The organism is Bradyrhizobium uaiense, from assembly GCF_010811875.1.
Lineage (GTDB): Bacteria > Pseudomonadota > Alphaproteobacteria > Rhizobiales > Xanthobacteraceae > Bradyrhizobium > Bradyrhizobium uaiense.
The window spans coordinates 1-44880 of the sequence record NZ_VKHP01000048.1 but is presented as its reverse complement, the minus strand read 5'-3'; the positions used below and the strand labels follow the sequence as shown (position 1 = coordinate 44880).

The following is a 44880-nucleotide window of genomic DNA, read 5'->3' as shown; positions in this document are numbered from 1 at the left end:
CGCGCATTGCGCACATGCTCGGACAGCTCGAGCTTCTCGCTCAACGTGACGCCGGCGAACGGCTCGTCCAGCAGCAGCAGCGTCGGCCGCGCCACCAGCGCCCGCGCCAGCTCGACCCGCTTCTGCAGGCCATAGGGCAAAGTCCCGGCGGCGCGCTCGCGAACGTCACCGAGCTGCAGGAAACCGATAACGTCTTCCGCGGCGGCGCGATTCTCCGCCTCGATCCGGCGCGCCAACGGCGAGGCGATGGTCTGGCGCAGAAAGCCGGCGCGAACGCGATGCGCGAGCCCCATCAGGACGTTGTCGAACACCGACAGCCCCTTGAAGATCGCGAGGTTCTGGAATGTGCGCGCCACGCCGTGCGCCGCCAATCGCGCCGTCGGCACCTGGACGAAAGCGCGCTCGCCGAGCCAGACTTGGCCGCGATCGGGCCGGTAGAGCCCGCTGATGACGTTGAGCAGCGAGCTCTTGCCGGCGCCATTGGGCCCGATCACGGCACGGATTTCACCCGGTGCGACCGCAAGGTCGATGTCGCGCAGCGCGGCGAGGCCGCCGAATGTCAGCGCGATCTGGCTGAGGGCCAGCACCGGCTGTGCCGCGCGATCCGCAGCCTGCGCGGGTCGCCGCTCCGGAACATCGGCTGTTGCGGTTGCACGCGTCTTGCCTTGCGCTGGAGCCGTCTCCAGCGCAAGCACCTCAGCGTTTGTCACCATCACCGTCACGTCGAAAGGTTCCCCGTCACTCGGCAGCCTCGGCATGCGCGCCGGTCTTTGCCTCCAGCGCACGAACCAGCGGAATGACCCGGCGGCCGAAATATTCGACCTCCTCCTGGAAGTGCAGGAAGCCGAGCAGCACGAGATCGACCCCGACCTGCTTCAGCGCGACGATACGCTCGGCGATCTGTTCCGGCGTGCCGATCAGATTGGTCTTGAAGCCGTCATTGTACTGGACGAGATCCTCGAAGCTCGATTGCGCCCAATTGCCCTGACCTTCCGGCGAGGCCTTGCCGGCATTCTTCACCTCATGCCCGAACGCGTTGACCGCCTCCGGATCGGCCTTGACAATGATCTCGTCGAGCACGGCGCGGGCCTCGGCCTCGGTGTCGCGCGCGATCGCGAAGGCGTTGACACCGATCTTGACCGCGTGATTGTTGGCGCGCGCCTTCGCCCTGATGTCGTCGACCTGCTTCTTGATCTCCGCGACCGAATTGCCGTTGGTGAAGTACCAGTCCGATACCCGCGCGGCCATGTCGCGTGCGGCGCGCGAGCTGCCGCCCTGAAAAATCTCGGGCAATGGATGCGCCGGCTTCGGCTTCAGCGTGTAGTCGGAGAAGCGGTAGAAATCGCCGCGGAAGGTGAAATTGTCCTGGGTCCAGATTCCGCGCAGCGCGCGGATGAACTCTTCGGAGCGGCGATAGCGTTCATCGTGATCGAGCCAGGGCTCGCCGATCGCGGTGAACTCGCCGCGAAACCAGCCGCTGACGATGTTGACGGCGACGCGGCCTTCGGTGAGCTGGCTGATGGTTGCGATCTGCTTGGCCGCGACCGCCGGATTCCACGGTCCGGGCAGCAGCGCCGCGATCACTTTCAGCTTCGTGGTCGCCGCGAGCAACGCGTGGCTGAAAGCGACCGGCTCATGCTGGAACTCGGCGCCATAACCGGCGGTGAAGCGGATCTGGCTCAGCGCATAGTCGAAGCCGCTCTGCTCCGCGATCTGCGCCAGGCGGCGGTTATAGTCGATGTCCCATCCGGTTCGCTGTTCGATCTTGCTGATTACAAGGCCACCGGAAACATTTGGAACCCAGTAAGCGAATTTGACCTGATCATGGCTGGTAGTCATTGGAATTGCCTCAAACGTTGGACGTGACGGGGTGAGGAAGGCAGCACGAAGCGTTCGCGCGGGCGCCCATCCAGTGGGTTACAGCGCGACTCATGCGAGCTGCCGGCAGATTTGAACTAGGGGAAGGGTGGCCGATCAGTATCCGTGATACGCGCCGGCACACGCTCGCTGCGTCAACAACACACCGTTCGACACGATGTCAGCGGCGCGGCGCGACTTCGGGATCGGTCAAACGGGCCATTGCAAGTCATCCGCATTCCCCTCGCAGGCAGCATCGGCGAACGATCAATAGTCTCAGAGAAAGCAGAGACGAGCGAGTCCAAGGCAATCTCTTTTTCAGCCAGTCCGGGAAAGCGGTATTCTTTTGTTGATGCAAAATGCATCGTTTGATGCTGAGCGGTCGATTTTCTTCGGATTGAACGTGCCGCTAAACACCGAGCGACGCTTATAACGCGCTGGTATTGCGTCTAGCCCCGAGCCTTGCTGCTCCATTCGGTAAGGCGAGCATGCATGCGCGAAGAGATGAGGAGCTGACTATCGCGGACCAATGTGGGTTTTGGCGCCTCCAGGAGGTGTCGGCACATTCTTCCGGCGATTGGTAATTGCCCGATGAAGCCAAAAGCATTTCTCTGTCGAAGCCAATATCAATTACCGCATGGTAGGCCGGAGTGACCGTCCGGTTAGAGATGCGAGCAATAATCGGGATAGCTTTTTTTGGGTTTCTGCGTGGCAACCGAATCCACGGTATCAAAAGCGATATGGCAATATGTGTTTTTGTACCTTAAGCTGGATCTGTAATGCTCAGGAGGTTGCCAGCATGGATGGTGCAGACTCGATGTCTGATTTGGTCGATTTCGCGTTCGAGATCGCTGGAAGCGCAGGTTCTCACGCCACCGAATGGTTTCGACGGCCGATAGACATCAACACGAAGGATGACGAGAGCCCCGTTACGGAGGCAGATCGGCGTGTCGAGGAAGCCATCAGAAAGGCGATTTCCGCTCGATTTCCAGAGCACGCGATTTTCGGTGAAGAATACGGGATCGAGGGTGATCTCGATTCGCCTACGTGGGTGGTTGATCCCATAGATGGCACGCGCAGCTTCATTTCCGGGTCTCCGCTTTGGGGAACGCTGGTCGCGCTCGCTATCCAAGGGCGTTCACAGATTGGCGTCGTTGAGATGCCCGCATTGCGGGAACGCTGGACGGGCGCAACCGGCCTGGGTAGCTGGTTTGTCAACTCGAGCGGCATTCGCACAAAATGCCAAGTTCGCGACTGCCGACGCCTCGCCGACGCGAACTTCTACACCACGTCGCCCCTCTATTTTACAGAATCAGAACGCGATCAAATCCTGGGCATCAGCCAAACTGCCCGGATGTGTCGCTTCGGCGGCGATTGCTATAATTATGGATTGCTTGCATCGGGACACATCGACCTCGTCATCGAGACGCGGATGGAGCCTTACGATTTCATGGCGCTGGTGCCGGTGATCGAAGAAGCCGGCGGCATTGTCACCGACTGGGAGGGCAAGCCGCTCACGATCACCTCCGGCAAGCGGGTCATCGCTGCAAGCACGGCAGAACTTCACGCCGAAGTTCTGCCCTTGCTCTAGAAACGATAGAAGCGCGGCTGAGTCGGTCAGTTACGTGGAAGGATGGGCGCCAGCATCATGTCGGTTGGACGCATCGAGCCTATTGTCGTGTCGCGCTATGGCCCGAAGCCGACGATAGAAACTGCTAAGATACTGGGGAGCATCTATGTGGCAAGAGGAACGACGGCGTCACATTCGATCGATGTTGGCAACGTTCGGCACGCTAAGCGTTGATCGGCTGACGGAAGATTTTGGCGTGTTGCTCGAAACGATACGCCGCGATCTCATGGAAATGAAAGAAAGCGGAGAACTCCGCCGGGTCCGCGGCGGAGTCGTTCCGGTTGCCAAGGACAAGGAGGCTCCCTGCCAATTGCGCACTGCCGTACGTAGCCGCGAGAAAAGAACGAACGCCAGGGCAGCGGCAGCAATGGTCGAGGCCGGTCAGACGATCCTTCTCGACGCGGGAAGCACGACAACCACCCTGGCCCAACGCTCAGCTCAGATGGAAGAGCTTATTGTCGTCACCAACTCTCTGAATGCCGCCAAGTGCTTGACTTCCGCGGGTGATTGCACGCAGCGCGGAAACAGGGGTTGATCCTGGGTGGGACAGACGATCCGCCCGCAACGCTCGGGGCGAATACCGTCAATGAGATAGCTCGCTACCGAGCAGATTTCGCGATGGTCCCTCCGTTCGGTTTTCGATGGGACCGCTGGTGCGATGAGCTACATCCCGACGAAATAGAGACAGCGAGAGCGATGTTTGATGATGCGCGGAAGCGCGTTATTCTCGCCGACTATTCGAAAGTGGGTGTCGTTAGCCGGGTTTCATATTGCGCGCTGGTAAACGCAGACTGCGTGATCGTCGACGTCAGGGCCCGTCAGAACGCCATGTTTCCGCAACTGTGCTCAGTCAATCCGAACGTAGTTGTCGCTTGGGGACTGCGGCGCATCGAGAGGCACGTGAGGCATTTCCTGCATCCCCAACATACCTAGATTCCAAATTTGTAAAAACTTAGCGACCGCTTGCGGCTCGCGCCATTGTGCCGCCATCGAATTGCTCAGAAGTGAGCGGAGCGCGTGTCCGATGCTGCCTTTGCGATACAGCCGCGCATCCGGATCGCTCGTGGACATGTGCGCGTGGTTGCTGCGCGATTGTCCGCGGAAGTCGCTGCCGCCCTCGTCATCGCCGTCCTTCTTGAAACTCTTCTGCCCGGCCCAAGCCTAGATCAACGTACGATCCACACTGAAATGTTCGCCGACAACCAGCCCCGGTCATTGGCGATCTCCACCACTTTGTTGAAAAGCGCGATCACCGCATCGTGTTCGATCAATCGCTCGCAGTTCTTGCAACCGTGGCCGGCGCCGTTTGCTGACCCAGCACGAGGTCCAGATGGCCGTCCCTACGCCGGCTCAGGGCGCCGTGTCGCTCATGTTCGCTCCGTCGGTCGCATCGGGCGACGGCGATGCGCCGGATCGGACCGACGGCAGTGCGTGCACGCCATCGCCATCGCCTCCCGCGCGTTCAAGCCGGCGCACGCTGGCCTCCCCCCGGGGCGTCGCTGCGGTAGCGGCTGGTCGAGGTCTGGTAGTACTGGGCGTGGATGGCCGCCATGGCCTCGATCAACGCTCCCCACGGCGCGGGAAAGCGTTCTTCCGCCATCAGCCGATACAACATGCGCGTATGGCCGGCCAGCTCGTCGTTAAGGAACTCCACGACAGGCATAACCGGATAGCGCTGCAGCAGCAGGATCGCCGCGTTGCCGGCCTCGCCGGCCAACCTGTCCTTGTCCCGTCCATGCAGATCGTTCTGCAGGCGCCCTATCGCGGAGATGAGCCGCAGGACCTGGCGAAACGCCGGACGCGCGCGCAAGGTCGCCATGTCCAGCCCCCACAGCAACGACAGGCAACAGAACACGTTCGTGTAGGCGATCGAATCGATGCCGTTGTGCAGGTACTCGGCGTAGGACCAGCGTTCCGCGTCTGCCGTCCGCGCCTGTCCGGCGCGCAGCGCCGCGCAGTAGCGCCGGGTATCGTCGAGAAGCTGAGCATAGTCGCGACGATCGTAGGCAAGCGCAGCCAGCGAAGCGCGCAGCACAGCGCAGCCCTCGAATCCGGGGAGCGCGCACGGCTCGCCCTGTCCCAGCGCCTGCTCCACCGCGGCGAGTTGTTCCTGCGCGATCAGGCCAAGGTCGTTGCAATCGTCGAGCCAGAACAGCAGCGCCAATTCGCGATAGAACGCCACGATCAGCGTTTCGTCCTGCGGATCGCGGCCGGTTCGGGCGCTGATTTCGCGCAGGCTCGGGTGGATGCGCTGCAGGATGTACTGGCCGCCCCTGACGGCTTCCATGGCATGCTCGTCGGCGAACCCGGTCAGGGAACGCCCCCACTCCAGCACCTGCTGCAGCGCGCGTTCGGGCTGGATCATGGCGCCGCTCCTGCTCCCTCGGCCAGGACCCGCCGCTCCCAACGAAGCGCCAGCCACAACCCGGCGAGTTCGGCCACGCGCACGACCCGGGTGGGGCAATACAGTTCCTTGCCGATCCACAGCGGCGTTTGCGGCAATGCATGCGCCGCATGGCGGGCGAGCATCCAGTCCAACGCACGTGCGACCGCCTGCGCGATGCGCCAGCGCCCTGTCGGCTCTTCGCTCCCGTCCATCACGCGCAACGCGAACAGCGCATAGGCGGTTTCCTCGAATGTGGACGCGCGACCGGCGCCCCAGCCGCCGTCCTCACGCTGCGCCTGCAGCAGCGCCGCCAGCGTTCGCTCGTCGCGCCACTGCGGCTTGCCTTGCGCCAGCGCAGCGAGCGCATGCGCAGTGGGATACAGCCACGAAACGTGCCATTTTTCGTTGTCCCATAGACCTTGCAGGTTGCGATTGGCCTCGACGTAGGCGCTGGTGCCGGCGGCGGGCTTTCCCAACAGCCGCAAGGCATGCAGGGCATGGATGTTGGTCGACACCGAGGCATTGCGCTCGCCGGGGAAGGTGGCGAACAGCTCGCCGATTTCGAAATGGCGCAACGCATCGACCGCCGGGTCACGGCCAGCAAGGCGCAGGACGCACAACGCAACCGCGGTGTCGTCCGCATCCGCCGCGAAATGCAAGGCCGGGCCCAGACCGCGCCCGCTCAGACGCGCGTCAAGCTGCGCAACGATCACGCGCACCGCCTCGGCGAGCGCGGGATGCGCGAACAGCCCGGCCAGATGCAGGGTGTACAGCGACCAGCATGGCTCGAACACATTGATCGGCCAGACGTTGGGAACGACCCCTTCGATGCCGCTGCGCGTCGCCCGCGATGCCGTCTGCAAATACGCGTCGGCGCGCCCGATCTGCGGCGTGCTCCTCTGTGTCACGGCGTGCGCGCGCCACGCGGCGGTGGCCGCCGGACTGATGCCGATGCTGCCGTCCTCATCCGGGAATGCGGTGGTCGGCGACGTCCCCCAGGCTTCCCAGGAGTGCAGCAACGGATGGCCGCTCGGCAACGTCGTCACCGCCGCCAGCTTGACCAGGCGCGCTTGCCGCAACGGCAACAGCGCCGGGTGGCGCGGAAACGCCGTGCCGCCCAGCAAGGATACGGCCTCGCCGCAACACTGCGGCAGGATCAGCTCCGCGGCGATCGGCGCGTCTTCCGGGACGGCATGCGCGTAGGGATCGGGCTGGCGCTGGAGGAACCGGGTTGCAGCCTGGACTGCGTCGGCAGCGCCGGGAAGAGGATAGGCCCGCTGCAATGCCAGCAATGCCGCCCACGTAGGCGCATGGCGGAACAGCGGGAAGTCCACGCTTCCCCATCCGCCATCGGCCTGTTGCTGCGCCATGAGCCACGCGTATGCATCCTGCCGACCGGTGACGTTGCCATGGAACCGCAGAGCTCGCGCCGTGTCGTAGACGGACGGACCGACGCTGCCGCCATCGCTCATCTCGCTCAGCAGGCGACGCAATTCGGAGAGGATCTGTTCGGAGAGCGCGTTCACGCGGGATGCTCCTTCTGCAGACGGATGGGCAGACGTCGATCATGTCGCTGCAAGCCGTCGTATGGGCAGTGCCGGACGGCCGCCCTGCTCCGGCGCGCCGACCGCCCCGATGCTGGCGCGGGCCCGCCGCATCGGCTTGCGCACAGCGCGCAGCGGCAACCTCCGCGATCGGCGCCGGGCACTTCGCACATTAGTGCAGCATGGACGCACCGCGGCCGCCGACCGATCGCAGCGGCAAAGGAGCGTCTCCAAGCGGACGGGCACGCTCATGCGCATGGCGCGTGCTTGAACAGATACGCGTTGGCCCGCCGCAGGATGTGCGCCAACCGTTCTGCGCGCGGCCCCATCGGCGCGATGGCTTCCCCGGCATCGCGCAACAGATCCAGCGCGAACTGGCGCGCCGCCTGCAGCCCCATGATCGACGCGCAGGTCGGCTTCTGCGCCGCCGCGTCCTTGCCGGCGGTCTTGCCCAGCGTCGCGGTATCTGCTGTCACGTCGAGAATGTCGTCTATCACCTGCAACGCCAGGCCGAAACAGGCGCTGTAGCGATCGAGCGCACAGTACAGCGCAGCGTGCGCGGCATCATCCGCGATGGCGCATAGCGCGCCCATGCGAACGGATGCGCGCACTAGCGCTCCGCTCTTCATCCGGTACATCGCCACGATCCTGTCCAGCTCCACGTGCTTTCCAACCAGCGACAGATCGATGGCCTGCCCGCCTGCGGCACCCTCTGCGGACACCGCCAGCGCCAGCTCGCGCACGAGCGCTATACGGTAATCGCCTGGCGCATCCAGGCTCGCCAGGGTCAGAAAGGCGTGCGCCTGCAGCGCGTCGCCGACCAGGATCGCAATAGCTTCGCCGTACTTGACGTGCACGGTCGGAAGGCCGCGGCGAAGCACATCGTCGTCCATCGCAGGCAGATCGTCGTGGACCAGGGTACAAGCGTGCATCATCTCGATGGCAGCGCCGACGTCGTCGAGCATGTGCGCCGGCGTATCGGACAGTGCGCCGGCAGCCAAACAGAGCAAGGCACGGGTACGCTTCCCGCCATACAAGGTAGCGTAGCGCATCGCCGCCATCAGCTCGGTCTCACCGTCATGTTCGACGAAGAGAAGGCGCTCCAGCACCTTTTCGACCCGCTTTGCGCCCTCCTGCATCCAGATCTCGGGCAGCAGCCCGCCGGATGCGCCGCGCGCCTGTCCGCCCAATCCGCCGAGCGAAGAAGCACCAGTCCTGTCGTCCTGTGGCGTGGTATCGGCCTGCAAGTTGTTCATATGCTCGTACCTGACAGGAGGCCGCCACGGCGAGCGGCGGGGCGCCGCGGTGTTGTCGGCGTCGCACCGTGCGCGCGCCGAGTGCAGCATTGCCGCGCGTCGCCGGCGCCGCTGCCGCGCCACATGCGCATGCGATGCCAGCTCATGAGAATCCGATGCGGATAGTCATGGACGGATGCGCGGTCGGGTAATAGCGCCGGCCTTTTTCGGCGTCGCTCAGCAACCGCGGCCGCACCCCGGCCTCGTGCATGGTCAGCGCCAAGGCGATGCAGAACTGCACCAGTTCCAGCCATGCCAGGTGGTAGCCCATGCAGACGTGTGGACCGGTACCGAATTGAAGCATGTCCATCGACCCGATCGGCTCGGTGCGTTGCAGCCACCGCGCCAGCCGAAACTGATCAGGCGCCTCGTGCAGCAGCGCCGAGGTCGAGAAATGCAGCAGCGGGACGCACAGATCGGTGCCCGCAGGAATGCGCCGTTGGCCGAGTTGCAAGTCACGCACTGCGCGACGCACCAGGAGCGGCGTCGCCGGATGCACGCGCAGCGTCTCGCGGAACAGCGCCTCGGCAACCGGACACTGCGCCAGGTCCGCGTGCCGGGTCGGCACAGCGCCCACGCGTTGCGCCTCCTCGACCAGGGCGTCCCACAGCCCAGGCTGCCGAGCCAGCTCGATCACCATCCAGGCCATCGTCGAGGCGGTGGTGTCGTGCCCACCAAGCAGCAGCAAGCGGATATTGGCGACCAGGACGTCATCGGAAAGCGCATCGTCGCTGCGATCGAAGGCGCTCACCATGTCGTTGATCAAGCCGGTGCGCGAGGCATGTTCACGCGCGGCGCGGACGAACTCGCGCAACCGCGCATCGATCCAGTCGCGGGCGGCGCGACCGCGCCGCAATGGCAGTCCGGGCAGGTCGACCGGGGGCGCGACGATCAGCTGCAGCAGTTGCCGGTACTTGCGACGCCATCCCGGCAGGTCCTGCGCGGGGATTCCCATGAGACTGAAGATGAGCTTGAGCATCAGATCGCCGGTTTCGCGCAGGATGGTTACGTCGCCGTGGTCGCGCCACCTCTGCACGCGCGCCCGGATGACGGGCGCGAACAGCTCGCCGATGCCGGCCTGGGTCAACCCCTTGGGCAGAAGCGACACCTGGATCGCATCGCGCGCCTGCCGGTGCGCGATGCCGTCCTGGGCAACCAACGTTCCGCCAAACAATTCGGGCGCGATGTCTTCGATCAGCGCCGAGGACACGTCCTTGTGCCGGAGCAATGCGAGAGCGTCCGGATCCAGACTGGTCATCAGATGTCCGGCAGGGCCGAAATCCAGCCAGAAGTGGCTGCCCAGCGTCCGTTCCGCGCGCCGCAGCAGGCACGGCAGGTCGCAGACGACGGCGGGAAGATGTCCGACCAAGGGGAAAGCACCCGGCACGACCGGGATGTCGTGCCGCAGCCGATGCCGACGGTTCAGCGGGTTGAGCAGCATGTCCATCAGCAGCCCCGCGACGCGTCCGCTTCGGCGGTCTTGCCGGAAGGACGCGCGTCGCGGCTGTTGCCACCATCGGCGTACGTCGGCACATGCGCCATCATGCCGCCGTCGATGCACACGACCTGGCCAGTAATGAACGCAGCATCGTCGGAGAGCAGGAACGCCACCAGCGAGGCCACGTCTTCGGGGCGGCCGACGCGCGGCAGGAGCTGGTGCCGGCGCAGATGCCATTGCGTGCACTCGTCCAGCTTGGCGAGGAGACGATCGGTCATGATGAGACCCGGCGCAACCGCGTTGCAGCGGATCTGCGCATGACCGTACTGGGTGGCGAGCGAGGCGGACAGCATGTTCATCGCCGCCTTCGACGCGGCGTAGGACGTCTGCGCGGTGTCACCGCTGAGCCCCTGGCACGACGACATGTTGACGATCGCGCCACCACCGCGGGCGATCATCCGTGGGATGGCCTGCCGGCAGCAGAGCAACGTACCGCGCAGATTGGTCGCCATTGTCTGATCCCAGACCGCCAGGTCCAGGTCGAGGATCGCGCGATCGCGCGGAGTCAGATGCATGGCGCTCGCGTTGTTCACCAGCAGGTCGACCCCACCGAAGTGCCGCTCCGCCGTTTCGAATAGCGCAGCCACCGCCTGCGCATCGGCGATGTCTGTGGCCGAGGCCAGCGCGCGGTCCGCCTCGGATGCAATTTGCGCGGTGCTGGCGATAGCCGCCGAGCCATCAATGTCGGCGACCACCACCCTGCCTCCCTCGCGCGCGATAGCGAGGGCGCATGCCTTGCCGATGCCGGCGCCGGCACCGGTCACCACGGCCACCTTGCCTTCAAACCGTCCCATCGTGTCCTCCTGGATGGCGTTGGTCTCTTGCGGCATGCCGCTCGGCCTCAAGTGGAGAAGGCGGAGGGTCGGCGCTGCCGGGCTCGTCATCGCCAGCGTCGCTTTCGATGACCCGAATGGCGGCGACAGGGCACTGGCTCGCCGCCAGCTTCACGGCGGCGTGCAGCGCCTGCGGGACCGTCGCCACGCACACTTCGGCCACGCCGTCCGATTCGCGCTGGCGAAAGGTGCCCGGCAGCGTCAGCACGCACTGCCCGCTGGTTCCGCACAGATCCTGGTCGACCACGACGCGCATCTCAGCTCACCTGCGCATGCAGCCGCACCGGCAGCGCGCGGAACGTCCGAAGGAACGCGGAGGGCTCCCGGGTCGGCTGCCCGGCCAATGCCAGCGTGGGGAAACGGGCCTGGATCCGCGGCAGGCTCTCGGCCAGCTGTACCCGGGCCAGTTGCGCACCGAGGCAGAAGTGGATGCCGTGGCCGAAGCTCAGCATGATCTGCCCGTCGGTCGACATGCCTGGACTGGTGCCGTAGAACCGCGCCGGATCGAAGCGATCGGGATCGGCGAAGGCGTCCGGGTCACGATTGCCGGACGCGATCAGCACGCGCACGTCCGCGTTCTTCGGGATCACCACGCCGCCCAATTCGATGTCGCGCTGGGCGATACGCGGAATGGAGCTAAACATCGCGGGCGCGTCGCAGCGCAGGACTTCTTCGACGAACGCCTTCACCCCCACGGCGCCTCCCTGCAGCCAGTGCCTCTGTTGGGGATACGCCAGCATCGCCAGGACCGCATGGTCGATGGTGGCAGCAGTGGTGGCGAAGCCGCCCAGCAGCATACCCCACAACATGCTGATCAACTCCGCATCCGATAGCGTGTCGGCATCATCGTCGTGTGCGCCGACCAGCATCGACACGATGTCGAAGCGGGGATCGGTGCGCTTGCGCTGGATGAGACCGCCGAAATAGGCCTTCACTCTGGCACTGGCCGCGTCCGCCGCGGCGAGCTGGGGATCGCTGGCGTGAGGGCTGAGGCCTTCCAGAATGGCGCCGATGCCGGCGGCGAGCCCGAACATGTCGTCCTGGGGCATGCCAAACAGTTCGGCGAAGACCAGCATGGGCAAGGCCAGCGCGAATTCCCGATGCAGGTCCACGGCCTCCCCGCGCTCGAGCGCGGGAGCCATGCCGTCGAGGCGCGCGGCGACGATGCGCGCGATGCTCGGCCGCAGGTCGTCGATCTGGCGCATGGTGAAATCGCGCGAGATCAGCCGGCGCAGACGCGTGTGCGCCGGTGGGTTCTTCATCGCTAGCGTGGACGCCAGTAGATTGAGCGACAGGCTGGCGGCTGCACGCGGAAAATAGCGCGCCAGTTCGCCCGGCGCTGGTCCCCGAAACGCATCGCCCGTGGCCTTGAGCGCCCAGAGGATGTCGGCGTGGCGGCTCAACAGAAAGAGGCCCGACGCTGAGCGATGCACCGGATCGTGCTCGCGCAACCACCGCATGAACGGATACGGGTCGTGAAGGCACGCTGGCGACGCCAGTTCGGCGAAGGCGTCCCGACATACTGCCGTGGCTGCTTGCACGTCCATTTTGGTTACCTATTGGCTGGCTGATCAGACGGGAGCGCGCGCCGATAAATTGCAGAGAAGATCGCGATAGCCGGCGGCGTCCCGCGAATCACCAGAGCACCGGAAACGCCTCGAACCCACCAGTGATGATGTCCTTGCGCAACTTCAGTTCTTCGGGCGCCACGGCCAGGCGCAACGCAGGAAACCGCTGGAAGATCAAACCGAACACCACCTTGAGTTCGAGTCTCGCCAGCGCTGCGCCGATGCAGTGGTGCGGTCCGTAAGAAAACGCCAGGTGAGGATTTTCGTCACGTCCGATGTCGAAGGTTTCCGGGGCGTCGAAATGGCGCGCGTCAAACGACGTCGCCGGCAGCCCGACCAGCACCTTGCTCTCCGCGGGAATATCTATGCCCGCGATGGTCACATCGGTTTTCGGATAGCGCATGATTCCGTCCCAGCCGGCGCCCGGCGGGTACATGCGCAGGATTTCCTCCACCGCCTTGTCCACCAGGGATGGATCGCCGACCAGGCGTTTGCGCTGTTGCGGATGGCGGAACATGGCCAGCAGGCCGAATTCGATCTGCGCGACGGTGCTCTCGTGCCCCGCCACCAGCATACCCGCCGCAAGGCCGACCGCCTCTTCCTCGGTCGCCTTGCCCTGGTCGACCGCCGCGAGCAGATCCGTCAGCAGGTTGTCGCCGGGAGCCTGGCGCTTGTCGTGCATCTTGCCGCGCATGTAGACGCGCAGTTCTTCCCAGGCCTCGCGCGACGCGCTGCGCGGTCCGCTTTCATGCTGGTGCGTCATCACTTCGCCGGACAGCCGGGCGAAAAAGGCGCGATCCTCGGAGAGCACGCCCATCAGCGCGCTGATGACCATGGCCGGAAGCGGAAAGGAGAGGTGGCGCCTCAGGTCGGCGGGCTGAGGCTGGGCCGCAAGTTTCTCAAACAACTGCGCGGCGATCGCTTCCACCTGCTGCGCGAGCAGCTTGGCCCGGCGGTTGCTGAAGGCAGGCGCCACGATCGTGCGTAACCGGGCATGCTCGCCTCCCTCGTGCGAGACCAGCCACCCCTGCGAACCGAGAATCACCGAATCCGGGGTGAATGCCGCCGGCGGCATTCCCGCGGGCCGGAACGCCGCGTCCGACAGCGCCGCCTTTGCCTCGTCGTAACCTGTCACCCACCAGCCTTCGTGTCCGGACGGGAAGCGCACGCGGTGGATCGGACCGTTGGCGCGTAGCGCCAACATCTCCGGCGAAGGCTCGATGTGATCGACTCGCCACATCGGCAGCGTCGGCAAGGATTGTTCGGACATGGTGGCAAATCACTCTCTAAGCGATGAAAGGGCGGAAGGTGACCGATAGGAGCCGCAGGCAGCGAATGCATTAGACGGCAGGTAGACGACAGCCTCCGCGGCGTTGGTCCGTACCCGATCTCCCATCCGCACGCGTGGCGCGAAGAAGGCTCATCGCAATTCCAGGCACCCAGCGCACGCTCAGGCGGAAAAGCGGCCCTAGCCGAACGGCAGGTGCGGGCTGTGCCGCCGCATGACATCGAACCTGCCGGCATCGCCAAAGATCGACTGACCGTAGGGATTGGGGAAGGAGGCGCGAAGCACCCGCCACCAACTTGCCCGCCAATATAGCCTCCGGACCAATCGCACTTTTCCGGTGGCAGTTTCGCTGGCTCCCAAAAGAAGAACTCTAGATCGCATCCAATCCTTCCCTGCATTTTCTCGGTCCACTACCGAGCGCCAAGTCATGCCACAGCAAGCCGTCGGAACGGACCAAACGCGAACAGCGACGCGCGCCGTGTCCGTCCCGAAGATCATCGCACCGGGATTGGTGATGATGCCGTGAACAGAGCAAATCGCGTGCCGAGGTGAGTTCGCAGTCCCAGCAGGCACTTCGTAGCGCGCGTATGTCAGGTTTCTGGCATTGGGTCTCAATGCCGACAACGGCGCAGCAGGTGCCCGACAAAAGCCTGCTCTCGCGCTGAATGTGCGGCGCGGCCTTGCGCGGATTTCAAGCAACCGGATTGGCAGTGGAATGTGGTTCGCAGGAAACCACTCCGATGTCGGCGGTAGTTATCCCGAAAATGAAACCGCCTCTCCGACATCTCGCTGGGTTGGATGGCGCATGCGGCTCAGACCTTTCCCGACCGCAAAGGGCCCGACGGATTCGGTATCAAGGTACACGATAGATTCCTGAAGCTGAATGCGGATCGCTTGGTCTCTGGCACGACGAGCGCGAACTCGATCACTTGCGGCTGCAAGTCAGGGGCCGCTTCCTCCCAACACATGAGAGCGCGGTGCGGCTCTGGCTGCACGCGCAAAGACCTAAGCGAACGTGATGCTGGCCATCCTGCAAGAACCGCTCGGCATCTTTCACAGGGATCTCAGAATTGGGGAAACCTTGTCCTCTGCTTACTGGGAATCCAGCCTTGTGTGAGGAGCTGGAACAGATGGCGGACCACAGGATTCGTCGCATTCGAGGTCTACTTCTATGCTGATGACCACTGAACGAAGGCCGACAATACGGACGCTCTGGGGACGGGCAATCCACGTGCTCCATAGACTCGATTTGAGACACCTGTCCAGAATGCCCCCAACGAGGAGGACCGGCACCAAGCATCCACGCCAATTCGTCTCCGACTCAGCGGCCTTACCGTTTTCCCACCCGCTTGCGCGCGTTGCCGACCTTTTTGACGACCTTCTTCACCGCCGGTGCCGACTTCCGGTCTTCGCCTCGTACTGTACTTCGTAGTCCTGCCCGCCTGCCACCCGCGCCCGGTCCTGCTTTCGTCCGCGCGCCGTCTTGCTCTTCTTCGCTGCCGCCATCGGTGCCTCCTGTTGTGACATTGAAGCAACGCGACAGGGATTCGCAGGTTCCGGAACGATTCGAACTGTGCGTGGAATTCTTCCAGTGGCATTTCAGCGTAACAAACCGATGGCGGCCGACGGCACGACCGACTTCTCGATCCTGCAGAACGAGCTCAAGGGCAAATCGAAGAGCATCATCCTCGTAGCGTTCGATAACGTCAGGCTCAAGGAGACCCGGCCACTCGGCTGGTGCGCGCGTGCGCAACGGCTACGGTTTCAACAAATGACCACAGACCGCACAAGAAAAGACTCGGCCAAAATGCAAGAATGCGCTCCGACTCAAAAGATGAAGCAGCGAAATCAACGAAGCTACTCGTTACCCCGTTTCTCATGACGGTGTGCTGCGGGAATTGCCGAGCCTGTCATCTGCGAGAGCATAACGCCTGCTCAGATCTCTACGCTCCCGAGAATCTATCGATTTTTCTTTCGATCATATCCAATTCTGCGATCGATGTCTAAGAAACCTACCCTTCTTGAACCGCTTGCAGCATCCTGGCGTTATGAAGCGTGCGAAAGCAAAGGAACATGCGCCACCGTGGGTAAACTCACCTGGAATAGATCGTGCCTTAGTCAAATTCGTTGAAGCTCTTGCAATCGCCGATGCGAGGCGCGATCATCTCTTCGAGAATGAGCGGCTGATAAAAACTCATATTGACGCCGCCAGCGAGAAACGCATCAGCGGTGGTGTTCAAGATGAAGTCCGCAGCAGTTTATGCTCGGTTCTCGACCGAGCTTCAAAACGAAAAATCGACTGAAGATCAGATTGCTCTATGTAGGGCCTATGCGGCCCGTAATCAGCTCGACGTCGTTGCGATCTTCGAGGACAAAGCTCGTTCTGGAGCCTCTGTATTCGGTCGCGATGGCTTGATGCAGCTTATGGATGCGGCTCGCCAACAACGTTTCACCGTCGTCATTGTGGAGGCGTTGGATCGGCTTTCTCGTGATATGGAAGACTTGGCCGGCATTCACAAAAGGCTATCTTTCCAGGGCATCCAAATCCAAGCCGTTCATGATGGCACCGCGGATTCGATCTTGATTGGAATTCGCGGCCTCGTTGGACAGATGCAGCGCGAAGACGGAGCGAAGAAGGTCCGTCGCGGTATGGCCGGTGTGATACGCGACGGTCGACACGCCGGCGGACGCGCCTACGGATATCGAGCTATTCCCGGCAAAGCCGGCGAACTCGAAATCGTCGAAGACGAAGCTGCGATCGTCCGACGAATTTTCACGGCCTATGCCGGGGGACGAACGCCGCGGGACATCGCACACGATCTCAACCGAGAAAACGTTCGTCCGCCGCGAGGCCGGCTATGGAACGCGTCGACGATCAATGGGAACGCCGAACGTGGTGCTGGGCTCATCTTGAACGAACTCTATGTCGGGCGGATCGTTTGGAACAAAGTCCGGATGGTCAAGGATCCTGACACCGGCAAGCGGCTGTCTCGCCCGAACCCTCGCGATGAGTGGCAGAGCATCGAGGCGCCTCAGCTTCGGATCGTCGAACAGTCCGTTTGGGAGCAGGCTCACGCTCTGAAAACCGAGAAGAGCCACTTGGCCAGCCACGTGAAGCGGCGGCCACCGCACCTCCTTTCCGGTCTCCTTCGCTGCGGTTGTTGCGGATCGGGGATGTCGGTCCATGACCGTGACAAGACTGGAAAGACCAGGATTCGCTGCTCGGCGGTTCGCGAGAGCGGGAGTTGTTCGAATCGAAAGATCATCTACCTGCGCGACATCGAAAGACTTGTGCTCAGCGGCATGGCGGAAGAACTGAAAGAGCCGCAGCTGATCGAGACTTATGTCCGCAACTACAACAGTGAACGGGAGCGGCTTGCGGGGCACGCGGTCGCAGTGCGCGCGCGACTAGAAGCAAAACGTGATCGGATCGAAGGGGAGCGCCAGCGCAACATTGATCTCGTGATCAATTACGTAATTTCCGAGAAGGACGCCAAGCAACGGATCGCGCGCCGGCTTAGAGGCGGTACGAGAGTAGGTTCAAATCCTGGAGACGTGCCGATATCGACACTCAGATCGGGTTGCGATCTAACCGACGGTTCCTCCCTTTCGCGTCCGACGATGGTGGAGCGGCGCCTTAACAAGAATGCCGAGCTAAAGGGGCAGCTAACGGCCGGCCACCGCAAGAACCGACGCTTCGAAACGGCATCCTCGTGGCGGCGATGACGTTGCCCTTTGATGGTGACCGGGTTGGCGAGTGTTCAAGTTCGTCACCGAGGGACTGCTCTTCCACCATTGGGGGGTGCTCGATCGGCAAAAGCATGGGGTATGGGCCGGCTTTCTCAACCGGGCCGGCAAGGAGGTCCACCGAAGGCTGCTCGCCGGCAATGCCATCGCCGCCGGCGCCCTCGCCTATGAGGCCGCGCAAAGCATGGACTTGCCGGAGATGTCGATCTGGGTGTTTCAGCTCTTCGGGGGCATTCGCGTCAGTTGGGATGCCGATGAGCCGGACGCCATGACGCGGGTGGTCGGCGGCGTGACAGCCTCGCACAGCGTGCTCCAGCTGCTCGATGGCGGCCAAGTCTCCGCTTCGCCCGCGGTGGCCTAGCCACTTCGCGCGAAAGATCGTCGGGCGATCGCGAATGCGCGCGGCGCCTAAAGGTCGAGGCCTTGCGAGGTCGGCACCGTATGCCCATATCGGCTAAGCCCCGCTCGTCGGGGTCATTATTTTTTCGAATCATTATTTTGATCATTTTCTCACGATCATCATTGGAGAAGCGACCGCATGACCACCTACACCTACGTCGATAATTCAAACCTCTACATCGAAGGCTCCCGGGTTTCGGCCGTGAGAAAGGGCAGGGCCAAGAACATCGCAGAAGCCATGAGAAACGGCATTGTCGACCACGGTTGGGTGCTGGATTACGGAAAACTGTACAAATACGTCAGCGGTGAGGACACCGTGGCTAAGCTGTGGGGATCGCCGCCTCCAGGCGACTCATTCTGGAAGATGGTCGACAAGGCAGGCTTCAAGACCCACGTCTACAACAAGAACGCCGGCAACAAGGAGAAGAAGGTCGACGTGGCGATCGCGACGGCCATGATGGACAACGCGTTCAACGTCATCGACAAGGACAACGACGATATCCTGCTGGTTGCCGGGGACTCGGACTATGTGCCGGTTGTCGCAAAACTGATCGAGCGTGGCTTTAAGGTCGAGGTCGCGTTTTGGGGCCAGGCCGCAAAGGAGCTCCGTGACACTGCAGCGAACTTTTTTGAGCTGGACGACAAGCTCGATGAATTCACCCGGGCCGCACCACGAGCGGCTGCGTAGCACCCGCCTGATCAGCCAGCGTTTGCCTGCGCCCCTAAAAGCTCAGGCATAGCGGCGACGGTTTGCCAAACGCTGGTAAGCGCCGGAGACGTTGAGCCGCATCCGGACCAGCGGTTCGCTTGCGCTTTACATGTCTGAGGCCTTGGCGATCGTCAGCCCAGCGCCGCGATATGCATCGCGGCTTCATCCGAGACGAGAAGCGCGGGCCCGAGCCAGTTGGCTTCCTCTTCCATCGCCTTGTCGTATTTGCGCGTGCCCGACGGGTCGAGAATCCTCATTGGCGGGTGCAACAGCAGGCCGTGCGCCAGCTCGTAGCTGATGTCGGCGGCCTGAATGGGCGATCCGTTGCTGAAGGCGCTGACGACGGCCGATGCACTGGCATCGCTGGATTTGGGGTGCGTGGCGGCGCACGGCATTTTACGACGCAGAATGCGGGTCATCACGTCATTGAAAATACACGCGCTGCCACAGCATTTCTATTGGAGTTGATCGCGAGGTTATCCGACTAATTTCAACGCGATGTCGATGGACTGGATCGATCGGCTAAGCCCGCGCGGAGAACAACTGACGTTGTGTTTGGCTCGGGCTTATATTCCTTGTCTGATCGACGACCCCAAAATCCGTTGAAGTGAGCAATCTACCCTACGTATGGCAGTAGATGGTGTTACTCAATCTGCAACCGTGCGCTCTATTATGAAGAACCATTGGTTCGCGCTGCCGCAATCTTCGCGACTACGTAAATCGCAAAGGCCGATAAGCCGAAGCCCGCTAGTAGCACCATAGCAACCAGCGTTGATAGCGGGATGTTGCCAACGGCTTTCACCAATTCAATCAGACCAGTCATTAGATAATCTCCGCGAAATATGATGATCCAAGGTTGAGGTAAGTCGGCCCAAAATGAACAATCTGGCGATCAGATTCCTCTGAATCATCCGGACAATCGGCTGACGATCGAATAACGTCATCGCTCTTGTTGCGCACAGGTTTTCGCTCGCAACAGACACTGTGATCGTAACAACCTAATATCACGCTCAGGCATCGCGACGTGGAGTCAATGCGGCAATGAAAAAAATGAGCGCCAAAGATGCAGCCACGGCCCGCAAAAGGTTCAAAGAAAGCGGCGAGGCTTATCGCCAGACGAAGCTCGACCTCGTAAGAGCCGCCCACGAATCTGAGAGCAGCAATCGATTTCCCGAGTATCTATGCCCGGATATGAATGACGACGCGTGGTTTCATCGGAAGTCCGCAGCTTCGGAGCTTATCGAGAAACGAGGGGAGTTTTCGAGTCACGTATCAATGCTTGCGCTTGTGGATTCAGATTGGGAAACCAAGGAAGCGGTCGCCTCTTGGCTTCGTCGAGAGTTGAAGGTTTTGCGCGTAGCCGAAGGAAAATCAGGAGGCGCCCCTGTGCGACGCAATGTGGCTTTGTCCAGAACGGTAATCTCAGACGTGGCGGTAGAGCTACTGGAGTGCATCGGTGGCGAGGCGCTGGTCTGTCTGTTTCAAGAATTGCTCGACATTGATCGTCACCGAAGGTCTCGTGCCGAGAGTTTCGTCCAGCTAGATCGAGCGGCGGAGATGGAAGCTCAACTGAACCTACAGGGGCGGCACACGCGGGTTCGTGAACTTGCGGGCCATATGTCCGTCTCGCCTAGCTCAGTCACACGCTGGCGGAAAAATTCCGCTTATCGAGGAAGGGTCGACTTTCACAAGCGGGTTTGGGGAAACTTCATGCGGGACGAATACTTCGATCAGATCAAAAGCAAGGTGCCCACACTCAGCGAACCGGAGTGCTTCCGCCGAGCTTTTGCTCTCTATGCCTCGAGCATCCCTGCACGGCGAGGGAGGAGCACTCAGGCTAACACGCGTGGTCCTATTGCAGCCCCGCATGCCGCAAAACCGCGTAGAAATTCCAGTTCAAAATGAATGTGAAAACGGCGGGACAGCCGATTCAGATGGGCACTGCTGCGCCTACCCTTTTTGGCATATTGAATACACTTCGAAGCAAAACTCTCTGCCTTGCTAAGCGGAATATCCGGATACATTCTGGGCAGAGCACTCTCGGCCCGCGAACTCCCCACCCAATAGGCGAGCACATTGTGTGTCCTGGTAATCAAAGGCCAGGGAGCGTGCGTCCAACACCGGACATGCCACACCTCAAAATGAGGTATCGGCAACTTCCGCGACCGCAGACGCGCAGGGCACGGCGGTGGCGCGCCATTCAGAATAAAATCACGAACTCATATGTCATTGAAATAACTACATAATTTTTGAAATTTCGGTCTTCGAGGAAAGCGCTTATGCCTATTCATTACAAGCGGCCATTCAACGCCTGACTTCGTACTTCCGATATGTGCGCCAAGAGCTGACATTGGCAGAAGGTCAGGAAGCGGAGGTTCGGTAAGTCTCTTAGACCGTTCGATGCCCACAACTTTGGCGTGATTCCCGGGTCGCCATTCAATTGGCGAACGCCGGTGATGATGCTAGATTTCGGTCAAACTTCGGCTCTAGGTCTCGGATCTCGGCGACAGAATCTTGGAATTTGACGCTCTGGCGACCGCGCTGGCGGTAATAAAGAAGGACTGGACGGTCCTATCGTCGCGTATCCATACGGCAGAGCACGATATCGTCACCAACCACAAACATCTCAACTTGCGTCTGCACTATCCTGCACTCCGGGATGCCCAGGCTACGGTCGAAGAACTCGTTAGAGCAATCGCTCTGTATCTGACGCACTTCAGCCTTCCACGAAAGCAGGTGGAGGCCGTTTACGCGGCGCAGGAGACGATGAAGACAGCGTTCGAACGGCATCAGGCGATCTCACGCTTGGAGCAAGAGGCGCGCTCGCTGTTCATCAGGGCGAGAAAATCATCGCAGCGCAGTGGGGAGGCTGGCGAGCTGCTACTCTATCTACTTACAGAGTGGTTGCTGGACGCACCGCAAATCATCGCGAAGATGTCGCTCAAAACCAGCGCTCAAATGCCCGTCCATGGCTCCGACGGCATACATGTCCGTTTCGACGCAAAAACTAACCGCCTCATTCTCTTCTCTGGAGAAGCCAAGTTCCACAGCGATATTGCCAAAGCAATCGCGTCTGCGCTTTCGTCTATCGAAACCAGCTTGAGCCGCGAGAAGATGCAGCACGAGATCGAACTCGTCCAACGGCACATTGATTTTTCTGGCCTCGATGAGACGGCGCGGACGTCGCTGCTTCGCTACCTTGATCCCTTCGACGAGGCTTACAATGATCGGCTCGAGGTGGTGACGTGTCTGGTCGGCTTCGATTTCACCGGTTACGCCGAGCTGGCGGCAGACGGTCTGGAAGACCCCGATACAAACTTCAGAACCTTGGCAACCGGCAAGCTTCGTGACGTGGGACCGGTCTTTGCGAAGGCTTTAACGGACGCTGGCCTCGCCAATCAGAGAGTAGAGCTCTTCCTATTTCCTGTATTCGACTTGCCGGCTCTTCTTTCACCTGACCTATGCCACGATCGAAAGCCCTGCTTCAATTATCGAGCACTTGCGGCAGGCAGCAAAGGATGATGCACCCGCGGGCTTTGGCTATGTCGATTGCAAGAACATACAACAGACAGATTCGAAGCCGACTGGTTTGATCGCCCGCTATCGGGGTGAATTCGGCAACGTCAAGGTCGTGTTTCTGGTCCTCGACTTCGGCCAGCACATTCAAAAAACCGCTGCCAAACTCGCGAGCTCAACCAATCCGCGCAATAGGAATGCTGGATCCAGAGACTAACCAATAGACTTCAAGGTTGGTGACATGACTGCACGTCTCGGCAAGAGGACCACCCGCGATATCGAGCGTCGTTATTTCGAAGAATTCAGCAAAGCATACAGCTTGCCGACGGGCACAATCGAATATGCCGATAAGCCGGATGTCGTGATCAGGGGCGACCGCACGACCGGCATCGAGCTGACACGTTTCTACTTGCAGGAGGGAGGCTCGCTCGCAAGTGAGCAAAGGCAAAGGCCGCTCCGTGAAGGTGTCGTATCGGATGCCCACAAGCTGCACTTGAATGCGGGCGGTAGGAAGTTCGAGGTTACCATTGGCTTTGATCCGGATCGGCCCATCACGCCCCCAAGAAGAAAGGCCCTGCCCAAGGAGCTGAGCGCTTTTGCGGCAGCGATCAGCACTCATCCGAGCGGGCCGGTCGACCCGGAGCTGTTTCAATCGATGCCGGAAATCTCGACGCTTTATCTGAACAGCAAGGAGTACGACGACGCCAAGTGGCGCCTGGCCCAGGTGTACGCGGTCGACCTGATGTCGCAGACGGAACTGGAAAGGATCATCAGGGAGAAAGAGTCCAAGGCCGCGGATTATTCTGCCTGCGATGCCTATTGGCTTTTGATAATCGTCGATTGGATGGACAATGCCCAGGAGCAAGAAATCAGCGTTGGGCATCTCAAGATTGCTTCGCACGTTTTTCAAAGGATCATCGTCTACAAGCCAGGCTTCGAGGACATCTTGGTGGTGTGGCCGTGACATTCGATGGCTTAGCCTCAAGATTTGCCGGCAAGCGCCGCCGGATTAGAAAGGTCATCGACTCAAATCAGCTACAAGAGGAGAGCCTGAGATCGTATCTTTCGGCATCGATCGACAACTACGCGGTCCTAACGGACTATCTGGCGATGGAGACCTACAAGGGAGACACCCTCACCTGGATTCTATGGAACGATGGAGATCCTCGCCCAATACCCGAAGCAGGTGCTGATACTTAAGAGCACACGGGATATATGCCATCTGCCAGGACCGGCGGCGGTTTCGCAAGCGCCTTTAATCGACGAGATTCAAACCGGTGGCTTTTCGGAATATTGCCAGGCCTTGCTTGCCGCAAAACGTGGTGACGTCTCGCTTCAACGGCAGCTTTTGGACCATGGACGTGAAGCAACCGGTCATATTGCACGGATGCTCCAGGATATGCCTACACTCGCTTTCGGAATCGATCTCGTCGAGAAAACCTATTCGCAGACGGAGTTGAAGACGTTGCGTCGGCGCGAAGAAGACACGCCGCAAATGCGCGAGAAGCTCGTTCGAAATGTCATGTTACTTACGGACGAACTTTTCAAGAGTCATGGCGGCTTGATAAAGCCACCGAGACTACCGGAGGTGAGAAGCACCTTCATTTTTCGCTACGCGCTTTGCGGTTATCTGTCGATCCTCATGCGGATCGCTGAAGGTGGCGCGAAGCAGACGAAACCGGATAGGCTACGTAACGACCTGATCGACGTAAATCTTGCGGCGTTCGCCACCTATTTCGATGGCCTGGTGACCGCCGACAAACGGGCGGGCAGGATATACGAGGACGCAAACGTTTCGCTGCGCGAGGACTTTGCAATGCCGCCATGGTGGTTGCGCCCCCTGCTTTGGCTTGGGGCGCGCGCTAGCGGTACCGAGCCGGGACCCGTCAATATTTAGTTTTGCGGGCAGCGGCGTATCCAATGCGCGTTACGGTGGGCGAGGACGCATTTTGAAGACCAACACCTGTAGCCCGTGAACGACGACCAGGACAAGAGGAACGACCGCGGCCCAAGGCTTGACCGCGGCCGGTTGAGGACCACCGAGGATGTACTCCCGCAAATCAAAGGGTCGCGGAAACGGATACGTCATCCAGAATGCAACGGCCTGTGCCAGCAGGGCAAACAAAATCAGAACAATGAAGCTAAGAGAGCTTCGCGAAAAGCTCCTTATCGGTCGGGATAGGATCCAGACCGCGAGATAGCCGGTGCTGAGACCGCGGAGCCTCGCAGGCGATGGCAATGCCGGCATCCGCTCGAAGTTCGATGAGTGAAAATATGTAACCGGCGTAGCGCATCGTCGCGACATAGCTGACTGGCGCAGGCAACAGAACGAACGCAAGAGCGACGAGATCGGTCAAGGGGCCGCCGAGGCCGTTCTTGGTCTCCGGAATCAGAACCATGGACCGCACATCGTGCACACTGTCCACAAGCCAAAGCACGCTTAGAACCAGCGCGAGAGGAAGAAATGCGATCCGCGCGATGAACAGATATCTCCTTAAAGTGCGGTTGATTCGGGCAATGCGGGTAACGTCGCCGTAGGCGATGTGAGTGAGCTCGTGAGCCAGAATGAGTGGCGTCAGCGGATCCTCAACTCCCTTGTCGAGCAGAGGTTCGCTCACGCAAATGCTCGCTTCGGTGCCGTCGGCGACAGCGAAAGCATCCAATACCGTCGTTGATCGAAAATAGCTGACAGACGGGACCGGTCCATTCCTATTGAACCGGGGCCACATCTCTGCGAGGACGCTCTCAAAAGAGGCCCTCACATCATCCTCTCTGATCGGCCTGGGTTTCGGAGTTTCGAACGCATTCGAATTTTCGGCCGAGGGCAGATGGAGCCATGTCAACGTGAAAGGCAGCGATTTTGCGCGTCGCAGCCACCAGAAAAATGCTAGGAGCAATATCAGGTAGAGACCGCAGGTTGCTCCAACAACGGCGAGGCTGACATTTGTCTGGAAAACGTAAACGGCAATGGTTTGCGCCACGAGCCCGAAGGAATAAACGGTAAGGGCTACAGTCGGGACAAAGAGGCTCAGGAGCGGGATAAGCACGAAAGTGAAAAAGAATTCGTGATACCCAATCTCCTTTGTGAGCGCGTCCAGAATGCGATCGTCGCTACTTCTTTCCAAGCTTGTCGACAGCTTCGAGGAGCTTCCTCAGTTTTGCCTGGCTGATTTTGCGCTTGTGCGCTTCGACCTCAAGACACTTCTTGATTTCGGAGATCGTTTTGTCTCGCTCCGAGCCTTCAAGGTCCTGTTTGAAAAGCTTGTCCAACAACGCCGCAGTCAAATTCGAGGCCTTTTCGGCCCCCTTTGCGACCAGTTTTTCCAGATAGACTTTCCAAAAAGCCTGAAGGGCCGAATATACGGCCAGGAGAATCGCCGAGTCCTCGAGGCCCGCGCCAAAACGACCCGGCCCCGACGGTTTGGTTTCGTTCAGCAGATCAGCGACGGGCTCGCCAGCCCGAAGATCGGCCAAAAGACGTGTCGCGCGTCGTTGTTCGGAGGCTTCGCCGGAGAGCTGAAGGATTGTTGCCGACGTAAGTAGCGCCTGCTCATTGATAATCTGCTCGCTCATGCTTCCCTCAAAGGCTGATGTCCCGCGACAGGATCGGCTTAGCTGGCTCGAAAGGTTAGCACCGTGTCTCCTCCAAGTCTTCTCGGAGGAACACTTGGACGATCTATCATCAGAATTTGACGGAGGGTGTGACTTACTGCTCAACCCAAACGACTGGATCAGGCGAGTTGGCTGTCCGGTTGTTGCGTGCGTCTCTCAGCGGGGAAATCCGATCCCGCATGATCTCCAGCATCTCAATTTTCTCGGCGAACGAAAGTGCAATAATGTTTCGCCGTCCTTCAGCTTTGCGCTGGAGGATATCCGAGATATCGGGATAGATAGACTGGTTCTGCTTCACGGTTTAGACCCATCGATGCATGGGTTGGCGATCTCAAATCTATCGCAGAAAGATTGCCATTTTGCCGCGAGGTTGTGCCTCTCCAAGACGCCGCGCAAGTATACGGGATCGAAATTACCCGCTTCGATGAATTGGACAATTCGAGCGTAATCTTTGGGGCGCCCGACGTCTAGGGCGGTCGCCATGAGATGTTCAGCTCGCAAGATGCGACACTGAATCGTGGTTTCCGAATTGACCCGCAATTCGGTCGTGATCGCCTCCTTCAGCCCCTCCTCATCGAGAGGTTTGGCTACCGGCAGAAACTGAACGGGCCATCCAGAAACGACGACGCCCTCTTTTCTGAATTCGGTAAAGCCCTTTCCTGCCAGATATTTAAGGATAGGTCCGAGAGTTACCAGACCCGTGGCCTTGGCTTGGACCTGATCTTCAAATGAGACGAGAATGTCCAGATCTTCGGTGAATGACACCTCGATGTAATTGAAGGCGGCAACCGCACCGCCGATCGCATAGCGACCGACGACGCCATCCGCTTCCATTTGGTTAATGACCGCGATCGTCTCTTTCATTCCCATCTCAAGCACCTTTCAGGAGGCACATTGGAAGTCTGGCAGGCAAAAGTCCATACGGTAATATTTTACCTTAAACCCACTAGCCTCACTCTCGAAGACATGAGGCGGGCGCAGGGGCTTGTCGAGACTTCCTTGCTGGACGGCCGAGCGATCCCTGCGCACGGCAGATTTCGACCTAGGCCGAAAGCGTGGGCACCGGCTCGTCAAATGGGAGGCGCAACTGGTCCCGGTAAGGAAATAGCGGAATCAGACACAGACGAAAGACCAACCAACAAGCGTAAATCGCGTCAGGCCCATAGGGATCTCCGTCATGCAACAAGCCGTGAGCCAAGGCATGACGGATGTGCGGGCCGGGCCTTTTAAGAAACACGCTCTCGATGTCAGTCGTGATAGCGGGGCCAAGTATCGCGTCGAGTTCGCTTCTCATTTGCTCGAAGAGGGATGAGATCGTCCGGTCCTGTTGCGTTTGCGTGGCGTCGTCGAAGATCGTGACATCGTGACCATCGGCCTTCAGCAGATGGCGTAGCGAGCTTTCAACCAATGGCGTGAGGACATAGAGGCTGCTCACGAAGTCTCCCTGAAAGAAGCGCAGGAAGCCGCGACTGAATGTCCTTACCAATTCGTTCGGTACGAACGGAGTATGCACTAGAAGCTCGGCAAATATATCGTCAGACAGGAAATGCTCACGGGCGATCGACTGGCGCGCAACCTCAATCTGCCCCGAGACGGTTACTTGGCGGCGAAAACTCTCGTCCCGTGTGATATGGTCCTGAATCGCAGCCTCATCGGCGTCGCCAAACCCCGCCCCTTCCGTGCGGTGTACGACTTTGCCTTCGCGATCGTGGTGCGATGCGCCAAAGAGCGATGAAAGCGGATGCTCCCTGATGGATTGCGATGCGCTCGCCGCGAGTTGCGCAGGGTCCGGCGACTGGTCGAGCGCCGCAAATACAAAGAGCTTGTCGCGAAGGGTCGGACGGACCATGGCTCGTTCGACGTCTTTTGCGATCCCCTCGATATCCAAAGGATGCGAGAACGGCGACATCTCTTCCGCGATTCCCGCCTGAACATCGATCAGGCGGTGACGCAATTCCCTTCGCCGATCCTTTTTACCGGGAACACCGTGGAGTTCGGCAATCGCGTCAGATAGCAGGGACGACGCGATCATTGCCATGGGCTGGCGTTCAGCCATCAGAACGAACTGCTCGGCGGCCGCGCTTTGAGCCCGATGTTTGTCGTCATCACGCTTTGCAAGATGATATGTTCGCACGGCTAATCGCCACAGATCGACAATGTGATGCCCGTCGGCATCTGGTGGCAGACCCGATATTATGGTCTCGACATCCGTCCCGATTGCCGCGGGGTCCGAAATCCTGAAATCGAGATCAAGCTCGCTGAACCAAAAAGCAGGAAGTGCAAGCGATTCCTGAATTGACCTGGCGCGCAGGTGAGCCACCATCTCGCGGGCGGCGACGGCCTCTGTCTTGTCCCATCCGACGGCCCTGCTGACATGAAGAGCGCGTCGCAGCAGATCGCGCGCGTCGTGTTTCAAGGCGCCCCGCCCTTCGTCGAACGGGAATATCAATGAGCCGTCATCCACGCGCCTGACAACGTCTGTGTAGGCCGCGACGGCGGCTGACCCCAGCTTTCCTTTCTTGCGATCGAGAACCCAGCAAAGGTCTGCAAGCCTCGCCTTCAGAGCCGGGTGTTTCGCTGCTTGAGCGGCAGTCGCTAGCACCTCTTCGGGTTGACCGCGAAAGTCGGATGGCGCTGGTGACCTGCGGCCATCTGGCAATACGAGCATCGGCCCGAATGGCTCGTTCTTCTCTTCGGGCCGGAGCATCATTCCTGCAGCCGCCGCAAGCATGCCGAATACGGCCGCGGCCGACGTGTCGTCATCGCCGGCGGCGGCGCGAAACAAGTCGCCCAGTTGACGGCTAAACAACACTATTCTTAAGAACGAAGCCGTTCCACGACCATTTTCTGCTGAGCATATCATGCTGTCGCATTTCATCGTGCTCCAAGCCGCGCGGACAAGTTACGAGGCTGACGCGATGGCAGAGTCAACGGACAAGCTGTTTAAGACCATTTATCGTGGACAGTTTGACGACCCCGATCAATATGAGATCGGTTTCGAGGATCCGGTGCTGATGTCGCTTCAGGTCGCATCTCGGATGGTGCCGGCTGTCTACGATCTGAAGATCAAGCTTTTGCGGAACAACTCTGGACTCGGACTTATCACGTCCGATAATCCAATTGTTCGGCATAACCAGCATTTCGAAGGCAATGAACACGCCGGCCACACCGGGTTAGGACAGGCGGGTCTGCAGATTTTTCTTCCTTTATCGCCGAAATATCTGATCCTGCTATACGATACGCAAACCTACAAACTAGGCGAGAAGAACTGTCGCGTTGTCACTATCTCGTCGAGCGACGACGTTGCGCCACTAAATGAGCTGCAGTGGCTCAACGCGCACGAAAACGTCTACTTCCGTGAGGGTGAAGAGGCCTCGGTCCACGCACAAGCCCTGCGCGTCGTCAGGCGCAGAAGAGACGAAAAGACTTCCGTAAAAGAACATCCTTTAGCGGACAGAGAGCTAGATCCAGAACCGGAAACAACGCGCGGCTTGTTACACGAGTTCAGGCCGGGATTGGATGCTCGGCTCAAATTGGGATTCATGAAGATTCGTCGCCGTCCTAAGCATCAAGCGGCATGACTTTCGCCCAGCACCGGAACGCGACAGCGACTACTCGGATCTAGTGGAAGAATTCGGACGGCTCCTTGCTGCAAAGAAGGTAGCCCCCGAGGACATTTTTGCGTTCGCAGCGAAACATCGCCCTGCGACGCCGCGGTAGCCCTCGCATCGTTGCTGGGTTTATAGAGGACCTCATGATTATTGAGTTTACTGCCATACTTGATGGATATGTCGGACACGATTTAGAGGTCAGCCAACGCATTCTGGCGAGCTCCAAAGGACGGCGCACCCAACAATTTATCGCACGCAGGAACGGAGCTGAGATCGGCTTCGTTTCGTTCGATGAGCTTCCGGAAATGAATTGCCCAGCATTGTGCGAACTGTTTGTTGTCACCCGGCTCCGGGGCAGCGGACTTGGCAAGCTGCTGCTCGAAGCGGTTGAGGCCCGTGCGCGCGGAAGGCTACGAATGGGTCACCCTCTCTCCATGGCCGCTCGAATTGGGCTTTCCGGTAGATCGGCTTGCGACATGGTACAGGAAGCAAGGCTATACCGAACGAACTGGCTACCCGACTGAGTTCGAGAAAAGGATAGAAGGCCGGCTTTAAAGTGGCCTTCGACTGATTCTTGCCTCCAATCGGCATCAGCATCTCCTTCTGACCAGCGGCGGCCTTGCGCGGCCTCTTGACGGTCTTATTCGGAGACTTGGCTTTTCTTCATTGGGCGCGTCCACCAACGCTCCGCCGGAACGCCTCCATCAGATAGAGGACATTCTCGCCGCGCGGACGCTCGTTCGCACGCGGTGACGCTCGTCAACGTCAATCTATCGCTCGTGATACGCAACGGCCTCGACCGCCCGCAGGACGTCCGCGACGCACGGCACGCTGCATAGCTACGCTACGCTCCACTCAGCCAGTCGGTCAGCGCTTTGACATGCACGGCGAAATCCCTGGCCTCGCCCGGTCCGCCCTTATGATTGATTCCGGCGACAGCGCCGTCCTCGTCGAGCAGCGGACCGCCGGACATGCCTTGCGAGAGCTTTTGCGTCACCTCGATCATCGGTACGGCGCTCTTCGTGGGCAACGACGTTATCGGTCCGGATCGGACGTTGATCTTGTCGCCCGCCCCGAAGCTCGGAAATCCGAGCGCCGTCGTGATGTCGCCGACCTTGAGCGTACGCTTCGATATGTCGAACTCGTAGTACTCTGTGGCGGGTATTTCGTGCGTTAGAACAGCCAGGTCGCGATGCGTATCATTCTTGGCGACCGTCACCTTGAATTTATTCGAAGGCTTGCTGGGGTGATAGATCTCGATCTCGGTCGCACCCTCGACGCAGTGCGATGCCGTAACGAGACCGACCGATTTCAGGAAGAAAGCCGTGCCCTGCACGCTGCCTTCCGTTGTGGTATCGCCCCAATGCTCGACGACCCACACCGCACGCTCTCTGATCTCAAAAATCGTGGGCAGGATTTCGAGTTTCTCCGAGGGAAAGAGCTTGTTGTAGCGCAAGGCGAGACCGCGAAAGATCGGATCCGAAGGTCCCTTGATGTGCCCCACCCAGGATATCCGTCCCCGAAGGTGCGAGGCGAGAGCCGCTTCGCGACCATACTTGTCCTTGAGAATCTTCTGGGCGCTCGTAGCGCCCTGCTTTTCAGTCACGAATAACGCCGCGCGGATGTTTCGCACGAATTTCCTGTCGACGTTGACGAGCTCGTTGATCTTCAGGCCGGTTACCGTTCGGCGTGAATACTTGTCGGCGTAGTGGACCTTCTGCGGATTGATTGCGAAGCCATTGGATCGGAAAGCTCCACGAAGCCGGTCTTTGAGCAGTTCGGGCGAGAATTTGCCGGCCGGGGGCGTAGGTCCTTCAAACAGCAGTGTCAGCGGCTGGTAGCTGGAGAACGTGATATCGTCAGCGTATCTGGTATAGATGCAGCGGCTTTCCTTCGCGATCGTCTGCAATTCCTTGTCCATCCGGAAGCAGATCATGTTGGAGATTATCGGACTGCTAGGGGCACCTTGCGGCAGGACACCCTCGTTGCAGCAGATCCTCGCCAGGATTTCAGCGACACGGCTATCGATACCGAGCGCGCTCATCAGTCCGGAGACGCGTCCTTCCGTAATGGCCGAGAAGAAACCTTCGATATCCAAGTTCATCACGAACTTGCTTCGGCGATGAGCCGTGGCATTCGTTTTGACCGAACGGCCATCTACGAAGCCATGAACGGGATTCCTGGGTCTGCATATCGGCGTGAGCGAAGACGCGATCTTGGTCTGCAGCATCTTCAGCCGATGGTCCGGCGCGCTTATGACGCGCTTCTTTCCTTCGCCCTTCGAAATCTCGAATTTCTGATACATCCGGCCACGAAACCACCAGATCTTCTTGAGCTCAGCTGTCGACAAGGCAAGAAACTTCAGCAATTCGGCTTCGCTCGTAAGCTCGTTTGGAACGCTGACGCGGACCGGAGTGACGAAGAACGATGCGAAGCTGGGCACGAGGTCTCCCTTCCAATCACGCCAGGCATTCAGCGAGCAACGTGGCGCGCAAGATCCTTGATGAGACTTTCGCTCTTACGCCGCAGTTACGACAGCGCGTATGCGAGGGGAGACCTCGTAAATTCATCAATAGCAGTGCGGTCCGGAAACGCCACACGTCAGCCACAGAAATTCACATATTTTGCGCGGGTCAGAAGGGCCTCGGGCGGGCGAGACCTCCACAGCCGTCAACGGGGTCCGATACTCCCCATCGCGTTATTTGGCCAACGCACACTTTTCATCAAAGCCGCTTGGGACGTGGAGGCGTGGCTTTGCGGATTTCTGCTGCCGCCGGCGTGAGAATGAACGCACGCTCCAGGAAATTCTCTATGATGTCGAAGATATGGTTCAGGCGTTCGGCTTCAGGAGCGTAGCCGCGATGCGCCGACGCGTTGCCTGCATCGGCAACCGCGTCAAGCGCCTCCTTGTCCGATTGGCTGATGCGTCCGGCGGTCGCCAGCGCGGAAAGCTTGCCTTCGAATCCACCCTTCACATCGCCGACGAGGATATTTCCGGCTCTGTCCAGCAAGGTGCGGGCCCCAACCGACGCGAGCATCCGCAATCCACTATTGAGGGCAAGATAGGATTCGTCGAGAACATCTCTGAGGACCTCGTCGCCGAGGGCTTCGGCCCAGGGCGGTTTTGCCCAGACGGTCTGCGCCGGATAGTACGTCACCTTAGCGCCGCGACGCGTTACAGGCCTACCTTGGTCATCGAAGTCGGCCTCATCCCACTCTGATCGCCAAACCTCGCGCCGTATGGATAGCTTGTCGCATCCGCAGCACTGTATTGTCTGATAGGTTTCGCTCCAAGAAGCGGTGCCATCGCCCCCCATGTCCGTGTATTCGGCACGGAGCCAGGAATTCTTCTCGCCTTGGAAAACGCCGCAGTGCGCCTTGACGGTCGCACCCGCTTTCGTAGAGATCAGTGTCGGCGCCGCAGCTTCCGACCGCGCTTCCGATTTTGCCGCTGGTCGTAGTCGTTCCCACCCGGCCGGCGTAATCGAGATCGCATGATCGGGCACGAGTCGAATCAAGCCAGCCTTGGCCGTCTCTGAGATAAGTTCGTCAACCCGCTGCCCGTCGAGCGTGCCGATCACTGCGGTGAGATCCTCTTCGTCGGGCAACTCAACCGCGCCAAGTTGATCGTCGTCCAGATCTGCCGCGGCCCACGCCAGCAAGTTGGTCATTTGCCGATCGACCGAAGGCAGCGGCTGCTTGACCATGTCGTCCAGATTGAAGGAGTTTATCTCGGGCCATTCGATCTCCGACTTCGACGACATCGCGCGCGTCGCGTGGCTCAGCAGCACCAGGCGATTGCGCCGTGCATCGTCTACGAGTTCGATTTCGATCGGCGCGGCAACAAGAGCTACCAACCTTCGATGATCATGGATTGAGGCATGACCTCAGTCCGCCGCGCATCGTCTTGGCGGCCAATTGGAAGCATGTGATGAAGAAATTTCTGAGGTTGACTGAACGGGTCGGTCACTCCATCGGCCTTTTGCTTGCCATCATAGCCATCGTATGGATCGGCGTATTCATCGGACGACCTGCGGAGAAGAGTGGGAGTCAGCCCTCCTTCGCGGGCGCCGAGCTGCAGAAGAAACGCCTCGCCATATTCCTCGACGGCACATGGAACAGCATCAACAGCAACACGAACGTCTGGCGAATGCGGGCGCTTTGTGCGTCGAAGAGCCAGGACGGCAAGCCCCAGCTCGTCTACTACGAGATCGGAGTCAACGGCTTCTTGGGTGGCGTCTTCGGTCAAGGGCTCGATGAGAACATTCGCCTTGCCTATGAGTGGATCGTCGAGAACTACAATGACGGCGACGAGATCTTCATCTTCGGCTTCAGTCGGGGTGCATTCACCGCGAGAGCGTTGGCGAATTTGGTCGCCCTCGACGGCGCCCTGAAGGCCGGCTCGCCCATCGGGGTCTCTGAGCTGTTCGAGCGTTACCGGAAGGGTAACGAGGAAACGATCTGGAAACTGAAGGAAATGGAAGCTTCCGGCGACATCGGCAAACTGACCGAACAGGAACGATGGTTGCTCAAATATTCCCAGCCAGCGAACGTGAAGATGATTGGAGTATGGGATACGGTGGGATCCGTCGGCGTTGCGGCCGGAAACATTCAGGGCATCAGCCGCTCGCAATTCGATTACCTTCAGACGGGGCTGCGGCTGCCTATCCAGAACGGATATCACGCCATCGCCATCGACGAGCATCGGCCTGATTTCGCTCCCACCCTCTGGGACGTCCATCATTCGAAAGACCCGGGCGCGCCTGTCCCTCCGCCGCGGCCGCTGTCGGGCGTCGAGCAGCGCTGGTTCGTAGGCGCGCATGCCAACGTGGGAGGCGGCTACGAAACCGACCTTCTGAATCAGGCGCCCCTGCGCTGGATGATGAAGAAGGCGGAATTGCTCGGTCTTTCGTTCCGCTCGGAAGTCGATCTTGACGGAGATTCCGTGACTGCACCGACCACCGATTCCTACGGCGCCTTCCTAGCCGGATACTACGCCAAGGTCTTTCCGCCACTCTACCGCACCATCGGCCGCGACCCCGATGAGAGGGACGATGGCAGCCACATCAACATCAACGAAACGATCGACGCCAGCGTCTTCAAGCGGTGGCGAGCCGACCCGACCTACCGGCCAAAGAATCTCGTGGAATGGGCGCAGCGCAAGAAAGTCGATCCAGCCCAGTTGCAGACTTCCGTGCGGGCCGACGACCCCGCAACTGGAGTACCCGAATAGCACTGCAAGCCAGGTAGATCGCCGAGATGCGGTTCCGGCTGTTCGTTTGTCGGATTGAAAGCGAGAAAGCGCTCTCGGCGGGCCCCAGGACAGTCGAACCGGCCCGTCCTTTTTGTCCGCCACAGCTACCCAAGAGCCATACCTGCGCGCTTGATGTCTTGCTTGCCGGAGAAGTCTACGACCTTCTTGCCTCAGACCATCACGGGGCAAAAGCATGCGCGGCGAGGACGAAAAGACGCCGGTCGAAGTATTTCGGTTGCCAGGCGGTACACAAATGCCGCCTGCCACAAAGCGTCGTCGCAAGAACCGCGGCGTGCCGCCGCCTGCGGCGTTCGATGTCGATACGCTACCTGGCAGCGCCAATTTGACGGCATTAGAGACGGCCGCAGTCGTCCGGCGCACACCGGGAGCGCTGGAGCAGTGGCGGCGCGATCCGAGTCACCCGCTGAGATGGCGCTATGTGGATGGCCGCCCGCTATATCGTGTCGATGCGGTGCGTGACTATCTTGCCAAATGCGATAAGGCGGCTAAGCCGCCCCAGCCGCATAATGCTCGCGCAGACGGGCGAGCAGCTCGGCCTTGATGGGATCGAGCGGATTCGTCCGCTGCAGACGCACGACCTTACCGACCTGTTTCGCGCCGACCAGCTCCGCGATGTAGTCATGAGCCGCTTCGAACGCCATTTTGCGGATGATCCATTGTTCGTCGTGATTGTAAACCTGATCAATGCCCCGCGGCTTTTGCCCGACACATAGCCGCTGGATTTCATTATCGTAGCCGCAGCGCGACATGATGGTCCGCAAGCTGCGCCTCAAGTCATGCATGGTGAACTTAGCGACAGCCGCTTCCTTGACTAGGCGTTTGACCATCTTGGTGAAGCCCGACATCTGGCCGCCGGTCTTCGGTGATGGGAAAACATAATCGGACGTTGCGCGCTGGAAATGTTTCGCGGCCGTGAGCACCTCATCAACGAGGTGGGTCCGTGGCACATCGTGGTGCAGGCCCATCTTGGTCCACGCCTGATCGAAAGTGATGCGGTCATCCATGATGTGCTTTCGCCACTCGGTCATTGTTGGCTCGCTGCGGCGTGGACCACCTAAAAGGCACAATCGAACTAGTTGACCAAAAGCTCCGAGCTTGCCGGCTGCGTGCCAGACCTTGATGATCTCCTCATCGGCCAGCGCGCGACCCTTCGTTCGACGCCCGACCCTCTGCGCACGGGTTTCCTTGGGTGCGCGATAGCCGGCGAGCACGTTATGTTCGATATAACCTTCTCCGACACACCATTCGAGGAAGGTATGCGTGTGCTTGCGCAAGTCCTTTGCTGCGCCGCGCTTGCCGGTCGTGGCGACGCTATCCACCGCCGCCATGATTTGCCGTCGGGTGAGCTTGCCGATGGCGAGGTTCAAATGATCCTTGAGGCCGCGTCGCAACGCCGACATTGCCGGCTTCCAGTTGACGACCTGGCGTCCGGTCAAGGAGGTTTCGTATGGGCCATCTTCGACGATCAGGATTGCTAGGGTGGTGCTCTTCTTCTCGACCAGCTGCTGCTGTTTGGCCTCGCGCTTGGCCTGGTTCGGATCTAATCCCTTGATCACGTCGCCAGCAGCGATCGTCGCGGCCTGGCGGGCCGCCTTCTCGTTGAATTTGGGCCAAGCGCCCAGTGTCTTTCGTTGAGTACCCCGTATCCCGGGTTTGGTGAAAAGGTAGACCCAGGTCCTGCCGCCGGTTGCGCGCATTCTGATCGCGAGTCCCGGCTGCTCTGTGTCGCGCAGATAGTGCTGCGACTTGCCCGGTGGCAGCGTTGCTGCACGGATCGCTGCATCCGTGAGTTTCAGGTGTGTCGGCGCCATTTCGGCGCCGATATCTTCCTCATTCGTTTCCATCGCTCCTGCCCTTCTTCCGTCTGTCCCGGACACATCCAGGAGCGAGCCAAGGGGACCACAAACCTTTCCCTTCACGTTCCCGGCTCTGTGTGCCCCAAGGGAAAAATTCAGCTGGGGCACATCGCGGGCCCACAAAATGTAGAAAGGCCCGCTATGGCCGCTTACGGTCGCGCATGGCCAAAAACCCCTTCTTTGCAAGGGTTTTTGCAATTCTCTATGGCCAAATTAGGTTGACCGCGGTCTAGGAATTGTGGTTCACACGGGAGAGGTCCAAGGTTCGATCCCTTGTGCGTCCACCATTAACCCCATGAAATCAAATAGTTATTTATTGAGATCCCTCCCTGCATGCCCCGAATTTGCCAGGGCACAAAATGGGCACGCACAAGGGCTGGCGATCACCTTGCCGTGATTAGAGGACTGTGGCCGGTCTTTGGTTTGGCTTGGGATCCGGTCAGCACGGCAATCGGTAACAGGCCCAAACAGGCTCCTGGTGGGGGATGGCGATCGCGCCAGATAGCGAAAAGAGCCCCCAAGAAAGGCCTCGAAGCAATCACGAGGTCTCGGCCCGTAGCCCAATAGAGCACACGCTGCCACCGCCGACGCGGCCCCGACAACGTGACTGCGTTGTGGGTTTATGGCGCGCGCGGAGGGCGTACGCGGAAGTGGCTTTTAGGTCGAGGCGCTGAAGAAACGCCCCGCCCTACGCGGGTGTCTTGCCGGCCGCCGGTCTTATCGATGGGGTTCGGCGCGAGCCGACGGCTCGCATCCGAGCCATCAATGCGGACACCCGGCCGCAATTCTCCGGACGGTGAACGACACGCGGACAAGGGGAAATAAGGCCGCCTCAGCAGGCGCTGACATGGCTTGCTGTTGTGCTGCCGCTGAAGTCGAACCGGTCGGTGCGTGCAACGCGCAATTTCACGTGATCGATGACGGACGCTCCCAAGCCCCACCCAACCTTTCCAAAAAGGCGAGCGAGGCCGAGAGCGCAATCGCGATCGAGGAATTGGTGAACTCCCGAGATCGAGTTGCACCCACCTAGGCGGCCCTCGTTCCCCTCCGCGAAGGCCCGCAGCACGACAGCCGCATTCTATCTTTGGAACCGGCGTACGTCGCAAAAGGTTCATAGCAATGCGATGTCGAAAGAACTCGATGCCAAGCTGAAGACTGCGCTCGATGAATCCCGCCTTCTTATCCTCGGCGCACAGGTTCTGTTCGGCTTCGCCTTTCAAGGAGTATTTCAGGAGCTTTTCCGGGATGTCTCGCCAGCCGGGCATTCGCTCCAGTGCGCGGCGCTGGTACTGCTCTGCGGCAGCGTTGGTCTCCTGATTGCCCCCTCAATGTATCACCGCATCGCCTGCAACGGCCAAAGCCGGCACCGAGCGTTGCATGTCGCGACAAGCCTGACCGGCTGGAGCCTACTGCCGCTGACGCTTGGCCTTGGCGCATCGGCCTTCGTTGTTTTCGATTTCCTGGCCGGGCCGGAATTTGGGGTAGCCGCAGGAGCGGGGTTGGCCGCAATCGGGCTTGGCTTGCTCTTTGGGCTCGGAATGGTGTTGCGGCGCAAAGCCAAACCGCTGCCGCCGGAGAGCGTGACGCCGCTCAAAAGCAAGATCGAACAGCTTCTGACCGAAGCCCGTGTCATCATTCCGGGCGGGCAGGCGCTGCTCGGCTTTCAGTTCGTGGCGGCGCTGACAAGATCTTTTCAGGCCCTGCCCGGCTGGATGCAGTCCGTCCATGCGACAGGGCTTCTGGCCGTGGCGCTTTCGGTTCTTCTCCTGATGACCCCGGCATCGCTGCATCGCCTCGCCTATCACGGCGAGGATGATCCGCAATTCTTCCACATCGGTTCCGCGCTCGTGATCGCCGCCGTGCTGCCGCTTGCGCTCGGAATCGCCGCCGACATCTCGGTCGTGCTTTACATCGTAAGCGAGGATGCCCGCAGCGCCATTGCGATCGGCACTGCTGCGTTCGTTTCCCTCCTGACGGCATGGTACGGTTTTCCGCTCTGGCATCGGGGAGCCGGCCATGGGGCAGCTTAAGGCCTCACCCGGCGACCGTACCGCGCACCTCTGCATCGACATGCAGCGCCTCTTTGCCGCGGGCGGCCCCTGGCCGACGCCATGGATGCCGCGCGTCGTGCCGGTCATTCGGGCGCTCGTGGTCCGCGCGCCCGAGCGCACCATCTTCACGCGCTTCATTCCGCCGGTCGAGCCCGGCGACGCAGCTGGCATGTGGCGCGCTTACTACGAGAAATGGCCGAAGGTGACGCGCAGCACAATGGACCTCGATCTGTTGCGTCTGGTGCCCGAGCTTGAAGATTTCGCCCCGCCCGCGCATTCCATCGACAAGCCGGTTTATTCAGCCTTCGCAACCGGTACGTTGCGGACCTACCTGCATGAGAAGCATGTCGATACGTTGCTCGTGACCGGCTCCGAGACCGATGTCTGCGTGCTTGCAACGGTTCTCGCTGCCGTTGACATCGGCTACCGCGTCATCGTTGTGAAGGATGGTTTGTGCTCCTCGTCCGATGCTGCCCATGAGGCCTCCCTTCACCTCTACGCCCAGCGCTTCGATGTTCAGATCGAGCTCGCGGAAGCAGGCGAGGTGCTGGATAGCTGGCGGCCATAATCTTCCGCGGCACTTAGTCACGGGCGGAAATGGACTGTGGGCGAAGATGGTCGACCAATTCAACGCACTAGACAGATTCACGGGGCGGCTCCGATGCTGAACTGGCTGGTCGAGGAGAAGGGCATCGCGCCACATATCCCCGTGTTCGACAAGTCGAAGCGGGATGACGGCACCTTCTCGCGCAGCGACTTTCGATATGATCCGACCAGCGACGTCTACCACTGCCCCAGCGGAAAGCAGCTCGGAACGAGCGGCACCGTGCACGAGGGCAAGACGCTTCTGTATCGTGCGAGTAAACTCGACTGTCAGGTATGCCCTCTCAAACCGCAGTGCTGCCCAAAGGAGCCATCGCGCAAGATCCCGCGCGACATCCATGAGCACGCCCCGGACGTTGCCCGCTCGTTTGTTGGCACCGAAGGCTTCGAGACGTCGCGGCGTCAGCGCAAGAAGATCGAGATGCGGTTTGCACACCTGAAGCGCATTCTCAGGCTCGGTCGGCTTCGACTGCGCGGACCACGAGGCGCACAGGACGAGTTTGTTCTGGCTGCCATCGCGCAGAACCTGCGACGGCTCGCGTCGCTGGTCGCTCGTCCACCACCTGCTCAGGCTCTGTGCGTCGCCTAGCGTTCGAGTTGCGTAGAGAGCGCCAGGACAGGCGGATCAACGCCGGCCGTCTATAGCCGAATAGCCAACGATCCACCGCCAACAGCCGACTTTTGCAACAAAATCGGCCAAAAGCGGAAATCCGACTGATGGTAAAGCGAGTAAGGATCATCTTCGTCCCAAACGGCAGATGGCCAGCACAAACTGCATAGGACAGCATCTTTGTCCAATCGCACCGGGCCAGAGGTGGAGAGCCAGCGAGTGACTGGAGCGCCAAGCGCGCTTTTTTCAATTGCTGGCCGTCGGAGCAATCTCGATTTAGAGTCGTGGCGTCCCGCTGCTACCTGGAGGCGAGCATGAAGATCCGGACTGTCTGCGGCGCTTTGATCGTTGGCGGATTGGTTACGGCTGTCGCCGCAATCCCGTCACTGGCCCAGTCAAGCGGCCAGGGCACGCCCACGCCAAAGCAATCCGTCACACCCGCAACCGGGAGCGCGACACCTAACAGAAATACAAACCCGGCGAAGCATCGCCACTGGCGTCATCGCGGCGGTCGTCATCCGCACTATGGCAGCCGTCCTGTTCGCACTTAGGGCGAGCTTCGATATCGGGTGTTTGCCGTCCCGCGCGTTGATCGATCGATGAGCGATACCGACGTCTTGCGCACAGCCCCTCGAGGCCATTGCGCCCGCTAAGGCGACCACCTCTTCATCGGGCGAGCATGAGCATGAGCACAACAGCGAATGCGAACACGGCCAATGAGCTGCGGCCTTGGCACGCGACACCTCAACACGAGGTCATTAGGCGGCTGGCTACCAGTGGCGAAAACGGGCTTAACCCGGCTGAGGCAGCGGCCCGACTTCGAAAATACGGGCCGAACCGTTTGCCGGAAGGCAGAAAACGGGGCCCATTTGCCAGGCTTCTCGCGCAGTTCAACAACATCCTGGTCTATGTGCTGCTCGCCGCAGGATTCACCAAGCTGATGCTGAACCTATGGGTCGACGCGGCAATCATATTTGGCGTCGTTGTTCTCAACGCGCTCCTCGGGTTCATTCAGGAGGGTAAGGCCGAGAAGGCACTGGATTCCATCCGCAACATGCTGTCCGCCGAAGCGCGGACGGTACGCGGTGGAGAGACCCGCATGATTCCCGCGGAGCAGGTCGTTCCGGGGGACGTCGTGCTCCTGGAGTCAGGCGACAAGATTCCAGCGGATCTACGCCTTTTCGAGACGAAGAACTTGCGGACCGAAGAGGCGGCCCTCACTGGCGAATCGGTGCCGGCGGAAAAGAGCGTCGACGTGGTGTCTGCGAACGCGACAGTCGGGGATCGCGAATGCATGGCATTTTCCGGCACCATGGTCGTATCCGGTCGCGCGGCCGGATTGGTCGTCGCGACCGGCAGTGAGACGGAACTTGGTCGTATCAACCAGTTGCTTGCCGATGTCAGCCCTCTAGAGACTCCGCTGCTGCGCCAAATCAAAAAATTCGGCTACGCCATCACCATGGCGATCGGGGTGATCAGCGTGCTGATCTTCGCCTACGGCAAGTGGATGAAGGGTATCGACTTTGTGGAGCTGTTCCAGGCAGTCGTCGGCATCGCCGTATCGCTCATCCCGGAAGGACTGCCTGCACTCATCACGATCACCCTGGCCATCGGCGTCCAGCGCATGGCCCAGCGCAATGCCATTATCCGCCGGTTACCCGCAGTCGAGACACTCGGCTCGGTGTCGCGGATTTGCTCGGACAAGACGGGTACGCTGACGCTCATGGAGATGATGGTGGTTTCCGCCGTCACAGCTAATTCCGCGTATCAAGTCACGGGCGATGGCTATTCCCCGGAGGGGGAAATCAGAACGAACGGACAGCCCGCGGGCAAGGACGCCGTGCTTGCGCTGATGGGCCGGGTCTCCGTGCTTTGCAACGATGCGGAATTGTTCAAGGAGGAAAGCACCTGGAAGGTGGAGGGCGATCCGACTGAAGGCGCGCTCTATCCATTCGCGGCCAAGCTCGGTCTGGATCGGCAGACGGAGCAGGCTGCATCTCCGCGCATCGACGTCATTCCGTTCGAATCCGAACACAAGTTCATGGCGACGCTCCAAAGAACCGCGGGCGGAGAGCAAGTCCTGCTCGTCAAAGGCGCCCCCGAAGTGATCATCGAGCACTGTGATCGCCAGCAGACAGGCGACGGCCAGTCGAGCCCGCTTGACCGCGAGCACTTCCTCACACAATCGGACAGGCTTGCGGCCCAAGGCGAACGTGTGCTGGCGCTCGCCTGGCTGCAGAATCCGAATCTGAAGGCTGGTGCTCTCACTGCGGCCGACCTGCCAAGGACGCTGGTCTTGCTCGGCCTGATCGGCCTGCTGGACCCGCCGCGAAAAGAGGCAATCGAAGCCGTCAAGGAGTGCCACGGTGGCGGCATCCGTGTCACCATGATCACCGGTGACCACAAGATCACCGCCGCCGCCATCGCCAAGATGCTTGGGCTCGGCGACGGAAGGACCGCGATCACGGGCGCCGAAATCGAGGACATGGACACCGCGACGTTGCAGGAACGCGTCCGCGCCGTTGACGTCTTCGCGCGCGCCAGCCCCGAACACAAGCTACGCTTGGTGAAAGCGATCCAGGCCAACGGTCAAATTGTGGCGATGACAGGCGATGGTGTGAACGACGCTCCCTCTCTCAAGAAGGCCGACATTGGGGTTGCGATGGGTATCAAAGGCACCGAGGTCACGAAGGAGGCCGCCGAAATGATCCTGGCCGACGACAATTTCGCCTCGATCTCGGCGGCGGTGAAGGAGGGGCGCACTGTCTACAACAACATCGAGAAGGCCATGCTATTCCTGCTGCCCACCAACGTCGCGCAGGCGCTGGTCATTGCGGCGGCAATCTTGGTCGGGTTCACGATGCCGATCACGGCCCCACAGGTACTCTGGGTCAATATGGTAACTTCGGTCGCGCTTGGCCTGGTCATCTCCTTCGAGCCGCACGAGATCGATGTGATGCAGCGGTCCCCGCGCGCAGTTGATCGCCCGATCGTGACTGGCTTCGGGATTTGGCGGATCATCTTTGTCGGCTCGGCGCTGCTTGCCTACACCTTGCTCGCGTTCTTCTGGATGAAGGCGCAAGGCGCATCGGAAGGGCTTGCCCGAACGGTGGCCGTCAATGCCATCACAATCGGCCAAGTGTTCTATTTGCTGAATAGCCGCTACCTGCTCGATTCGTCGCTCTCCTTGAAGGCGCATATGGGCAACACGTATTTGCCGCTCGGCATCATTGCCGTCGTGATCCTGCAACTGATTTTCACCTACGCACCACCGGTCCAGGCAATGTTTGGCAACGAAGCCATCCCGCTTTGGGTGTGGCCCTGGCTTCTTTCGGGCGGGATTCTGCTCTTCCTTGTCGTGGAGGCGGAGAAGCTTGTCATTCGCTCGTCGGGCATTCTGCGGAAAGCTGTTGTCGCCGCGGAAGCCGGCGCGTAAACCTCTCCCTTTCGCACGATTGCGCGCGTGGTTCGATCTCTTGTCGAGCTACGTTCGAGATTGGAAACTAGGCTTCCCGCGCAAGCTGCGAACGAGCCGCCGCCAGCTCCTTCTTCTGCTCCGGGCTCACCTTGGGATATGCAAGGTCGAGCTTCTCCACAGCCTCCACGATCGCCGCGGCGACGACAAGACGGGTGAACCACTTGTTGTCGGCCGGCACCACGTACCACGGCGCCTGCTCCGATGCAGTGGCCGCGATCGCCGCCTCGAACGCGCTCATATAGTCGCGCCAGAACTTGCGCTCGTGCACGTCCGATGGAGAGAACTTCCAATTCTTCTCTGGATTTTCGAGGCGCTTCATGAAGCGCTTTTTCTGCTCTTCGCGCGACACATGCAGGAAGAACTTGAGGATGATTATGCCCTGCCGGGTAAGGTAATCCTCGAAGTGTGCAATGTCCGCCAGCCGCTCGTCCCAGATCCGCGTGCCCATGAACGACGGCGGCAGCCTCTGCCGCTTCAAGATTTCCTCGTGAACGCGCACAACGAGGACCTCCTCGTAGTAGGAACGATTGAAGATTCCGATTCGACCACGCTCCGGCAGCCGCGTGACGTAGCGCCACATGAAGTCATGTGCGAGATCCTCCCGCGAGGGCTGCTTGAACGAAAAGACCTGGCAGCCCTGCGGATTCACCCCCGACATGACGTGCTTGATCGTGCCGTCTTTGCCAGCCGCATCCATGGCCTGGAACAAGAGGAGCAACGACCAACGGTCCTGGGCATAGAGCATGTCCTGTTCTTCTGCGAGCCACCGAGTGCCGCGTTGAAGAAGGTCGGCAGCCTCGTCCTTTTCCATGTTCAGACCGCGCGTGTCGCCGGGGTCGAAGTCCTTCAGCTGAAAGCCCTTGCCGCTGGAAATGCGGAACGGGTGGATATACTTCTGGATCTGGTCGAGAATCTCTTTTCTCGGCATGAAGTGTCCTCCCTTCTTAAGACAGAGATTGGGACGGAGACATTCTCGCGAGACAGAGACAATCTCGCGCTGTCTGTTCAATGGCCCCGCCTCGGTGGGCCGTGCCCTATCCTATCATGCCGACCGAGCTCCGTGTGCCGCGGCCTGATCGCCGCGCGGCCGCAGTGCAGCGTGTGGAGCCCGGCTTCGCAATGCTCGCGATTAGTTCAAAATGGTACGGATACGCCCCGTTTGAATCCACATTGAACGTAGCTCCATGACTTCCGCTTAGGGTCACAAGGCGACATCCCTGACGTCAGGCCGAGTGTCCGCTTCGCCTCCGAAAGCAGACGCCCTGGATTTAGCACCCACCCTGCTCGCCCCACTGCCGCGATCTGGGCGTCCGTCGAGCAGGCGCATGGTTTCTGCGATCCAATCAATCGACAATACGTCAACATTTGTGCATCATCGTCGATGGACACGACGTTCGCCTGTCCCTCACCCACAGCCATCATGCCGAGGAATGTCTTGCGACAGGATCAGGAGCGACCCATGATGCGGCGCAGCTTTGTCGGTTTCATCGGCGCAGCTCTGCTGTGCTTGTTTG

At 60.2% G+C, this 44880-nt stretch carries 39 protein-coding genes and 5 pseudogenes; 19 read left to right on the top strand and 25 right to left on the bottom strand.

Annotated elements, in window-relative coordinates; translation table 11 throughout:
- Together FNJ47_RS14480 and sfnG are read right to left on the bottom strand one after the other, a co-directional pair.
- The coding region (locus tag FNJ47_RS14480; protein ID WP_175068378.1) for an ABC transporter ATP-binding protein at positions 1–713 on the bottom strand (713 nt) is incomplete at its 3' end.
- 25 nt (positions 714–738) lie between these two features.
- On the bottom strand, positions 739–1839 hold the full coding sequence (sfnG, locus tag FNJ47_RS14475; protein WP_163154086.1) for a dimethylsulfone monooxygenase SfnG: 1101 nt from the start codon (positions 1837–1839) through the stop codon (positions 739–741).
- Positions 1840–2656: 817 nt separating this feature from the next.
- On the opposite strand from sfnG, the gene hisN reads away from it, so the two are divergent.
- From hisN to FNJ47_RS54695, 3 genes are all read left to right on the top strand, one after another.
- On the top strand, positions 2657–3448 hold the full coding sequence (hisN, locus tag FNJ47_RS14470) for a histidinol-phosphatase (protein ID WP_163154085.1): 792 nt from the start codon (positions 2657–2659) through the stop codon (positions 3446–3448).
- Between the two features lie 145 nt (positions 3449–3593).
- Complete coding sequence (locus FNJ47_RS53220; RefSeq protein WP_163154083.1) at positions 3594–4022, top strand: DeoR family transcriptional regulator; 429 nt, start codon at positions 3594–3596, stop codon at positions 4020–4022.
- Complete coding sequence (locus tag FNJ47_RS54695) at positions 3995–4420, top strand: DeoR/GlpR family DNA-binding transcription regulator (protein ID WP_430649382.1); 426 nt, start codon at positions 3995–3997, stop codon at positions 4418–4420. Before FNJ47_RS53220 ends, FNJ47_RS54695 begins: the two co-directional genes overlap by 28 nt.
- A 75-nt stretch (positions 4421–4495) precedes the next feature.
- Here FNJ47_RS54695 and FNJ47_RS14455 read toward each other — a convergent pair.
- The 10 genes and pseudogenes from FNJ47_RS14455 to FNJ47_RS14410 all read right to left on the bottom strand — a co-directional run.
- Positions 4496–4773: pseudogene (locus FNJ47_RS14455) on the bottom strand (IS5/IS1182 family transposase); the annotation flags it as partial.
- Positions 4773–4924: pseudogene (locus FNJ47_RS53920) on the bottom strand (type 2 isopentenyl-diphosphate Delta-isomerase); the annotation flags it as partial. The pseudogenes FNJ47_RS14455 and FNJ47_RS53920, both read right to left, overlap by 1 nt.
- A gap of 25 nt (positions 4925–4949) precedes the next feature.
- Positions 4950–5852, bottom strand: coding sequence for a terpene synthase family protein (locus tag FNJ47_RS14445; RefSeq protein ID WP_163154079.1), 903 nt, complete (start codon positions 5850–5852; stop codon positions 4950–4952).
- Complete coding sequence (locus FNJ47_RS14440) at positions 5849–7399, bottom strand: hypothetical protein (protein WP_163154077.1); 1551 nt, start codon at positions 7397–7399, stop codon at positions 5849–5851. Before FNJ47_RS14440 ends, FNJ47_RS14445 begins: the two co-directional genes overlap by 4 nt.
- Positions 7400–7665: 266 nt before the next feature.
- Entirely contained in the window at positions 7666–8673 is a 1008-nt protein-coding gene (locus FNJ47_RS14435; protein WP_430649381.1) for a polyprenyl synthetase family protein, read from the bottom strand.
- 142 nt (positions 8674–8815) lie between these two features.
- Complete coding sequence (locus FNJ47_RS14430; protein WP_163154075.1) at positions 8816–10159, bottom strand: cytochrome P450; 1344 nt, start codon at positions 10157–10159, stop codon at positions 8816–8818.
- Positions 10159–11004: an SDR family oxidoreductase gene (locus FNJ47_RS14425; RefSeq protein WP_163154092.1), complete on the bottom strand. Its 846-nt coding sequence runs from the start codon at positions 11002–11004 to the stop codon at positions 10159–10161. The genes FNJ47_RS14430 and FNJ47_RS14425 overlap by 1 nt, the downstream gene beginning before the upstream one ends.
- A complete protein-coding gene (locus tag FNJ47_RS14420; protein ID WP_163154073.1) occupies positions 10991–11299 on the bottom strand; it encodes a ferredoxin in 309 nt (102 codons plus the stop codon). Before FNJ47_RS14420 ends, FNJ47_RS14425 begins: the two co-directional genes overlap by 14 nt.
- 1 nt (position 11300) lies before the next feature.
- Complete coding sequence (locus tag FNJ47_RS14415) at positions 11301–12590, bottom strand: cytochrome P450 (RefSeq protein ID WP_163154071.1); 1290 nt, start codon at positions 12588–12590, stop codon at positions 11301–11303.
- An 88-nt stretch (positions 12591–12678) separates the two neighbouring features.
- Entirely contained in the window at positions 12679–13881 is a 1203-nt protein-coding gene (locus FNJ47_RS14410) for a cytochrome P450 (protein ID WP_163154069.1), read from the bottom strand.
- 733 nt (positions 13882–14614) lie between these two features.
- Between FNJ47_RS14410 and FNJ47_RS51210 the strand changes: the two are divergent.
- Positions 14615–14724: pseudogene (locus FNJ47_RS51210) on the top strand (phospholipase effector Tle1 domain-containing protein); the annotation flags it as partial.
- Between the two features lie 505 nt (positions 14725–15229).
- Here the strand turns inward: FNJ47_RS51210 and FNJ47_RS14400 are convergent.
- A pseudogene (locus FNJ47_RS14400) lies at positions 15230–15405 on the bottom strand (DUF3606 domain-containing protein).
- A gap of 85 nt (positions 15406–15490) precedes the next feature.
- Between FNJ47_RS14400 and FNJ47_RS55520 the strand changes: the two are divergent.
- Positions 15491–15781, top strand: a complete 291-nt coding sequence (locus FNJ47_RS55520; RefSeq protein ID WP_163154018.1) for a hypothetical protein — start codon at positions 15491–15493, stop codon at positions 15779–15781.
- A 232-nt stretch (positions 15782–16013) separates the two neighbouring features.
- Here the strand turns inward: FNJ47_RS55520 and FNJ47_RS53215 are convergent, their stop codons facing one another.
- Entirely contained in the window at positions 16014–16139 is a 126-nt protein-coding gene (locus FNJ47_RS53215; protein ID WP_283811247.1) for a hypothetical protein, read from the bottom strand.
- Between the two features lies 1 nt (position 16140).
- Here FNJ47_RS53215 and FNJ47_RS14390 point away from each other — a divergent pair, with 1 nt between their 5' ends.
- The 3 genes from FNJ47_RS14390 (at position 16141) to FNJ47_RS14380 (ending at position 18733) form a co-directional block, all read left to right on the top strand.
- The gene (locus FNJ47_RS14390) at positions 16141–17625 is read left to right on the top strand and encodes a recombinase family protein (RefSeq protein ID WP_163154067.1); all 1485 of its coding nucleotides are present in this window, start codon (positions 16141–16143) and stop codon (positions 17623–17625) included.
- Between the two features lie 31 nt (positions 17626–17656).
- Positions 17657–18007, top strand: coding sequence for a hypothetical protein (locus FNJ47_RS14385; RefSeq protein WP_163154065.1), 351 nt, complete (start codon positions 17657–17659; stop codon positions 18005–18007).
- Positions 18008–18184: 177 nt separating this feature from the next.
- Complete coding sequence (locus tag FNJ47_RS14380) at positions 18185–18733, top strand: NYN domain-containing protein (RefSeq protein ID WP_163154063.1); 549 nt, start codon at positions 18185–18187, stop codon at positions 18731–18733.
- Positions 18734–18885: 152 nt separating this feature from the next.
- On the opposite strand, the gene FNJ47_RS14375 is transcribed toward FNJ47_RS14380, so the two are convergent.
- Both FNJ47_RS14375 and FNJ47_RS14370 read right to left on the bottom strand, forming a co-directional pair.
- Entirely contained in the window at positions 18886–19173 is a 288-nt protein-coding gene (locus FNJ47_RS14375) for a M78 family metallopeptidase domain-containing protein (RefSeq protein WP_163154061.1), read from the bottom strand.
- Between the two features lie 251 nt (positions 19174–19424).
- Positions 19425–19577: a hypothetical protein gene (locus FNJ47_RS14370; protein ID WP_163154059.1), complete on the bottom strand. Its 153-nt coding sequence runs from the start codon at positions 19575–19577 to the stop codon at positions 19425–19427.
- A 218-nt stretch (positions 19578–19795) separates the two neighbouring features.
- On the opposite strand from FNJ47_RS14370, the gene FNJ47_RS14365 reads away from it, so the two are divergent.
- The 4 genes from FNJ47_RS14365 (at position 19796) to FNJ47_RS14350 (ending at position 24167) form a co-directional block, all read left to right on the top strand.
- The gene (locus tag FNJ47_RS14365) at positions 19796–20659 is read left to right on the top strand and encodes a hypothetical protein (protein ID WP_163154057.1); all 864 of its coding nucleotides are present in this window, start codon (positions 19796–19798) and stop codon (positions 20657–20659) included.
- 609 nt (positions 20660–21268) lie between these two features.
- Positions 21269–22276 (top strand): HamA C-terminal domain-containing protein, encoded by a 1008-nt coding sequence (locus tag FNJ47_RS14360; RefSeq protein WP_235999878.1) that lies wholly within the window; start codon positions 21269–21271, stop codon positions 22274–22276.
- 235 nt (positions 22277–22511) lie between these two features.
- Entirely contained in the window at positions 22512–23234 is a 723-nt protein-coding gene (locus FNJ47_RS14355) for a hypothetical protein (protein ID WP_163154055.1), read from the top strand.
- Positions 23235–23426: 192 nt separating this feature from the next.
- On the top strand, positions 23427–24167 hold the full coding sequence (locus FNJ47_RS14350) for a hypothetical protein (protein ID WP_163154053.1): 741 nt from the start codon (positions 23427–23429) through the stop codon (positions 24165–24167).
- 244 nt (positions 24168–24411) lie between these two features.
- Here FNJ47_RS14350 and FNJ47_RS14345 read toward each other — a convergent pair whose 3' ends face one another.
- The 5 genes from FNJ47_RS14345 to FNJ47_RS49845 form a co-directional block, all read right to left on the bottom strand.
- Complete coding sequence (locus FNJ47_RS14345; protein ID WP_163154051.1) at positions 24412–25395, bottom strand: M48 family metalloprotease; 984 nt, start codon at positions 25393–25395, stop codon at positions 24412–24414.
- Positions 25382–25843: a hypothetical protein gene (locus FNJ47_RS14340; protein WP_163154043.1), complete on the bottom strand. Its 462-nt coding sequence runs from the start codon at positions 25841–25843 to the stop codon at positions 25382–25384. The genes FNJ47_RS14345 and FNJ47_RS14340 overlap by 14 nt, the downstream gene beginning before the upstream one ends.
- 133 nt (positions 25844–25976) lie before the next feature.
- Positions 25977–26180, bottom strand: a complete 204-nt coding sequence (locus FNJ47_RS14335) for a hypothetical protein (protein WP_163154041.1) — start codon at positions 26178–26180, stop codon at positions 25977–25979.
- Positions 26177–26746 (bottom strand): hypothetical protein, encoded by a 570-nt coding sequence (locus FNJ47_RS14330; RefSeq protein ID WP_163154039.1) that lies wholly within the window; start codon positions 26744–26746, stop codon positions 26177–26179. Before FNJ47_RS14330 ends, FNJ47_RS14335 begins: the two co-directional genes overlap by 4 nt.
- Before the next feature lie 178 nt (positions 26747–26924).
- Positions 26925–28760: a DUF7380 domain-containing protein gene (locus tag FNJ47_RS49845; RefSeq protein ID WP_235999877.1), complete on the bottom strand. Its 1836-nt coding sequence runs from the start codon at positions 28758–28760 to the stop codon at positions 26925–26927.
- Between FNJ47_RS49845 and FNJ47_RS14320 the strand changes: the two genes are divergently transcribed.
- Both FNJ47_RS14320 and FNJ47_RS14315 read left to right on the top strand, forming a co-directional pair.
- Entirely contained in the window at positions 28744–29463 is a 720-nt protein-coding gene (locus tag FNJ47_RS14320; protein WP_163154037.1) for a DUF4238 domain-containing protein, read from the top strand. The two genes, FNJ47_RS49845 and FNJ47_RS14320, sit on opposite strands and share 17 nt — an antisense overlap.
- A gap of 173 nt (positions 29464–29636) precedes the next feature.
- Positions 29637–30017 carry a GNAT family N-acetyltransferase gene (locus FNJ47_RS14315; protein WP_163154035.1) on the top strand — a complete coding sequence of 127 codons (381 nt, stop codon included), beginning with the start codon at positions 29637–29639 and terminating at the stop codon, positions 30015–30017.
- 320 nt (positions 30018–30337) lie between these two features.
- Here FNJ47_RS14315 and FNJ47_RS14310 read toward each other — a convergent pair whose 3' ends face one another.
- A complete protein-coding gene (locus FNJ47_RS14310; protein ID WP_163154033.1) occupies positions 30338–31936 on the bottom strand; it encodes a reverse transcriptase domain-containing protein in 1599 nt (532 codons plus the stop codon).
- A 280-nt stretch (positions 31937–32216) separates the two neighbouring features.
- Positions 32217–33350, bottom strand: a complete 1134-nt coding sequence (locus tag FNJ47_RS14305; RefSeq protein ID WP_163154032.1) for a DUF4145 domain-containing protein — start codon at positions 33348–33350, stop codon at positions 32217–32219.
- A 74-nt stretch (positions 33351–33424) separates the two neighbouring features.
- Here FNJ47_RS14305 and FNJ47_RS14300 point away from each other — a divergent pair, with 74 nt between their 5' ends.
- Positions 33425–34726, top strand: a complete 1302-nt coding sequence (locus tag FNJ47_RS14300; protein WP_163154030.1) for a T6SS phospholipase effector Tle1-like catalytic domain-containing protein — start codon at positions 33425–33427, stop codon at positions 34724–34726.
- Positions 34727–35253: 527 nt separating this feature from the next.
- Here FNJ47_RS14300 and FNJ47_RS14295 read toward each other — a convergent pair.
- Positions 35254–36612 carry a tyrosine-type recombinase/integrase gene (locus tag FNJ47_RS14295; RefSeq protein WP_163154028.1) on the bottom strand — a complete coding sequence of 453 codons (1359 nt, stop codon included), beginning with the start codon at positions 36610–36612 and terminating at the stop codon, positions 35254–35256.
- A gap of 1136 nt (positions 36613–37748) precedes the next feature.
- Between FNJ47_RS14295 and FNJ47_RS14290 the strand changes: the two genes are divergently transcribed.
- The 4 genes and pseudogenes from FNJ47_RS14290 (at position 37749) to FNJ47_RS14275 (ending at position 43324) form a co-directional block, all read left to right on the top strand.
- Entirely contained in the window at positions 37749–38654 is a 906-nt protein-coding gene (locus FNJ47_RS14290; RefSeq protein WP_163154026.1) for a DUF6328 family protein, read from the top strand.
- Positions 38641–39243 (top strand): cysteine hydrolase family protein, encoded by a 603-nt coding sequence (locus FNJ47_RS14285; RefSeq protein ID WP_163154024.1) that lies wholly within the window; start codon positions 38641–38643, stop codon positions 39241–39243. Before FNJ47_RS14290 ends, FNJ47_RS14285 begins: the two co-directional genes overlap by 14 nt.
- 78 nt (positions 39244–39321) lie before the next feature.
- Positions 39322–39867, top strand: a pseudogene (locus FNJ47_RS14280) (transposase); the annotation flags it as partial.
- 706 nt (positions 39868–40573) lie between these two features.
- Positions 40574–43324, top strand: coding sequence for a cation-translocating P-type ATPase (locus FNJ47_RS14275; protein WP_163154022.1), 2751 nt, complete (start codon positions 40574–40576; stop codon positions 43322–43324).
- Positions 43325–43391: 67 nt separating this feature from the next.
- Here the strand turns inward: FNJ47_RS14275 and FNJ47_RS14270 are convergent, their stop codons facing one another.
- The gene (locus FNJ47_RS14270; RefSeq protein ID WP_163154020.1) at positions 43392–44294 is read right to left on the bottom strand and encodes a PPK2 family polyphosphate kinase; all 903 of its coding nucleotides are present in this window, start codon (positions 44292–44294) and stop codon (positions 43392–43394) included.
- Positions 44295–44880: the final 586 nt, after the last annotated feature.

Bases quoted from the DNA above. Each gene is read 5' to 3' on its own strand.
- FNJ47_RS14370 (WP_163154059.1), bottom strand. From the start codon at position 19,577: ATGACTGGTCTGATTGAATTGGTGAAAGCCGTTGGCAACATCCCGCTA.
- FNJ47_RS14340 (WP_163154043.1), bottom strand. From the start codon at position 25,843: ATGAGCGAGCAGATTATCAATGAGCAGGCGCTACTTACGTCGGCAACA.
- FNJ47_RS14295 (WP_163154028.1), bottom strand. From the start codon at position 36,612: ATGGAAACGAATGAGGAAGATATCGGCGCCGAAATGGCGCCGACACAC.
- FNJ47_RS14375 (WP_163154061.1), bottom strand. From the start codon at position 19,173: ATGACCCGCATTCTGCGTCGTAAAATGCCGTGCGCCGCCACGCACCCC.
- sfnG (WP_163154086.1), bottom strand. From the start codon at position 1,839: ATGACTACCAGCCATGATCAGGTCAAATTCGCTTACTGGGTTCCAAAT.
- FNJ47_RS14445 (WP_163154079.1), bottom strand. From the start codon at position 5,852: ATGATCCAGCCCGAACGCGCGCTGCAGCAGGTGCTGGAGTGGGGGCGT.
- FNJ47_RS14435 (WP_430649381.1), bottom strand. From the start codon at position 8,673: ATGAACAACTTGCAGGCCGATACCACGCCACAGGACGACAGGACTGGT.
- FNJ47_RS14285 (WP_163154024.1), top strand. From the start codon at position 38,641: ATGGGGCAGCTTAAGGCCTCACCCGGCGACCGTACCGCGCACCTCTGC.
- FNJ47_RS14425 (WP_163154092.1), bottom strand. From the start codon at position 11,004: ATGGGACGGTTTGAAGGCAAGGTGGCCGTGGTGACCGGTGCCGGCGCC.
- FNJ47_RS14320 (WP_163154037.1), top strand. From the start codon at position 28,744: ATGCTGTCGCATTTCATCGTGCTCCAAGCCGCGCGGACAAGTTACGAG.
- hisN (WP_163154085.1), top strand. From the start codon at position 2,657: ATGGATGGTGCAGACTCGATGTCTGATTTGGTCGATTTCGCGTTCGAG.
- FNJ47_RS14290 (WP_163154026.1), top strand. From the start codon at position 37,749: ATGTCGAAAGAACTCGATGCCAAGCTGAAGACTGCGCTCGATGAATCC.
- FNJ47_RS14390 (WP_163154067.1), top strand. From the start codon at position 16,141: ATGAAGTCCGCAGCAGTTTATGCTCGGTTCTCGACCGAGCTTCAAAAC.
- FNJ47_RS14410 (WP_163154069.1), bottom strand. From the start codon at position 13,881: ATGTCCGAACAATCCTTGCCGACGCTGCCGATGTGGCGAGTCGATCAC.
- FNJ47_RS14365 (WP_163154057.1), top strand. From the start codon at position 19,796: ATGAAAAAAATGAGCGCCAAAGATGCAGCCACGGCCCGCAAAAGGTTC.
- FNJ47_RS49845 (WP_235999877.1), bottom strand. From the start codon at position 28,760: ATGAAATGCGACAGCATGATATGCTCAGCAGAAAATGGTCGTGGAACG.
- FNJ47_RS14380 (WP_163154063.1), top strand. From the start codon at position 18,185: ATGACCACCTACACCTACGTCGATAATTCAAACCTCTACATCGAAGGC.
- FNJ47_RS14330 (WP_163154039.1), bottom strand. From the start codon at position 26,746: ATGAAAGAGACGATCGCGGTCATTAACCAAATGGAAGCGGATGGCGTC.
- FNJ47_RS14355 (WP_163154055.1), top strand. From the start codon at position 22,512: ATGACTGCACGTCTCGGCAAGAGGACCACCCGCGATATCGAGCGTCGT.
- FNJ47_RS14300 (WP_163154030.1), top strand. From the start codon at position 33,425: ATGAAGAAATTTCTGAGGTTGACTGAACGGGTCGGTCACTCCATCGGC.
- FNJ47_RS14420 (WP_163154073.1), bottom strand. From the start codon at position 11,299: ATGCGCGTCGTGGTCGACCAGGATCTGTGCGGAACCAGCGGGCAGTGC.
- FNJ47_RS14315 (WP_163154035.1), top strand. From the start codon at position 29,637: ATGATTATTGAGTTTACTGCCATACTTGATGGATATGTCGGACACGAT.
- FNJ47_RS53220 (WP_163154083.1), top strand. From the start codon at position 3,594: ATGTGGCAAGAGGAACGACGGCGTCACATTCGATCGATGTTGGCAACG.
- FNJ47_RS14275 (WP_163154022.1), top strand. From the start codon at position 40,574: ATGAGCACAACAGCGAATGCGAACACGGCCAATGAGCTGCGGCCTTGG.
- FNJ47_RS14430 (WP_163154075.1), bottom strand. From the start codon at position 10,159: ATGGACATGCTGCTCAACCCGCTGAACCGTCGGCATCGGCTGCGGCAC.
- FNJ47_RS14415 (WP_163154071.1), bottom strand. From the start codon at position 12,590: ATGGACGTGCAAGCAGCCACGGCAGTATGTCGGGACGCCTTCGCCGAA.
- FNJ47_RS14270 (WP_163154020.1), bottom strand. From the start codon at position 44,294: ATGCCGAGAAAAGAGATTCTCGACCAGATCCAGAAGTATATCCACCCG.
- FNJ47_RS14350 (WP_163154053.1), top strand. From the start codon at position 23,427: ATGGAGATCCTCGCCCAATACCCGAAGCAGGTGCTGATACTTAAGAGC.